At 43.5% G+C, this 57,671-nt stretch carries 55 protein-coding genes and 1 other annotated feature (1 of these 56 cut by a window edge); of the genes, 52 read left to right on the top strand and 3 right to left on the bottom strand.

The genetic code is table 11. The annotated features are described in order from the left end of the window. Positions 1-58 precede the first annotated feature (58 nt). From mraY to BOD01S_RS03295, 20 genes are all read left to right on the top strand, one after another. Positions 59-1,033, top strand: coding sequence for a phospho-N-acetylmuramoyl-pentapeptide-transferase (gene mraY, locus BOD01S_RS03390; protein WP_036156061.1), 975 nt, complete (start codon positions 59-61; stop codon positions 1,031-1,033). Next, positions 1,030-2,382 (top strand): UDP-N-acetylmuramoyl-L-alanine--D-glutamate ligase, encoded by a 1,353-nt coding sequence (gene murD, locus BOD01S_RS03385; protein ID WP_036156063.1) that lies wholly within the window; start codon positions 1,030-1,032, stop codon positions 2,380-2,382. The genes mraY and murD overlap by 4 nt, the downstream gene beginning before the upstream one ends. Before the next feature lie 14 nt (positions 2,383-2,396). Continuing rightward, positions 2,397-3,509 (top strand): FtsW/RodA/SpoVE family cell cycle protein, encoded by a 1,113-nt coding sequence (locus BOD01S_RS03380; protein WP_052124902.1) that lies wholly within the window; start codon positions 2,397-2,399, stop codon positions 3,507-3,509. Beyond that, positions 3,497-4,309: a cell division protein FtsQ/DivIB gene (locus BOD01S_RS03375; protein ID WP_036156067.1), complete on the top strand. Its 813-nt coding sequence runs from the start codon at positions 3,497-3,499 to the stop codon at positions 4,307-4,309. Before BOD01S_RS03380 ends, BOD01S_RS03375 begins: the two co-directional genes overlap by 13 nt. Next, positions 4,299-5,024: a DUF881 domain-containing protein gene (locus tag BOD01S_RS03370; RefSeq protein WP_036156070.1), complete on the top strand. Its 726-nt coding sequence runs from the start codon at positions 4,299-4,301 to the stop codon at positions 5,022-5,024. The genes BOD01S_RS03375 and BOD01S_RS03370 overlap by 11 nt, the downstream gene beginning before the upstream one ends. A gap of 11 nt (positions 5,025-5,035) precedes the next feature. Further along, positions 5,036-5,752, top strand: coding sequence for a DUF881 domain-containing protein (locus BOD01S_RS03365; RefSeq protein ID WP_036156072.1), 717 nt, complete (start codon positions 5,036-5,038; stop codon positions 5,750-5,752). A gap of 3 nt (positions 5,753-5,755) precedes the next feature. Continuing rightward, positions 5,756-6,133: a small basic family protein gene (locus tag BOD01S_RS03360; RefSeq protein WP_036156074.1), complete on the top strand. Its 378-nt coding sequence runs from the start codon at positions 5,756-5,758 to the stop codon at positions 6,131-6,133. Between the two features lie 89 nt (positions 6,134-6,222). Beyond that, positions 6,223-7,509, top strand: coding sequence for a cell division protein FtsA (gene ftsA, locus BOD01S_RS03355; protein WP_036156075.1), 1,287 nt, complete (start codon positions 6,223-6,225; stop codon positions 7,507-7,509). Positions 7,510-7,539: 30 nt separating this feature from the next. Then, a complete protein-coding gene (gene ftsZ, locus BOD01S_RS03350) occupies positions 7,540-8,676 on the top strand; it encodes a cell division protein FtsZ (protein WP_036156077.1) in 1,137 nt (378 codons plus the stop codon). 271 nt (positions 8,677-8,947) lie between these two features. Then, positions 8,948-9,754, top strand: coding sequence for a sigma-E processing peptidase SpoIIGA (locus BOD01S_RS03345; RefSeq protein WP_036156079.1), 807 nt, complete (start codon positions 8,948-8,950; stop codon positions 9,752-9,754). A 17-nt stretch (positions 9,755-9,771) separates the two neighbouring features. Further along, positions 9,772-10,479, top strand: coding sequence for an RNA polymerase sporulation sigma factor SigE (gene sigE, locus BOD01S_RS03340; protein WP_036156081.1), 708 nt, complete (start codon positions 9,772-9,774; stop codon positions 10,477-10,479). An 85-nt stretch (positions 10,480-10,564) separates the two neighbouring features. Further along, positions 10,565-11,344 carry an RNA polymerase sporulation sigma factor SigG gene (sigG, locus tag BOD01S_RS03335; protein ID WP_036156083.1) on the top strand — a complete coding sequence of 260 codons (780 nt, stop codon included), beginning with the start codon at positions 10,565-10,567 and terminating at the stop codon, positions 11,342-11,344. 414 nt (positions 11,345-11,758) lie between these two features. Beyond that, the gene (locus BOD01S_RS03330; protein ID WP_036151246.1) at positions 11,759-11,998 is read left to right on the top strand and encodes a PRC-barrel domain-containing protein; all 240 of its coding nucleotides are present in this window, start codon (positions 11,759-11,761) and stop codon (positions 11,996-11,998) included. A 75-nt stretch (positions 11,999-12,073) separates the two neighbouring features. Continuing rightward, positions 12,074-12,742: a YggS family pyridoxal phosphate-dependent enzyme gene (locus BOD01S_RS03325; protein WP_036151244.1), complete on the top strand. Its 669-nt coding sequence runs from the start codon at positions 12,074-12,076 to the stop codon at positions 12,740-12,742. A gap of 18 nt (positions 12,743-12,760) precedes the next feature. Next, positions 12,761-13,264 (top strand): cell division protein SepF, encoded by a 504-nt coding sequence (locus BOD01S_RS03320; protein ID WP_036151243.1) that lies wholly within the window; start codon positions 12,761-12,763, stop codon positions 13,262-13,264. 19 nt (positions 13,265-13,283) lie between these two features. Further along, positions 13,284-13,544 carry a YggT family protein gene (locus BOD01S_RS03315; RefSeq protein WP_036151241.1) on the top strand — a complete coding sequence of 87 codons (261 nt, stop codon included), beginning with the start codon at positions 13,284-13,286 and terminating at the stop codon, positions 13,542-13,544. Positions 13,545-13,606: 62 nt separating this feature from the next. Further along, positions 13,607-14,392 (top strand): YlmH family RNA-binding protein, encoded by a 786-nt coding sequence (locus tag BOD01S_RS03310; protein WP_036151240.1) that lies wholly within the window; start codon positions 13,607-13,609, stop codon positions 14,390-14,392. Between the two features lie 92 nt (positions 14,393-14,484). Further along, positions 14,485-15,012, top strand: coding sequence for a DivIVA domain-containing protein (locus tag BOD01S_RS03305; RefSeq protein ID WP_036151238.1), 528 nt, complete (start codon positions 14,485-14,487; stop codon positions 15,010-15,012). A gap of 77 nt (positions 15,013-15,089) precedes the next feature. After that, positions 15,090-15,321 (top strand) — a binding site (T-box leader). A gap of 54 nt (positions 15,322-15,375) precedes the next feature. Further along, on the top strand, positions 15,376-18,135 hold the full coding sequence (ileS, locus tag BOD01S_RS03300; protein WP_036151236.1) for an isoleucine--tRNA ligase: 2,760 nt from the start codon (positions 15,376-15,378) through the stop codon (positions 18,133-18,135). 184 nt (positions 18,136-18,319) lie between these two features. Then, a complete protein-coding gene (locus tag BOD01S_RS03295; protein ID WP_052124704.1) occupies positions 18,320-20,911 on the top strand; it encodes a M14 family zinc carboxypeptidase in 2,592 nt (863 codons plus the stop codon). Between the two features lie 88 nt (positions 20,912-20,999). On the opposite strand, the gene BOD01S_RS03290 is transcribed toward BOD01S_RS03295, so the two are convergent. Further along, positions 21,000-22,211: a helix-turn-helix transcriptional regulator gene (locus BOD01S_RS03290; RefSeq protein WP_052124703.1), complete on the bottom strand. Its 1,212-nt coding sequence runs from the start codon at positions 22,209-22,211 to the stop codon at positions 21,000-21,002. A 163-nt stretch (positions 22,212-22,374) separates the two neighbouring features. Between BOD01S_RS03290 and BOD01S_RS03285 the strand changes: the two genes are divergently transcribed. The 15 genes from BOD01S_RS03285 to BOD01S_RS03215 all read left to right on the top strand — a co-directional run bounded on the left by BOD01S_RS03285 (position 22,375) and on the right by BOD01S_RS03215 (position 39,115). Continuing rightward, a complete protein-coding gene (locus BOD01S_RS03285) occupies positions 22,375-22,752 on the top strand; it encodes a hypothetical protein (RefSeq protein WP_052124702.1) in 378 nt (125 codons plus the stop codon). Next, positions 22,752-24,320, top strand: coding sequence for a sodium/solute symporter (locus BOD01S_RS03280; protein WP_036151234.1), 1,569 nt, complete (start codon positions 22,752-22,754; stop codon positions 24,318-24,320). Before BOD01S_RS03285 ends, BOD01S_RS03280 begins: the two co-directional genes overlap by 1 nt. Before the next feature lie 103 nt (positions 24,321-24,423). Next, a complete protein-coding gene (gene lspA / locus BOD01S_RS03275) occupies positions 24,424-24,903 on the top strand; it encodes a signal peptidase II (RefSeq protein WP_036151233.1) in 480 nt (159 codons plus the stop codon). Beyond that, positions 24,900-25,799: an RluA family pseudouridine synthase gene (locus tag BOD01S_RS03270; protein ID WP_081977870.1), complete on the top strand. Its 900-nt coding sequence runs from the start codon at positions 24,900-24,902 to the stop codon at positions 25,797-25,799. The genes lspA and BOD01S_RS03270 overlap by 4 nt, the downstream gene beginning before the upstream one ends. 409 nt (positions 25,800-26,208) lie before the next feature. Beyond that, a complete protein-coding gene (gene pyrR / locus BOD01S_RS03265; RefSeq protein WP_036151230.1) occupies positions 26,209-26,754 on the top strand; it encodes a bifunctional pyr operon transcriptional regulator/uracil phosphoribosyltransferase PyrR in 546 nt (181 codons plus the stop codon). Between the two features lie 20 nt (positions 26,755-26,774). Further along, complete coding sequence (locus BOD01S_RS03260) at positions 26,775-28,109, top strand: solute carrier family 23 protein (protein WP_036151228.1); 1,335 nt, start codon at positions 26,775-26,777, stop codon at positions 28,107-28,109. 185 nt (positions 28,110-28,294) lie between these two features. Beyond that, positions 28,295-29,173 carry an aspartate carbamoyltransferase catalytic subunit gene (locus BOD01S_RS03255; protein WP_036151226.1) on the top strand — a complete coding sequence of 293 codons (879 nt, stop codon included), beginning with the start codon at positions 28,295-28,297 and terminating at the stop codon, positions 29,171-29,173. A gap of 1 nt (position 29,174) precedes the next feature. Continuing rightward, the gene (locus BOD01S_RS03250) at positions 29,175-30,461 is read left to right on the top strand and encodes a dihydroorotase (protein WP_036151224.1); all 1,287 of its coding nucleotides are present in this window, start codon (positions 29,175-29,177) and stop codon (positions 30,459-30,461) included. After that, positions 30,461-31,561, top strand: a complete 1,101-nt coding sequence (locus tag BOD01S_RS03245; RefSeq protein ID WP_036151222.1) for a carbamoyl phosphate synthase small subunit — start codon at positions 30,461-30,463, stop codon at positions 31,559-31,561. Before BOD01S_RS03250 ends, BOD01S_RS03245 begins: the two co-directional genes overlap by 1 nt. Then, positions 31,554-34,751 carry a carbamoyl-phosphate synthase large subunit gene (carB, locus tag BOD01S_RS03240; RefSeq protein ID WP_036151220.1) on the top strand — a complete coding sequence of 1,066 codons (3,198 nt, stop codon included), beginning with the start codon at positions 31,554-31,556 and terminating at the stop codon, positions 34,749-34,751. Before BOD01S_RS03245 ends, carB begins: the two co-directional genes overlap by 8 nt. 1 nt (position 34,752) lies before the next feature. Then, the gene (locus tag BOD01S_RS03235) at positions 34,753-35,526 is read left to right on the top strand and encodes a dihydroorotate dehydrogenase electron transfer subunit (protein ID WP_036151218.1); all 774 of its coding nucleotides are present in this window, start codon (positions 34,753-34,755) and stop codon (positions 35,524-35,526) included. Further along, on the top strand, positions 35,523-36,434 hold the full coding sequence (locus BOD01S_RS03230; RefSeq protein WP_036151216.1) for a dihydroorotate dehydrogenase: 912 nt from the start codon (positions 35,523-35,525) through the stop codon (positions 36,432-36,434). Before BOD01S_RS03235 ends, BOD01S_RS03230 begins: the two co-directional genes overlap by 4 nt. 1 nt (position 36,435) lies before the next feature. Further along, positions 36,436-37,143, top strand: coding sequence for an orotidine-5'-phosphate decarboxylase (gene pyrF, locus BOD01S_RS03225; protein WP_036151214.1), 708 nt, complete (start codon positions 36,436-36,438; stop codon positions 37,141-37,143). 1 nt (position 37,144) lies between these two features. After that, positions 37,145-37,780, top strand: coding sequence for an orotate phosphoribosyltransferase (pyrE, locus tag BOD01S_RS03220; RefSeq protein WP_036151212.1), 636 nt, complete (start codon positions 37,145-37,147; stop codon positions 37,778-37,780). Positions 37,781-38,095: 315 nt separating this feature from the next. Next, a complete protein-coding gene (locus BOD01S_RS03215) occupies positions 38,096-39,115 on the top strand; it encodes an LLM class flavin-dependent oxidoreductase (RefSeq protein WP_036151210.1) in 1,020 nt (339 codons plus the stop codon). A 41-nt stretch (positions 39,116-39,156) separates the two neighbouring features. On the opposite strand, the gene BOD01S_RS03210 is transcribed toward BOD01S_RS03215, so the two are convergent. Then, complete coding sequence (locus tag BOD01S_RS03210) at positions 39,157-40,833, bottom strand: Rqc2 family fibronectin-binding protein (protein ID WP_036151208.1); 1,677 nt, start codon at positions 40,831-40,833, stop codon at positions 39,157-39,159. 190 nt (positions 40,834-41,023) lie between these two features. Here BOD01S_RS03210 and BOD01S_RS03205 point away from each other — a divergent pair, with 190 nt between their 5' ends. The 15 genes from BOD01S_RS03205 (at position 41,024) to spoVM (ending at position 55,593) form a co-directional block, all read left to right on the top strand. Continuing rightward, entirely contained in the window at positions 41,024-41,899 is an 876-nt protein-coding gene (locus tag BOD01S_RS03205; RefSeq protein WP_036151206.1) for a YicC/YloC family endoribonuclease, read from the top strand. Positions 41,900-41,915: 16 nt separating this feature from the next. Beyond that, positions 41,916-42,533, top strand: a complete 618-nt coding sequence (gene gmk, locus BOD01S_RS03200; protein WP_036151203.1) for a guanylate kinase — start codon at positions 41,916-41,918, stop codon at positions 42,531-42,533. A gap of 3 nt (positions 42,534-42,536) precedes the next feature. After that, the gene (rpoZ, locus tag BOD01S_RS03195) at positions 42,537-42,761 is read left to right on the top strand and encodes a DNA-directed RNA polymerase subunit omega (RefSeq protein WP_036151201.1); all 225 of its coding nucleotides are present in this window, start codon (positions 42,537-42,539) and stop codon (positions 42,759-42,761) included. A 67-nt stretch (positions 42,762-42,828) separates the two neighbouring features. Continuing rightward, complete coding sequence (gene coaBC, locus BOD01S_RS03190) at positions 42,829-44,025, top strand: bifunctional phosphopantothenoylcysteine decarboxylase/phosphopantothenate--cysteine ligase CoaBC (RefSeq protein WP_036151199.1); 1,197 nt, start codon at positions 42,829-42,831, stop codon at positions 44,023-44,025. Next, complete coding sequence (gene priA / locus BOD01S_RS03185) at positions 44,022-46,439, top strand: primosomal protein N' (RefSeq protein ID WP_036151196.1); 2,418 nt, start codon at positions 44,022-44,024, stop codon at positions 46,437-46,439. The genes coaBC and priA overlap by 4 nt, the downstream gene beginning before the upstream one ends. Positions 46,440-46,463: 24 nt before the next feature. Then, the gene (def, locus tag BOD01S_RS03180) at positions 46,464-46,955 is read left to right on the top strand and encodes a peptide deformylase (RefSeq protein ID WP_036151194.1); all 492 of its coding nucleotides are present in this window, start codon (positions 46,464-46,466) and stop codon (positions 46,953-46,955) included. 1 nt (position 46,956) lies between these two features. Further along, positions 46,957-47,898: a methionyl-tRNA formyltransferase gene (gene fmt, locus BOD01S_RS03175; protein ID WP_036151192.1), complete on the top strand. Its 942-nt coding sequence runs from the start codon at positions 46,957-46,959 to the stop codon at positions 47,896-47,898. After that, positions 47,895-49,256, top strand: coding sequence for a 16S rRNA (cytosine(967)-C(5))-methyltransferase RsmB (gene rsmB / locus BOD01S_RS03170; RefSeq protein WP_036151190.1), 1,362 nt, complete (start codon positions 47,895-47,897; stop codon positions 49,254-49,256). The genes fmt and rsmB overlap by 4 nt, the downstream gene beginning before the upstream one ends. Before the next feature lie 3 nt (positions 49,257-49,259). Continuing rightward, complete coding sequence (gene rlmN, locus BOD01S_RS03165; RefSeq protein WP_081977869.1) at positions 49,260-50,399, top strand: 23S rRNA (adenine(2503)-C(2))-methyltransferase RlmN; 1,140 nt, start codon at positions 49,260-49,262, stop codon at positions 50,397-50,399. Positions 50,400-50,408: 9 nt separating this feature from the next. Beyond that, positions 50,409-51,155: a Stp1/IreP family PP2C-type Ser/Thr phosphatase gene (locus BOD01S_RS03160; RefSeq protein ID WP_036151188.1), complete on the top strand. Its 747-nt coding sequence runs from the start codon at positions 50,409-50,411 to the stop codon at positions 51,153-51,155. Positions 51,156-51,157: 2 nt separating this feature from the next. Next, on the top strand, positions 51,158-53,128 hold the full coding sequence (gene pknB, locus BOD01S_RS03155) for a Stk1 family PASTA domain-containing Ser/Thr kinase (protein ID WP_036151186.1): 1,971 nt from the start codon (positions 51,158-51,160) through the stop codon (positions 53,126-53,128). Between the two features lie 187 nt (positions 53,129-53,315). Continuing rightward, positions 53,316-54,197, top strand: coding sequence for a ribosome small subunit-dependent GTPase A (gene rsgA / locus BOD01S_RS03150; RefSeq protein WP_036151184.1), 882 nt, complete (start codon positions 53,316-53,318; stop codon positions 54,195-54,197). 2 nt (positions 54,198-54,199) lie between these two features. After that, positions 54,200-54,865 carry a ribulose-phosphate 3-epimerase gene (gene rpe / locus BOD01S_RS03145; RefSeq protein ID WP_036151182.1) on the top strand — a complete coding sequence of 222 codons (666 nt, stop codon included), beginning with the start codon at positions 54,200-54,202 and terminating at the stop codon, positions 54,863-54,865. Further along, on the top strand, positions 54,862-55,494 hold the full coding sequence (locus tag BOD01S_RS03140) for a thiamine diphosphokinase (protein WP_036151180.1): 633 nt from the start codon (positions 54,862-54,864) through the stop codon (positions 55,492-55,494). The genes rpe and BOD01S_RS03140 overlap by 4 nt, the downstream gene beginning before the upstream one ends. 12 nt (positions 55,495-55,506) lie before the next feature. Then, positions 55,507-55,593: a stage V sporulation protein SpoVM gene (spoVM, locus tag BOD01S_RS23965; RefSeq protein ID WP_407655990.1), complete on the top strand. Its 87-nt coding sequence runs from the start codon at positions 55,507-55,509 to the stop codon at positions 55,591-55,593. Positions 55,594-55,680: 87 nt separating this feature from the next. Here the strand turns inward: spoVM and rpmB are convergent, their stop codons facing one another. Then, positions 55,681-55,869, bottom strand: a complete 189-nt coding sequence (gene rpmB / locus BOD01S_RS03135; RefSeq protein ID WP_036151179.1) for a 50S ribosomal protein L28 — start codon at positions 55,867-55,869, stop codon at positions 55,681-55,683. Positions 55,870-56,141: 272 nt separating this feature from the next. Between rpmB and BOD01S_RS03130 the strand changes: the two genes are divergently transcribed. Together BOD01S_RS03130 and BOD01S_RS03125 are read left to right on the top strand one after the other, a co-directional pair. After that, positions 56,142-56,504, top strand: a complete 363-nt coding sequence (locus tag BOD01S_RS03130) for an Asp23/Gls24 family envelope stress response protein (RefSeq protein WP_036151177.1) — start codon at positions 56,142-56,144, stop codon at positions 56,502-56,504. A gap of 18 nt (positions 56,505-56,522) precedes the next feature. Then, positions 56,523-57,671: the 5' portion of a DAK2 domain-containing protein gene (locus BOD01S_RS03125; RefSeq protein WP_036151174.1), read on the top strand. The gene runs 501 nt beyond the window's last position; 1,149 of the gene's 1,650 nt are visible here — the first part of the coding sequence; it begins with the start codon at positions 56,523-56,525; its stop codon lies beyond the right edge, outside the window.

The raw sequence follows: 57,671 nt of genomic DNA, 5'->3' as shown, positions 1-57,671 counted from the left end.
AACTATTATAGTGAAGGATGTTTATACATTTAATAGGACAGTTTAAAGGAGATTTTTTATGACATTGGCAACAACGGTGACGATTTTAGCTACATCATTCATCCTGACCGTTATTTTGGCGCCGGTAGGCATTCCGATGCTGCGTCGATTAAAATTTGGTCAGAGTATTCGCGAGGAAGGTCCGCAGTCACATATGAAAAAGGCTGGGACACCGACGATGGGAGGTATTCTTTTCTTACTTTCCATTATCGTAACAACGATTGCTTGCGGGCTTATATTTGATGTATTTACTACACAGACAGTTGTTCTACTGCTTGTTTTTGTAGGGTTCGGCATCATCGGATTTTTGGATGATGGCATCAAGGTTATTTTTAAGCGCAATCTTGGATTGACGTCATTACAGAAATTAATCGGACAAATCGTCATCGCAATAGCGGCATTTTTATTACTACGTTTAGGGACATTTGATACGGCGATTGCCATTCCATTCACAGAATGGCAGGTGGATCTTGGCGTACTATACATCGCCTTTTTGATCTTTTGGCTTGTTGGCTTCTCCAATGCAGTGAACTTGACAGACGGATTGGATGGTCTGGTAGCAGGGACGGCTTCTATCGCATTCGCGGCATTTGGTGTGCTGGCATTATTTAATGAACAGGCAGATATCGCCTTGTTTGCCTTTGCGGTAACAGGGGCGCTTTTAGGCTTTTTAATCTTTAATGCTAACCCGGCAAAAGTCTTTATGGGAGACACAGGCTCTCTAGCATTGGGCGGTGCATTGGCAATGCTGTCTGTACTAGTGAAGCAGGAAATTTTACTATTATTGATCGGTCTTGTGTTTGTGATTGAGACACTCTCAGTAATTTTACAGGTAGGCAGCTTTAAGCTTCGTAAAAAACGAATTTTTAAAATGAGCCCTATCCATCATCATTTTGAGCTTTCGGGATGGTCTGAATGGAAGGTAGTCCTTGTATTTTGGTCTACGGGCCTTGTCATGGCATTAATTGCAGTCTTATCGGAGGCGTTATTATGAAGGAATATACAGCATTACAACATAAAAAAGTATTAGTATTAGGCCTAGCGAAAAGCGGGGTAGCGGCTGCAGAGCTTTTGCATGAGCTTGGTGCATTTGTAACCGTAAATGATGCGAAGCCTTTTGATGCTAATCCTGAGGCACAGGATCTGCTGACAAAAGGCATTACGGTCATTTGTGGCCGGCATCCGGAAGATTTGTTGGACGAAGGTTTTGAGCTGGTTGTTAAAAATCCAGGTATTCCATACAGTAACCCGATCATTGCCGATGCGATTAGCAGGAATCTGCCGGTCATTACTGAAATGGAACTTGCCTATCTAGTTAGTGAAGCTCCATTTATCGGTATTACAGGAACAAATGGCAAAACAACAACAACGACTTTGATTTTCGATATGCTTGCAGCGGGCAATCGGAATCCGTTAATTGCCGGGAATATTGGAACGGTAGCCTGCGGTGTTGCAAAGGAAGCTACGCCTGATCAAATAATCGTAACCGAACTATCATCTTTTCAATTAATGGGTACCCGGGAGTTCAAGCCCCATATTGCCATTTTGACTAATCTGTACGATGCTCATTTGGATTACCACGGTACGTTTGAAGCTTATGCAAATGCCAAGTTTGGAGTAACACGCAACCAGACAGAGGAAGATTATTTCATCTTTAATAACGACCAGGAAGTTGTGCGGAATTATGCTGAGAAATCAAAAGCACAAAAAGTTCCGTTTACAACAAACGGACGCTGTGAGGTAGGGATCAGTGCAGATGCTGAGGCAATCTACTGGAATGGCGAGCATATTTTGAACCGTGCGGATATTGCTCTTCCCGGTAAGCACAATCTTGAAAATATCCTTTGTGCTGTTGCAGCATGTTTGCTGGCAGGCTGCGGACTGCAGGCTATAAAAGAGGTGCTTGCCACATTTGCAGGTGTACGTCACCGTACGCAATTTGTCCGTGAATGGAAAGGACGCAAAATCTATAACGATTCAAAAGCAACAAACTGTCTGGCAACGAAGAGTGCACTTGAGGCATTCAATAAGCCGATTGTGCTGTTAGCAGGTGGACTAGACCGAGGTCATTCGTTAGAAGAGTTACGTGAAGCAATGGGGAATGTAAAGGCGGTGGTAGCATTTGGTGAAACTGGTTCTCGTTTCATAGATTTTGCGAAGTCATGTGGGGTAAAAGAAACAGTGGCCGCCACGAATGTGGAAGATGCAGTAGTTTATGCTGCAAAGCTATCAGCAGAAGGGGATATCATTTTGTTGTCTCCGGCGTGTGCAAGCTGGGATCAGTACGATAGCTTCGAAATTCGGGGCGATGTGTTTATTGATTGTGCTATGAAGTTGTCTTAATACGGTAGGAAAGGATTTTTTCGCTGATCATATATAGACGGTTATTTGTAGGAAGTGCTTTATTGCTAAGTTTTATAGGCATAGTCTTTGTTTATTCAGCGAGTGCCTACTGGAGTAAAGTGCATTATGCCGGGCAGATGCCATTCTACCTGAGGCAATTGATGTTCTTTGTCGTGGCATTGCTTGGGTTTATGTTCGTAAGTAGAAGTAAATGGCTGCTGCACGAGAGATGGTGGCGATTGTTTTATATTATTTCCATTGTGTTATTAGTAGCTGTACTCATACCAGGAATCGGGGTATGGCGGAATGGTTCACGAAGCTGGCTCGGAATAGGGCCTTTAACGTTCCAGCCGGCTGAATTCGTGAAAATCACAACGCTTGTTTATTTAAGTGCCGTTCTGGCAAAGTGGAAGCGCGGAGAAAGGGTGATTAAGCTTAAGCATTTTATCATCCTTCTGCTGCCAATCGGCTTAATTATGATGCAGCCTGATTTTGGTTCCGCCTTCATTTTAATTGTAGCAGCCTTTATTTTGTTTTTTATCGCTAATTATCCTTTAAGATTTTATGGGCTTTGTATTATGCTTGGGATCGCTGGGTTGGCAGGACTAATTATTTCTGCACCTTATCGACTGGCCCGGATTCAAGCCTTTATCGACCCATGGCAGGATCAATTAGGAAAAGGTTTTCAGGCAGTACAATCTTTACTTGCAATCGGACCAGCTGGATTATTTGGACATGGCTTTCTAAAAAGCAGACAAAAGTACTTATATCTACCAGAACCGCAGAATGATTTTATTTTTTCTATTATATTAGAGGAAACGGGGTTTATCGGGGGGCTTTGTATTGTATGTATTTTTGCGTGCTTTTTATATAGCGGCTATAAGCTAGCTACACGCGCCATCTATGCTCGTTATTTTTATATTACGAGTGCATTGGTATCTATGATTGCTGTACAGGCTGCCTTAAATATTGGAGTTGTCATCGGACTTTTGCCTGTAACGGGGGTCACGCTACCTTTCATCAGCTACGGTGGTACATCACTCGTTATTTTATGGTTGACGGTCGGCATTATCTATTTATTCGGAGCTAATACAGAGGGAGAGGAGGAAGCACCTTGGAAAAAGTAATCGATCTAGAAGACCGCATCCCTACATTCAGGAAAAAACGGCGAAGAAGGACAAATTTTAAGTTCATTTTATTAACGGCACTCTTTCTTTTTCTATTGCTCGTGCTCCTCTACTTCCAGTCCCCGTATAGCGAGATTAAAAAAATCGATATTACGGGTGCTGAGCTTGTAGATAGTACATACTATGAAGAGTTGTCCGATCTGCATGTAGGAGGCTCGATGTGGAGCATCGATAGTGATGCCATTAGCAAGCAGCTGGAAGAGCTGGAATGGGTAAAGTCAGCAAAGGTAGAGCGTAAGTGGCTCAGTACTGTGCGCATTAAGGTAGAAGAGTGGCAGAAAGTTGCCTACCTGGCAGAGGAGAATTCTTTTTATCCGATGCTTGAAAATGGGGTGCTGTTTGAAGAAGCACAGGAGCTGCTGCCAATCGATGCCCCTATTTTTCATGAATTTAAGGATGAAAAAGTACGAAAGCGGCTGCTGAAAGAGCTGGCAAAGCTAAAGCCGGAAGTAGCGGCCCTCATTTCCCAAATCAATGCAACACCATCTTCTGCTGACCCTTATGCCATTACACTGTTCATGAACGATGGCTATGAGGTGAGAGCGGAAATTACATCGCTTGCTGATAAGCTGAATTACTATCCTGCCATCATTGCTCAGATTGAGAGTGAAGAGCAGAATGGAAAGGGAATTATCGATATTGAAGTAGGACTATCTTATAAACCTTATTCAAAGGAATATGAAGCCATCAACATAGAAGAAGCTATAGAAGAACAGGAAGTGAGCGAGGATGAAGAATAATAATCCTCAAAAACGAGGGGTGTTGAGTCGAAAGTATTTCATCATTCTAATTGTCTGTATCATGACGGGCTTTATAATAGGGTATTCTTATAATTTATCAAAGGACAACCACCAGATCACCTCAAGCTCAACGCTATATACACAGCAGCAGGATGCATATAGGGAAGAGCTGATTGAACAGCAGGAAAGAAATAAAGAGCTTGCTGAAGAATTGGATGGAATACTGGGGACAATCCGGAAATACGAAAAGGAATATGCAACACACGAAGAGCATTACGATGAGATGGTAAAAGAGGCGGAGCGTCTCCGGATTTTAATGGGAGAGTTGCCAGTGACGGGAAAAGGGGTTTCTGTCACTTTGCGTGATGATGATTTTACAGGGGCGGAAAATCCAAATGATTATATTGTCCATGAAAGCCATGTATTTAATGTCATCAATGAGTTGAAGATTTCCGGGGCTGAAGCTATTGCGATTAATGGCCAGCGCTTAAAAACAAATTCGTTCATCAGCTGTAATGGTCCTGTTATTACGATTGATGGAAATCAATATCCTGCTCCTTTTGTTATAGAAGCAGTCGGCAATCAGGATGGATTGATTGGCGCCTTGGGAATTAATGGTGGTGTATTTGATCAATTGCTGAATGATAATATAGTCGTAACAGTAGAAAAGAAAGAACATATTGTGATGCCATCCATAACGAAAGGGAACTTGTAGGGGGTGGACGTATGAAAAAAAAGACAACTATTCATATTACCGTTATATCTTTTATCATCGGTTTCATGCTCGCTGTCCAGTATAATACGGTCCAAAGCCCTAAAAAGGTACAAACGACGGATATATGGGAAGTCCGGCAAGAACTGTCGGATGAAAAATTGCGTCACTCGGAGCTGCTGACACAAATCCGCCAAGGACAGGAAACAGTCCGGCAATATGAAGACGAAGAGCTGGACAACCCTGAAGCGATATTAACCCAAACGGTTGATCAATTACAAGCTGCTGCTGGAATAAAGGAAGCCAGCGGACCGGGGCTTATAATGAATATTGGCCCGTCTGAGGAGTTAATAGAGTACGGATATACGGTAGAAGAGATTTCGCCGCAGCTTTTGATTCGCCTCGTTAATGAAATTTACCGTTATAAAGGTCATTATGTAGAAATTGCAGGCCAGCGACTTGTTCATTCATCCGCCATTCGTGACATTAATGGCAAAACAACTGTCAATGGTGTACCAATCGGTAAAGTGGATGTTGAGATCAAGGTCGTGACAGAAACGGGGGAGGAAGCTTCCAAACTGTACAATTATTTATTAGCCTCTTCTTTTATGGATGAATTTTTTATTGATAATATGCTGTTGACAGTAGAAGAACCACAACCTTCTATTACAGTAGATGCGGCAGATGTGGAAATTAGAAGTACTTATTTGACAGAATATAAAGGAGATTAGCTTATGTGGCTACCACTGCTGGGATTAATTTTGGGAATTGGGCTTGGTGTTTTAACCGATCTCGAAATTCCCGCCGTTTATGAAAACTATCTTTCTATTGCCGTGCTCGCCGCACTGGATACAATGTTTGGCGGTATTCGGGCTCAATTGCAGCAAGTATATGATGACAAAGTGTTCATTACGGGATTCTTTTTCAATATTGCTCTTGCAGCGGGGCTTGCCTTTCTCGGTGTCCATATCGGGGTAGACCTTTATTTGGCGGCGATTTTTGCCTTCGGAGTACGTCTTTTTCAGAACATTGCAGTCATACGCAGGATATTAATTACAAAATGGGAAGAGGCTAGGATAAAAAAGAGTGAAAATTCATCAGAATCAAGTTAAAATTTGATTACAATAGGTAATTTACTTAGACATTGATTAGATTTTACAATAGAATGAAAAAAAGGAGCATTTAAAGGAGGTGCAACGAGTTGAATCATCAAGATATATATATTTCTTTAGATATTGGTTCATCTTCTATTAAAGTACTAATAGGTGAAATGAGTGATCGCCAATTACATGTAATTGGGGTCGGACAAGTAAAATCAAATGGCATTCGCAGAGGTGCAATTGTAGATATAGATGCTACGGTTCAATCTATTAAAAAAGCGATTGAACAGGCGGAAAGAATGACAGGATTGAAGATTGAGGAAGTTGTACTCGGGGTACCGGCAAATCAAACTGTCCTCCAGCCCGTAAAAGGAGTAGTTGCGGTAAACGGAGATGGCAGGGAAATCTCGGATGATGACCTGGCACGCGTGTTGGATTCAGCTGAAAGCATCGCAACGCCGCCAGAAAAAGAGATTGTAAACCTATTGCCAAAACGGTACACAGTGGACTTGCTATCTGAGATCAAAGATCCGCGGGGGATGATTGGGACGCGGCTAGAGGTCGATGCGACCCTCGTTATGACATCTAAAACATTATTACATAATGTTTTGCGCTGTGTGGAGAGGGCCGGCCTGAGCGTGCGTGAAATTTATCTACAGCCTTTAGCAGCAGGTTATTATGCTTTAACAGAAGATGAAAGAAATCAAGGTACTGCCTATATTGATTTAGGTGGTGGTTCTACAACAGTTGCTGTTTTTGAAGATGGGCTGCTGACTCATACAGGAATTATTGGCATGGGCGGCGATCAAATTACAAAAGATTTGTCCATTGTATTGGAAACATCTACAGAACAGGCAGAGAAAATCAAAAAACAATACGGCCATGCATTTTTGGATGATGCCTCAGATGACCAATTGTTTGAAGTCAAAATAGACGGGACAAGCATGACGCAGCAATTTAGCCAGCGTTACATTGCTGAAATCATTGGAGCACGTGTGGAAGAGATTTTTGAATATGTGTTAGATGAACTGTCCCGCCTTGGTGTTCGCGATTTACCTGGAGGCATTGTGCTGACAGGTGGGGTGGCAGCACTTGAGGGAATTGGACAAGTTGCTCGTCAAGTTATGCAGCTTCGAGTGCGTATACATACACCAGACTATATTGGTGTTCGAGATCCTGGATTTACAACGGCAGTAGGACTGATTCGTTACGCGCATTCAGATGATGAATTTTATGGTAGGAGCTCAGAAATGCAGACTGTTTCTGGATCCATACAACCAACTCCTCCCAAAAACAAGTCTAATGCAACTGAGAAGAAAGTCGATCATGGAAATAAGACGACTATTATGGATAAAGCCAAAAAATTCTTTAACAACTTTTTCGAGTAAAGACAAAGCTATGAAGTAGGAGGAGACAAAATGTTAGAGTTTGATACTAGTATAGATCAAGGCGCAGTCATTAAAGTAATCGGAGTGGGCGGTGGAGGAAACAATGCCGTCAACCGTATGATTGAACACGGTGTGCAAGGCGTCGATTTCATTGCGGTAAATACTGATGCCCAGGCATTGGAACAATCTAAGGCGTCTTATAAGCTTCAAATCGGCGGTAAGTTAACACGCGGTCTTGGAGCGGGAGCAAACCCGGAAGTGGGAAAGAAAGCTGCTGAAGAGAGCCGTGAACAGCTGGAAGAGGTATTACGCGGAGCAGATATGGTATTTGTTACAGCTGGTATGGGCGGGGGAACTGGTACAGGTGCTGCACCTGTCATCGCCCAAATTTCACGTGATTTAGGAGCCCTTACTGTCGGCGTAGTAACACGTCCGTTCACATTTGAAGGACGTAAACGCCAGACACAGGCGGTCGGAGGTATCTCAAATTTAAAAGAAGCGGTAGATACGCTTATCGTTATTCCAAATGATAAATTACTTCAAATCGTAGATAAATCAACACCGATGCTTGAAGCATTCCGTGAGGCGGATAATGTACTTCGACAAGGTGTACAAGGGATTTCCGATTTAATCGCAACACCTGGATTAATTAACCTTGACTTTGCGGATGTAAAAACAATCATGTCTGATAAAGGGTCCGCATTAATGGGTATTGGGATTGCGACAGGGGAAAACCGTGCAACAGAAGCAGCAAAGAAAGCCATTTCAAGTCCACTGCTTGAAACGTCCATCGATGGCGCAAAAGGTGTCATTATGAATATTACAGGTGGAATGAACTTGTCCCTGTATGAAGTGCAGGAGGCAGCTGATATTGTGGCATCCGCATCAGATGAAGAGGTAAACATGATTTTCGGTTCGGTTATTAATGAGAATCTCAACGATGAAATCATCGTTACAGTCATTGCTACCGGATTCTCTGATGATATTGCTACCGGAGGAGCTACAGGTGCAGCATTGGGAGGACGTTCTCTTGGCGGACACACGCCGCCGCCAATCCAGCATGCACGTCCTGAGCCTGTTCAGGCAGAACCTGTCCGTCAAGCTCCACCACAGGAAGACCAATTAGATATTCCAACGTTCTTACGTAATCGTCGGAACCGTCACTAATTAATAAAGAGCTGTCTTAAAATGCATTTTAAGGCAGCTCTTTTATCGTTTTAATCCTCTGAAATATATTGAACAGTCTCTAGGAGCTGACTGATAGGCATTGCTTATCGGTTAGTTCTTTTTTTATGCCGTATGGACGGATTCTCACATATTTTAAAGAGAATTGTCGGATACACTCGTTTTTTGTAAAGCAATTTATGGAAAAGCGTTCACTCTTTTGACAAATTCTACAACTCCTTCATGCTACTGTATGAGAAGGAGGTTTTTTTGCATGGCTGGGGAATGGCTGCTTCTCGTGAACACGCTTTATAACTATATGTTGCTTACATTTACAGCAACGATCACGGACATTCGCGTTGCAAAAGTTCGCTTATGGACAATGGCAGCGCTCAGTGGTTTGATTGGGCTGTTGCTTTATCCATCCGTGCTTGGCGTATTCATAAGTTTTCTTGTGCTATTGCCAACGTTTCCGATACAAGCAACGCTCTATAGACAGGCAATCATACTTTTTATCGCAACGTTTATAGTAGGTGGTCTTTTAACGGCTATACAATCATATGCTAGCAATAAATATGACATGCAGATTTTATGGCTGTCGCTGGCAGCATTGGTTCTTATTTTTCTTGTGAGGCGTTATCGACTACGTTGGCAAGTTCGACAAAATCACTTTTACACGACATGTACTGTTGAATTTCTAGAACAGCAATTTTCACTCGCTGCTTTCATTGACACAGGCAATACATGCATAGAGCCGATCAGCGTCTTACCGGTCCATTTTGTTTCGTTACAGGCGATGAAGGCCCAGCTGCCGTCTGATTTTGTACAGGCACTCATGAGCTGGCGTCAGGAGGCACCGTATGATTTGCAGATGTTTTCGAAAGAAATTCAAAAATTGTTACGTGTCGTTCCTATCCAAACTGTGCAGGGGGATACGCTTGCACTGGCATTTCGTACAAATAGATTATTGATGGATGAACAAACTGTTCATGGGCATTATCTGGTATTTACAGCGAAGGATGCAAAATTTCCAAAGCAGGTAGAGATCATTCTCCATGTGTCTATGCTTCCTATTCTATAAACAAAGGGGGACAATCATTGTTTCAAAAGCTACGCTTACTTTTTTTAAACATTTGGCGGAAAATATCGCGCCAAGGAACATACTATATAGGAGGACATGATGCATTGCCAGTGCCACTAACTAGAGAAGAAGAATTAACTGTTGTCAAAGCATTTATGGATGGTGACTTACATGCGCGTGATACATTGATTGAGCGCAACCTACGTCTTGTCGTATATATTGCAAGACGTTTTGATAATACAGCTACACCAATTGAAGATTTAATTAGTATCGGCTCTATCGGATTAATTAAAGCTATCGAAACATTTAATACAGAAAAAAATATTAAATTGGCCACATATGCCTCACGTTGTATTGAAAATGAAATCTTAATGCATCTTCGTAAAACAAGCCGTATGAAGAGTGAAGTATCACTTGATGAACCGCTGAATTCGGATGCTGACGGAAATGAACTTCTATTGTCCGATATTTTAGGGACAGAGGAACATATCATTTCAGATGATGTGGAGAGAAAGCTGCAACGGCAGCATATGTTCCATGCGATTAATTGTTTAAATCCGCGTGAAAAGTATATTATGGAATGCCGTTTCGGCCTTAACGGAAAAACGGAGATGACACAAAAAGAGGTAGCGGATCATCTTGGGATATCACAATCCTATATTTCCCGCCTTGAAAAGAAAATCATATTGGATTTACGAGAGTATTTAAATGAGCCGATTGCATAATTGGTTGAATTTGGCGTAGTCCAAAAACGCATAGTCTCATCTCATACGGACAAACTGAACGATAAAAAAGTTCGGAGGAAAAGAGATGGTTCGTATGAAAGTTGAACTATGTGGAGTAGACACATCAACGTTACCTATTTTAAAACACGAAGAAATGAAAGCTTTATTCGAACGTATGCAGGCAGGCGAAGAAGAGGTACGTGAACAGCTGGTTATGTGCAATCTGCGGCTTGTCCTGAGCATAGTTGGACGTTTTTCCTATCGCGGAGAGCAGGCAGACGATCTATTCCAAGTAGGCTGCATCGGCTTACTAAAGGCTATTGATCATTTTGACCTGAAGCATAACGTAAGATTTTCTACGTATGCCGTACCGATGATTGTCGGGGAAATAAGACGTCATCTGCGTGACCATCATGCACTGCGAGTATCTCGTTCACTCCGGGATATTGCCTATAAAGCAATGCAGGCAAAAGAGCAGTTTGTACTTGAAAATTCATATGAACCGACACTTGGGCAAATTGCTGAAATGTTAGAAATGAAACAGGAAGATGTTTTATATGCATTAGATGCTATTCAAGATCCCATGTCTCTTCAAGAGCCGATTTATGCAGATGGCACAGATCCTGTGTACATGCTCGATCAGTTAAAAGGGGATGTTTCAGAGGATCAATGGGTGGCTTATGTATCGGTAAAGGAAAGCATGCAGAAATTGGATGAGCGTCAGCAATTAATTGTGGCGAAACGTTTTTACTACGGGGAGACCCAGACAGAAATTGCAAAGACACTGGGAATTTCGCAAGCCCAGATTTCGCGTTTAGAAAAAAGCGCCATCGCTTTGATGCAGAAAGACTATAAGTTTGACTAAAGCGCACATTTCGTGCGCTTTTCTTAAAGGTAAGGAAGGATAAATTTTCTAGTTACTGGACATTCGCATCTGCTGCTCGAGGTCACTTCAGGTCAACAGGATGTTGGTCACAAAGGCGTTGTCACAGGACGTGGCGGTTTAGCCTTTGTTCCATTGCCTGTTCTCCAGTGCTTGTCACAGCAAAACGGATGCGAATGCACTTTTCCTTTAGGAGAGAAAGTATAGCTTTTAAGAAGTACAGTATTGTCTAGGCACTCGCATCTGCTGCTCGAGGTCACTTCAGGTCAACAGGATGTTGGTCACAAAGGCGTTGTCACAGGACGTGGCGGTTTAGCCTTTGTTCCATTGCCTGTTCTCCAGTGCTTGTCGCAGCAAAACGGATGCGAATGCACTTTTCCTTAAAAGGAGGATTGGATGCGCTTTTCCATCGTGCAGCAGAAGGAAATGATCGAGGCGGGAAGCGGGCGGTTTATCGGTTATATTATCGATGCAGAGATTAATGAGCAGAGTGGGTATATAGACTATTTTTTTGTTTCGCAACCAAGAAAGTTTTACCAGCTCATTCAGGGGGAAGAAAGTGTAAAAAAGGTAGCAATTAGTGATATTCTCATAATAGGTAAGGATGTCATTATAGTAAAAAGTGTCTCCACATAGGTCACGCTATTCATTGATAAATCATGTTTAGCTTGATACAATAGGGGAAACTAATGATGTAAAGTTGGGAGTAACGTGACAAAAGTTATTGATAATCTAGAGAGAATTCAATCTAATATAGATCAAGCAAAAAAACGTGCAGGTGTCTCACAGGCTGTGAAAATTGTTGCAGTTACAAAGCAAGTTGATGTAGCGCGGACAAAAGAGGTCCTGGAGGCCGGACTTGTGCACCTGGGGGAAAACCGTCCAGAAGGGTTACATACGAAGCAAGAACAAATTAAATCTGGAGCCCATTGGCACTATATCGGCACTTTACAGACGCGGAAAGTAAAACAAATCATTAATACAATTGATTTTTTACATTCATTGGACCGATTGAGCCTGGCAGAAGAGATTGAAAAGCGTGCAGAAAAGCCGGTAAAATGCTTTATCCAGGCAAATGTATCTGGAGAAGAATCGAAACATGGCCTAGTGTATGAAGAGGTAATACCGTTTATCAAGCAGTTGGCCTCCTATTCAAAAATTGAAGTTGTCGGATTGATGACGATGGCACCGAATACGGAGGATGAGGACGTAATTCGTGAAGTATTTCGGGAACTAAAAAAACTTCAGCAGGAAGTTGTCGCCTTACAGCTAGCATACGCACCATGTACGGAGCTCTCGATGGGGATGTCAAATGACTATGAAATTGCCATCGAAGAAGGAGCAACATTTGTAAGAATTGGAACGGCTCTTGTTGGATGACGAAAGAAGGGACGATGGATGAGCATGAAAAACATCATTAAAAACTTCTTCTATTTGGAAGAGGAAGAAGAAGATCACGTAGTACGTGAGGAATTAGATAACACTCCTGTGATGAAACAGCAACAGTCTGAAGTGCCTGCCCCAGCGATCAATAACCGTTTTAAGAAAGAGCGTAAAATCGTTCCGCAGCAAACGCAGCATGCACCTGCCCCGGCGCAGAATAATGTAGTAAGTCTGCATACAGCTGCTTCTGCGAAAGGTTCAAAAGTTGTGCTTGTTGAACCGCGCGTATATGCGGAGGCGCAGGATATTGCCGAACATCTTCGTAATAAACGTGCGACGATTGTCAATTTACAGCGTATTGACCGGGATCAGGGAGTGCGAATCATCGACTTTCTAAGCGGGACAGTATATGCTTTGAATGGAGATATTCAACGCATCGGTAATAATATTTTCCTTTGCACACCAGACAACGTAGAAGTATCGGGAGAAATCTCTGATTATATTATCGATGAAATTTAGATACTAGAGAGGTAAATAAATGATTTATACTATTCTTGGGCAGGCATTTACGATCTATACGTTTATGCTCATTGCTTATATTCTGCTATCATGGGTGCCGGCAGCTCAAAATTCGGCTGTAGGACGCTTTTTAGCGGCAGTATGTGAACCTTATTTAGGCTTTTTCCGTAAGTTTATCCCGCCGATTGGTATGATCGATTTTTCGCCGATTATTGCCTTATTTGCGCTGCGGTTTATTGAACAAGGCCTATTTGTTGTTCTGAGCTACATTGTTGCGTAATTATTTCCCCGTACAGTCGTACTGTAGGGGGATTTTGTTTAGTACAAGGAGTTGCAGAAAAAATGGAGCATTTAATCCAGCATTTTAGAAAAGATGAACAGCCCTTTATCGAACAGGTTGTCGGATGGCAGCGGGAAGTAGAAGATCGCTATGCACCGAAGCTGACAGATTTTCTGGATCCGAGACAGCGTTTTATCGTTATGTCTGTGATTGGCCAGTCTGATGACTTGGCTGTTTATGCACAGGGAATATTTGAACAGCCAGAGCGCATGCGTGTCATGATTGCGCCTTCCTACTTCATGCCTGCAGAGGAGGACTATCAAATTACTGTGTTTTCTATTAACTATCCATCGAAATTCGTTCAGCTGCGGCATCCTGATGTGTTAGGAGCCCTGCTTTCTGTTGGAATGGAACGCAGCAAGTTTGGAGATATACGAGTAGCTGAAAATACCGTCCAGTTTGCTGTAGCAACAGAGGTTGCTGATTATGTGCGCGCTCACTTGACAAGTATCGGAAAAGTAAAGGTTCACCTTGAAGAAATTGGGACACAGCCGCTTCTACGTCTGGAGGAGGAATGGGTGGAGAGTACAACGACTGTTTCTTCCATGCGCCTTGATGTAGTACTTGCGACAGTACTTAATATTTCCAGACAGAAATCACAAAATTTAATTACTGCCGGGCGTGTAAAAGTAAATTGGACAGTAAGGGAACAGGTCTCCTTTGAACTGCAGGAAGGTGATATTCTTTCCGCACGGGGATTTGGCCGCCTAAAGGTCATCATGACAGAAGGAAGAACGAAAAAAGACAAAATCCGTCTTCAAATAGGCCGATTAGAGCAAAAACAGTAAAACAAAACAAAATTACAGAAAAATGGATGCCAATCGAGCAGCAACAAAGTATAATGATTACTAAATAGTAACGGGTAAAGGGGAGTAACGACATGCCATTATCACCACTTGATATACATAATAAGGAGTTTACAAGAGGATTCCGAGGCTACTCGGAAGATGAAGTAAACGAGTTTTTAGATCAAATCATCAAGGATTATGAAATTATCTTGCGTGAGAAAAAAGAGCTCGAAGATAGAATCAAGACGATGTCAGAGCAGATGACCCACTATAATAATTTGGAAGAGACACTGCAAAAATCAATTGTTGTAGCACAGGAAGCTGCTGAAGAGGTACGTCGCAACTCCCAAAAGGAAGCGAAGCTAATTGTAAAAGAAGCAGAGAAGAATGCAGATCGTATTGTTAATGAAGCGTTAACAAAGGCACGCAAAATAACAATCGAAATCGATGAGCTGAAAAAGCAATCGAAAGTTTTCCGCAACCGTTTCAAAATGCTGGTAGAAGCGCAGCTTGATCTATTAAATACGGATGATTGGGACAAGCTTTTAGAATACGATATACCAATGACTGATATTTCCGAGCATACACTGGGAAAATTACAGCCAAGCAATGAAGATTAACATTCAAATTAGCCTGAAAAGCTTGACGAATGTCAAGGATTTTTCATATACTGGTACTCAAAAGACGTTTATATGTATAATCGGCTAAGATAGAGACAGTACGTGAAAAACGGCAGTTTAGCGATTCGGGGATGGTGAAAGCTCGGACAATGCGTTTTTTATGGAAAATCACTCTGGAGCTGGTACGCTGAACAAAGTAGGCGGACCCGTGATACGCGACGTTACAGCGGCTAAGAGGCAGGACTGTATCTAACTAGATGTTCTGCAAATTAGGGTGGTACCACGGAATAACAGCTTTTCGTCCCTTTTTGGGATGAAAGGCTTTTTATTTTGTATAAACGGATAAATTAGGAGGAGTATGAAATGGTGGAGTATAAAGATACGTTATTAATGCCAAAAACAGATTTCCCAATGCGCGGCGGACTGCCGACAAAAGAGCCGCAAATTCAGGCACAATGGGATGAGATGGATATCAATCGTTTAGTAAATGAACGCACAAAGGATCGTCCGCATTTCGTGCTGCATGATGGCCCTCCGTACGCAAATGGGGACATTCATATTGGTCACGCATTGAATAAAGTGCTAAAAGACATGATTACACGTCAAAAATCTATGACAGGCTATCATGTGCCATACGTGCCAGGCTGGGATACACATGGTCTGCCGATTGAACAGGCTTTAACGAATAAAGGGGTTAAACGCAAGGAGATGTCCGTAGCGGAATTCCGAGAGCTATGTGAAAAATATGCCTATGAACAAATTGACAGTCAGCGTTCACAGTTTAAACGTCTTGGTGTACGCGGTGATTGGGAAAATCCTTATATCACGTTAAAGCCTGAGTTTGAAGCACGCCAAATTGAAGTGTTTGGTAAAATGGCCGAGAAGGGCTATATCTATAAGGGCCTAAAACCTGTCTACTGGTCTCCATCTTCCGAATCGGCTTTAGCGGAAGCAGAAATCGAATATAAAGATGTAAAATCACCATCTATTTATGTAAGTTTCCCAATTAAAGATGCAAAAGGCGTTGTACCTGCAGATGCAAAATTTATTATCTGGACAACAACACCTTGGACATTGCCGGCTAACCTAGGGATTTCCTTAAATCCGGAATTTACGTATGTGGTAGCAGCAGTAGGCGACAAAAAATTCATCGTTGCAAAAGACTTGCTTGAAAATGTAGCAAATGCAATTGGTTGGGAAAGCTATGAAATCATCCAGGAAGTTCAAGGAAAAGCGCTTGACCGTGTAGTAGCGCAACACCCATTCTATGACCGTGATTCATTAGTAATGATCGGTGACCACGTAACAGCTGAAGCTGGTACAGGATGTGTTCATACAGCACCTGGTCACGGGGAGGAAGACTATAACATCGGCCGGGAGTATGGTCTTGATATTTTATCGCCGGTAGATAACCGCGGCTGCTATACAGAGGAAGCACCAGGCTTTGAAGGAATCTTCTATGATGATGCAAATAAATTAGTAACTGAAAAGTTAAAAGAAGTAGATGCGTTAGAAAAGCTAGGCTTCTTCACGCACTCTTATCCACATGACTGGCGTACAAAGAAGCCGGTTATTTACCGTGCTACGCCACAGTGGTTTGCTTCAATTGATGCATTCCGCGATGAATTATTACAGGCAGTGACAGATACAACATTCACACCATCATGGGGTGAAACGCGTCTTTACAATATGATCCGTGACCGCGGCGACTGGGTAATTTCCCGCCAACGTGCATGGGGTGTACCGATTCCAATCTTCTATGCGGAAAATGGTGAACCAATCATCACGCCGGAAACAATTACACACGTGGCAAAATTGTTCCGTGAGCATGGATCAAATATTTGGTTCCAGAAAGAACCGAAAGAATTATTGCCGGAGGGCTTCACACATCATGGCAGCCCGAATGGCATTTTCACGAAAGAAAATGACATCATGGATGTTTGGTTCGACTCAGGCTCTTCTCATCAGGGCGTACTTGTGGAGCGCGGCATGAAATATCCAGCGGACCTTTATTTGGAAGGTTCTGACCAATACCGCGGCTGGTTTAACTCATCATTGATCACATCTGTAGCGATCAATGGCTATGCGCCTTATAAAGGGCTGCTGTCTCATGGTTTCGTATTAGACGGAGAAGGCCGGAAAATGTCCAAGTCTTTAGGAAATGTAATCGTACCGCAAAAAGTAATGGATCAATACGGTGCTGATATTCTTCGTCTATGGGTAGCATCAGTTGATTATACAGCGGATGTCCGTATTTCCATGGATATGCTGAAGCAAGTATCAGAAGTATATCGCAAAATCCGTAATACACTTCGCTTCCTACACGGAAATGTTGCAGATTTTAACCCAGCGACAGACCGCGTAGCATACGAAAACTTACGTGAGATGGATCAATACATGTATATGCGCATGCAAGATGTATTAAAAGCTGCACGTGCTGCATATGATCGTTATGAATTTTCTACGGTATACCATACAATCAATAACTTTGTCGCAGTTGAACTGTCTTCATTCTACCTTGATATTGCAAAAGATGTAGTGTATATCGAAGGTGTAGACAATCAGGACCGCCGTGCAATGCAAACAGTGATGTATGACACATTGCAAATGCTGTTAAAAGTACTGACACCAATTATCCCTCATACGACTGAAGAATTATGGGGCTATCTTGGTGCAGAGGAAGCGTCTGTACAATTGACAGATTTCCCAGAGGTAGATGAGAAGGAAAACTTCGGTCAGCTACGAGAAAAATGGGCGAAGATTATCGAAATCCGTGATGAAGTATTAAAGGCCTTGGAAGAGGCTCGAAATGCGAAGGTAATCGGAAAATCGCTTGAAGCAAAAATTTCTGTTTATGCAGACAGCGAGACGGTGGAATTACTGAATGATGCAAACGTTGATTTTGCACAGCTATGCATCGTATCACAGTTCACTATTGCAGGCAGTAAAGAGAACGCGCCTGAAGATGCATTGGTCCTTAACCAAACATCACTTGTTGTAGAAAAAGCAGATGGCGAAAAATGTGAACGCTGCTGGACAATTTCCGAAACAGTAGGTACAAATGAAGCACACGCAACATTATGTACACGCTGTGCAGAAGTTGTTGAAAAATATTACGCGTAATGAGAGAAAAGCTGGAGGGGTGACCCTCCGGCTTTTTTGCTGATTTGGAAAGAAAAACACAATTCCTCTTACCCGTACGTATAACCAAATAGTATAATCAAAGAAATCTATCAATCATTGCAAAATGATAGTTTCTAATAGAAACTGGAAGGGTATCGGAAATGGGAAAGGTGGGAATGGATGAATGAAACGAAAATGGGGCCCCCTTATTGCTGCGGGCATGCTATGCTTTAGTTTCAGCGGATCTCCTGCAGATGCTGCGCTTGTAGATATTGCAGGAAACACACATGAAAAGGCCATTAAGCAATTATATGAGCAAGATATTATCGGCGGCTATTCAGATGGTACATATAAGCCGGATGCCAATATTACACGTTCACAGGTTGTTCGTCTATTGGGGAGGTTTATTGTAGGGCAAGGCTATGAAATTCCGGAGGATGCATTAACAGATGATCGTTTTGAGGATGTTCCGATAAAGAGTGATGAAGAATTATTACAGTTAAGCGCGCTATTGTACGAGGAAGGGATTTTCCAGGGCGCTTCCGGCTATCTGAATCCGAATAACAAAATGCAACGGCAGCATATGGCTGTTGTTATTGTACGCATGATGCATGATGTATTTGGCAGAGATCTAATAGCAGACTATAAACATAGGGGTTTTAAAACTTCCATCACGGACATACATAAAGCAATTGATAATGAAAAGCAGGAGGCAATTACAGCACTTGAGTATGCAGGGATTACGATGGTAAAGCAATTCAATCCAACTGATACTGTAACACGTGGTCAGTTCGCTTCGTTTTTAGTAAGGGCTCTACAAGTGGCACAGATAGAAAAGGAACCGGATTTACCTAGTGAATCAAATCGACAGAAAAAAGAAAGCTCAAGCTTAGCAGATAAGCAGGAAATATCATCCGAAGGTTTGGAAAACAAAACCGAAGCGGAACAAGCAGAAGTACAGGCACCTGTGCAGAGCAGTGAGCAGCAGGTAGCAGAAATCCCTGTAAAAGGTGAAGGAAGCCAAATACCTGAAACAGAAGACGAAAAAGTAGAGCAGGAAGTAGATTTTTCAAAAGTAAAAAGTGCCTCAATTGTAGCTGGTACGCCTCTATATGCCTCACGTAACATGAAAAATCAGGTAGGAGTTTGGCAAAATGAGTCATTTGTTGTGCCTATCACTTATTTAGCTGATAAGCATTTGGTGATTGTCTCCGCAGGCGGTAAAAAATACTATGTGGCACCGGATGCTGTTATACCTGCTGCAGAAGAAAGCGTTCCCGGAAAAAGTACAGTTTTAGGAGCTGTGCGCACAGAGCAGGCATTCCAAATAGTGGATGCACCGAATGGCAAGGCAATTCTTACAGGCAATAGGGTAACGAAGCTTCAGGTTGTCGAGATTACCGATAAATACTATAAAGTAAAGCTAGGTCAGAAGGATGGGTATATTGCTGTTAGCCAGACATATATTAATACCCGGAAAAATATAAAACTTACTGAAGCTACAGCTTTTTCAGCCGAAGGAAAAGCAGCGGGAGAGCTAGCAGCAGGAGCAGTCATTAAGGCTTCCGGGTTTGATGGCGCTCATTATAAGATTACGGTAAGCGGCAAAACATACACATTTCCTCGCCAGGCGGTCGTTGAAACGGATGAAGCATCAGGTTTGACGACAGTAGTACCGTCAAAATATCCAGAAGTAATCACAGCTCAGGCAGATACAACTGTTAAGCTTTCAACTGGTAAAGTGGTTGGAACAATTAAAGCAAACACAACAATAGAGTTGAAAAATATTACAGCTTCAGCAGGAATCATTGAATTTTTAGGCGGTGCAGGGTATGTAGACCTTGGTGATTTTACGCATACTGATATCGTCAATCCGGCAAAAAATGTGACACATCTTGAAATGGAGTATCAGTTAAAGGTATTCAGCCTGCTTTACCCGGAATTTACCGAACTGAAGGCAATCGGAAAATCGGTTGAAGGGCGTCCTATTTATGCCCTTCGAGTAGGAAACGGCAAAAAGGAAATTTTAATGGATGCTTCTATGCATGCGCGAGAGTATATGACGACCAACGTACTGATGGAAATGATAGACCAATATTCCTATCATTATATAAGAGGATCGAAATTTGGCTCCTATCAGGTGAAGAACGTGCTTGATCAGACAAGTATATGGTTCATTCCAATGATGAACCCAGATGGTGTGACACTTGTGCAAAATGGTCTGAATGCTGTTGCTAATAAAGATGTAGTAAGAAAAATTAATGGCAGCTCAAATGTCGCCCGTTGGAAGGCAAATATACGGGGAGTGGATTTAAACCGCAATTTTGATGCAACTTGGAGCTCTATCATATTGACGCCTCCATACAATGTGCCTGCCTTTAAAAATTATAAGGGTATTGCTCCTTTTTCCGAACCGGAATCACAGGCGCTGCGGGATTTTGTATTAGCAAAGCCGTTTAAATCATACATTACGTACCATTCTTCCGGTCAAATTATTTATTGGGGTTATGACAGTATGAGCAATCATACGAGGAACTATAATTTAGTAAAAAGTGTAGCAAATGTAACAGGTTATTCCGTTGTTCCACCGAACCCGAAGAAACCGACTGCTGCATCTGAATCCTGGTTTACGAAAGTGAAGAAGATGCCGGCGATGACTGTGGAAATTGCAAAGTATTCTAATGAAGGCCCGGTATCATTCAGCCAGTGGGATGATGTCTGGCGACGAAATCAGACAGTAGGATTAATCGGAGCGACAGAGGCAAGTAAACGATAATAAGAAAACTAGAAGGGCAGAAAGGCGTCCTTCTAGTTTTTTGTTTTGCAATAGCATATTTATCACGTCAAAACCGACACCTGAAGGGTTATTTAAAGAAAATTTCTTTTGTCTGACGATACTCACTAGGGGATAAGGTGACGTATTTTTTAAAGGTTCCGCTATAGTAATTGGGTGTATTAAATCCATAATCTGCCGAGATCTGCTCAAGTGTATGGGTTGTCCGACGCAGCCCTTTTAATGACTGAATCAGTCGTGTATACGCAACATACTCAGGAAAATTACGCCCGGTCTCTTTTTTAAACAGGCGTCCAAAATGAGTCGGACTGAACCCGGTATGACCTGCGATATTTTGGATATTGATCGGTTCATGGCATGTTTGTTCAATAAGATCAATTGCTTTAATGATGGATGGATGTGTTGCCAGATCCTCGAAATAACGGATGTGGATACAGTCAACAGGTGGTTTTTTTCTTGCCTTACGAGCCTGTAGATAGGATTGATGAAGATCAAGCGGTTTTTCAAAGGTGTTGCCAATGCCTAGGTACAAATAAATCTGTTCCCTTTTCAACTGTTCAATTGCCATTGCCAGTGCATTCACTCCTGCTGCCCAATATTTGAACGATACATAGGGGGAAGGTACTCGGACGAGCACGAGTAAATAGCTGTTAAAATAAAGAAAAGAAATGCCGGTAATAGGTGATAGCAATTCTTCTAATTTATGCTGGATAATTTTACTGCACAGATCCACCGTTAGTTGCTTTTCGTGTAATAAAAACCCTTGAAGAAACAGAACGGTATTCGGAAGGTTTCCGACTTGAACATGCGATCTTGCTTCGAAAAATTCTTTTTCGTCTGTCATTTCCCCGCGTACGAGCCTCCGGAGAAAAGCCTTATAGAAAGGAGAGCGTGTTTGTGCAAGCTCAGTCGAGAGCTCAGCATAGCTGACAGGTTCGATTCTATGGGCATCAAATATGGCCTGAAGCTTTTTGGCTGCGCGCATGAATTTGTTTTTTTGCACAGGCTTAATAAGTAAGTAAGGTAATTCAAGTTCCATGGCGATCGGTGAGGAGTGGGCCAGGCGCTCATGTACAATCGGTACGATCACACAGCGGGGATTGCTCTTTTTAAACCGCTTTACTCCTACCCAGTCAAAAAGACGGTTGATTTCTTTAATGTAAATATTTGCATAGGAAAGTTCCCCAACCAGCTCATACTTTGACTCTAGAAAATTATCAAGCCATTCATGGATTTCAGCCCTCTCCTCATCATCCATTATTTCCAGGTAAATTCGTATCATTTTTCTACCCCCCAATAGTGTTGCAGAAATAATCAGTATATTAAATTATTATACATAAAATAGCAGAAAGTTGTATTAGTACAGTGAAAAAGTGTAAGGGTATGTAGGAAGAAAAACTATACAATTGTTATAAGAATGGTAATTTCATAAAAGGGGGGCTTTTATGGCAGGGGATTACAGAGATTATGACTATGTAGAGGCAGGGACAGTGGATGTAAAGGATTTAAAGCCGCTGGATCCGCAGATTAGAGGAATCATGAAGGGCGAATTATCGACCGGATTGACCCTGACTATTGTTTATTTTATTTTTATCTTTTCCATTCCCATCATGAACTGGTTCTTACCTGATTTGGCATTTTCCAAGTTCTGGGGCGGTATGACATTCACATGGTTTGTAACAACCATCGTTGCTATGATGATGGCCGTTCTTATTGCCGGAATCCATACGGTCCTCTATGAACGGCGTTTAGTAAAATATGAAGATGAAATCATCAAGTATGAACATAGTAAGCAGCCATCTGATAATAAGGTGGTGGAATAATGATGGATTTATTGCTGTCTCCTAAAATGATTATGACGATTTTCCTGATGGGGACTATTGTCTATATTACGTATTTAACAAAAAAGAATGACAACGCATCTGAATTTTTCGTGGGCGGCCGGAGTTTTGGATGGTTTACGAACGGTTCAGCAATCGGCGGTGATTATTTAAGTGCTGCGACATTCCTTGGGATCGCCGGGTTGACGTTCCAGCTTGGCTATGACGGCGCCTATTATGCTTTCTGCTTCTCGATTGGTTTAACATTGCTGGCTATTTTCGTAGCCGGACCGCTGCGCAAGTTTGGAGCCTATACAGTGGCTGATTTTTTAGGCTACCGTTTTCACAGTAAGCGTGCAAGGCTTGCAGCAGTGCTTGTCGTATTTGCTATTTCCGGTTTCTATGCGGCGCCTCAACTTTTGGGGGCAGCACAAATTTTAAGTATGTTCTTTGGCACTTCCTATGAATTTGGCATTATCTTTACATGTGCTGTTATGGTATTTTACGTAGGGGTCGGCGGTATGAAAGGAACGACGCTTAATCAAGCATTGGAATTATGGATTCGTTTAGGTGCTTTCATTATTATGGCAGTAGTTGCAATCTATAGCGGCCTTCATTATGACAAAGTACTGGATGGTATAAATTCGTTTACTGGGCCGATTGCCGATACGTCTCCGTACGCACTTGACGGTAAGGATCTGGAGTTTAACGGGGAAAGCTGGAGTGGGACAGGTTTCTATTTCCCGACATTCTGGGATACGATCAGTATGACGATTGGTTTAGCGCTTGGTACGATTGGCCTACCGCATATCCTCTTGCGCTTTTATACAAACCCGAGTGCAAAGGCAGCACGTAAATCAGCAATTATGGCCATCGCCATTGCTTCGGTATTCTTCTTATTTGCAGTGTATTTAGGAACGGTAGGCCGTGGCATTTTCCTAGGGGGAGAGGCGAGTAAGCAAGTCATGGCTGATATGGTGACAGGCGGAAATAACATGGTTATTCCTTCCACAGCACAAGCGCTTGGCGGAGAATGGCTGCTCGGTCTTGTCATTGCAGGAGCATTTGCCGCGATTTTCTCAAACTTATCCGGGTTGTTTATTGCAAGCTCTGGTGCGCTGGCACATGATCTGTATGGAACATTTGCTAAAAAGGAATTGACACAGCGCCAGCGTGTAATGGCGGGGAAAGTAGCAATTCTTATTTTAGCTATTATTTACGGTGCGCTTGGTTTGCTTGTAAAAGATGCTTCGATCGGCCATCTGGTAGCATTAGCCTTTACTGTAGCGGCAAGTACTTTTACACCGATATTCATTCTTGGTATTTGGTGGAGAGGAATGACAGAGAAGGGAGCAATTGCAGGATTGATTGTCGGTTTGGTCGTTTCTATGTGGATGATCTTCCTACCAAGTACAGTGCCGGCGTTCCTGACATTTAAAATTCCTGGTATTGTAACAGTACCAGTAGGCTTCCTGGCGGTGATTATTGTATCGCTGCTTGATCGTAAAGTACCTGCTGATGTAAATGAGTTTATGGTAAAGGTACATTCAAAAGAGTCAGAAACAGCCTAGTTGGATATAAGCTTGCATTGTTGAGAAATCAGCAATGCTTTTTTTGTTTTCCTTCTCCTTCCTATGGTAGAATGGTTAAGATATCGTGTAGGGGGCGTCTAATGTGTATAAGTATTATAGTTTAGCCGCGCTTGTTATTTTTCTGGATCAGATAACAAAGTGGATGGTAGTTAAAAATATGGAGCTTGGCGAACGGATTGGGATCTGGGACCCATGGCTTGGCCTCCTGTCTCATCGAAACCGCGGGGCAGCGTGGGGGATGCTGGAAGGACAAATGTGGCTCTTTACAGTTGTGACGATTGGTGTAATCGCAGCGATTGTTTACTTTTATCATACCGAGGCAAAAGGAAAGCCGTTTTTCCAGGTAAGTTTAATGATCTTACTAGGCGGTGCGGCCGGAAACTTTATTGACCGGCTATTTTCAGGGGAAGTAGTGGATTTCGTGGATGTACTCATTCCCGTTATCGATTACCATTTCCCAATCTTTAATATTGCGGACGCTGCATTGACAATTGCAGTCATCATGCTGCTAATCGCCATCATACTAGATGATCGAACAGAAAAGAAAAAGGTGAAAAGATGATTGAAACATATACAATTGAGGAGCAATATGCCGGAGAGCGTATTGATAAGGCATTATCAAGCCAGCAATCTGAGTGGTCACGTACGCAGATCAGCAATTGGATTACAGATGGCCTTGTAAAGGTAAACGGAGCCGCAATAAAGGCGAAGTATAAAGTGAAGGCAGGGGATATCGTAGAAATCGATGTGCCGGAAGCTGAGCCGCTTGAAGTTGTAGCAGAAGATCTGCAGCTTGATATCGTTTATGAAGACACTGATGTACTTGTTGTGAATAAGCCACGGGGCATGGTGGTACACCCGGCACCGGGGCATATGACTGGAACTCTAGTCAATGGACTGATGTATCATTGCCATGACCTATCCGGTATTAATGGCGTCTTACGACCAGGCATCGTCCATCGTATCGATAAAGATACGTCGGGCCTTCTAATGGTTGCTAAAAATGACAAGGCACATGAAAGTTTAGTGAATCAGCTTGTCAAAAAAACTGTAACACGCAAATATACAGCGCTTGTTCATGGCCATATTGCTCATGATAAGGGAACAATCGACGCACCGATTGCACGCGACCCAAAAGACCGCCAAAAGCAGGCAGTAGTGGATGGCGGGAAGCATGCTGTGACCCATTTTCAAGTCATTGAACGGTTCGGCGATTATACACTTGTAGAATGTCTTCTTGAAACAGGCCGTACACACCAAATCCGTGTTCATATGAACTATATTGGATATCCGCTTGTAGGCGATCCAAAATACGGGCCGAAGAAGACAATTGATTTTGGTGGACAAGTATTGCATGCAGGTGTACTCGGTTTTGACCACCCTGCCTCAGGAGAGTATCTGGAGTTTTCCGTTCCGCTTCCTGATGATTTTGAGCATCTGCTTCAAACGTTAAAATAAAAAGTGCATTATGCTAGGCCGAGCATGGGAATTTCTTTTCCCGTGCTTTTTATATGCCTGTTTATGTAAACTGTTAATTCAGAATTTAAAAACATATCGTTTTAGTTGTCCGACCTCTTCGAATACCCTTGACTTACGATTTTGCCGGGTCTATACTAGCAACAGTTAAACAAAAGATTCGACGAGAGCGAATCTGTTGACGAGTGAAACTAAATATTCACCTTTAATGGCAGTCCTGAGAGGCTGAGAAGGTACATGTGAAGCGACGAATGATTTGTGCTGCAAATCTTTACGTACGCGCTATTTCCACACGCGAACTTTCCAAATCCTCTAGAGACAATCTAGAGGATTTTTTATTTGGGATAGCACACACTACCAAACATAAAACATATAGAAAGGAGAAGCTAACATGCCGCAAATTACAGAGCTTTTAGATAGCACTTCCATGAATCGTGCATTAACAAGGATTGCCCATGAAATTATTGAACGCAATAAAGGAATAGATGAATGTATCGTTGTCGGTATTAAGACGCGGGGAGCATTCCTTGCAAGACGTTTAGCAGAGCGCATTGAAAAAATCGAAGGGAAACCAATCCGTACAGGTGAATTGGATATTACGCTATACCGCGACGATTTATCAACAAAGCAGGTGAATGATGAAGCACAGGTCCAGCAGGTCGATATTGATTACCAAGTAAGTGATCAAAAAATTGTCCTTGTAGATGATGTGCTTTATACAGGACGCACTGTACGTGCAGCTTTGGATGCCGTTATGGATCTAGGCAGGCCCTCACAAATTCAATTGGCTGTATTGATAGATCGGGGACACCGGGAGCTGCCAATTCGTGCAGATTATGTAGGGAAGAATATTCCTACAGCCAGTCATGAAAGAATCGTTGTGAATTTAGAAGAAGTAGACGGCCAGGACATTGTCGCAATTCATAAAGAAGATTAAATAAAAGTGGGGAACCAAGGATGTCAAAACCAGTATTGGATATCAACGAAAAACCAACGGGCGGCCAGCTGCTTACACTAAGCTTCCAGCATATGTTTGCTATGTTCGGCTCTACGATTTTAGTACCAAAGCTAGTGGGGTTAAGCCCTGCCATTGCCTTATTAACAAGCGGTATTGCTACAATCATATTCTTGCTTGTTACACAGTTTAAAGTACCAGCGTATTTAGGATCATCCTTTGCCTTCATCTCACCGATTATTTTAGCAGCGGGGCTAGATGAAGCGGGCATGAGCATCAATCCGGGAAATGCAATGATTGGCGCCATGGCTGTCGGTATTGTATATGCGATTGTCTCTCTATTAATATGGACGACAGGATATAAGTGGTTGATGCGCTTACTGCCTCCGATTGTTGTGGCACCGGTCATCATTGTAATCGGTCTAGGCTTATCGGGAACAGCAGTAAATATGGCGATGAACATCAATGTTGAAGTATTAAATAAGGCCACGGGAGTTATGGAGACGGTCTCCCAATATAGTGGCAAGCACTTTTCTGCAGCACTTGTCACCCTGTTTGCAGCAATCATCTTCAATGTATACTTTAAAAATATTTTAAGCGCTATGCCGATTTTACTCGGTCTGATTGTCGGCTATCTTTATTCAATAGCAATCGGGATTGTCGATTTTACCCCTGTAAAAGAAGCGTCAATGTTTGCCTTACCGGATTTTTTAATCCCTGGTGTGGATTATGAATTTAATATTACAGCAAAAATCCTGCTCGCAATGGTACCGATTGTCATTGTAACCATTTCAGAGCATATTGGACACCAGCTTGTATTAGGAAAAGTAGTCAATCGTAATTATATAAAAGATCCCGGCTTGCACCGTTCCTTGCTCGGAGACGGACTTGGTACATTTGCAAGCGCACTGATCGGCGGTCCGCCAAAAACTACGTATGGTGAAAATATCGGGGTTCTGGCGATTACGAGAGTGTATTCAGTGTATGTAATCATGGGAGCAGCAGTTATTGCGATCATTATTTCCTTCTTTGGGAAAGCAATGGCCTTAATTTCCACGATTCCAACCGCAGTACTTGGCGGTATCTCCATCCTGTTATTCGGGATTATTGCTTCAAGCGGTCTGCGTATGCTGGTAGAGAGTAAAGTAGACTTCAGTAATAACCGTAACATGGTAATCGCTTCTGTTATCCTTGTCGTCGGAATCGGCGGTGCAGCCATCCGTTTCAACGAATCATTTGCGATTGAGGGAATGGCGCTTGCAGCAATTATCGGAGTTATTTTAAACCTGGTCTTGCCGGGACGCGATAAACATGTAGAAGACTATAATAATAAATAAGTAGAAGTACCTTTTAAAGATTGTCCAGAGAGGCAGCAAAGGGAAAGACAAGGAATCGGCACATAATTTTATGATGCTGTAGCTTGTCACACCCTAAATTGCCTCACTCATAAAAGGAGTGAGGCTTTTTCATTGCAGGAAGGTTAATGAAGAAAGTATTCGTTTCAAATCGGAGGCGCGTTTGCATGAAGAATTTATTATCAATGGAGCATTTAACAAACGAAGAAATTTTACACATTCTCGACCGGGCACAGGCATTTGAACATGGTGAACAGCCGCAAGTAGCTCGCTCTTACAACGTAGCGAATCTTTTTTTCGAGCCAAGCACACGGACGAAAACAAGTTTCGAAATGGCGGAACGGCGTGTAGGGTGTACAGTCATTCCGTTCGATGCAGGGTTTTCGAGTGCATTAAAAGGCGAAACGATGTACGACACGGTAAAAACGCTTGAGATGATCGGCATGGATGTGGTAGTCATTCGCGCTAAGGAAGACGAGTATTACAATGAACTGCTAGAGGGGATTGAATGTGCGGTTATTAATGCCGGAGACGGAGCAGGCCAGCACCCATCGCAAAGTCTGCTCGATCTATACACAATACGAAAAGAGTTCGGAACATTCGAAAATCTAAATATAACAATTGTTGGTGATATTACACACAGCCGGGTGGCAAAATCGAATGCTACAGCGCTTACACGGTTGGGAGCGAACGTACGGTTCCTGTGCCCTGAAGAATGGGCAGGTGATTTTGAAGCGGCTCATTCATGGGATGAGGTGCTCGAAGACAGTGATGTGATTATGCTCCTGCGCATCCAGCATGAACGGCATGCCGTAAGCAAGAATTTCTCTAAGGATAGCTATCATGATGAGTTCGGCCTGACGCCGGCGCGTGAAAAACAGATGAAGCGGGAAGCAATCATTATGCATCCTGCACCTGTAAACCGGGGTGTGGAAATTGCGGATGAATTGGTAGAGTGTGAACGTTCGCGCATCTTCCAGCAAGTGCAAAACGGTGTATATGCCCGGATGGCTATTTTAGAAACAATTTTGAAGGGACGGAAATAATATGACCATTACTTATATAAAAAATGTACAAATGCTAACTGAACAAGGCGATTTAGAGTTTACTTCTATCACGGTGGAAGAAGGTATCATTACCGAAATCGGCGAAGGCATGCCGCAGGGGCAAGGGGTCATCCAAGTAATCGATGGGGGCGGGAATTTCCTATCACCAGGCTTTGTCGATGTACATACACATTTGCGTGAGCCGGGCTTTGAACATAAAGAAACGATTGCCACTGGTTCTGCAGCAGCAGCCCGCGGCGGTTTTACAACGATCTGTGCCATGCCGAATACAAAGCCTGTGCCGGATTCAGTAGAGAATATGCAGCTGATTAACAGCTTAATAAAAGATAGCGCAGTTATACGTGTACTGCCATACGGCTCTCTGACAAAGGACATTTCAGGGGAAGTCCGGACAGACATGGAAAAGTTAAAGGAAAATGGGGCTGTAGCATTTTCAGATGACGGTGTAGGAATTCAGCTTGCTTCTACAATGTATGAGCAGATGAAGGAAGCAGCCCGCTTAAATGCGGTTGTTGTTGCACACTGTGAAGACAACTCCTTGATTTATGACGGGGTGATGCATGAAGGAAAGCGGAATAAAGAGCTTGGGCTGCCGGGCATCCCATCGATCTGTGAATCCGTTCAGATTGCCCGCGACGTTCTGCTCGCTGAAGCAGCAGGTGCCCGCTACCACGTCTGTCATGTGTCAACAAAAGAGTCTGTAAGGGCTGTACGTGATGCAAAGGCGGCCGGCATTAAAGTGACGGCAGAGGTTTGTCCGCACCATCTTCTTCTAGAAGAAATGGATATTCCATCGGATGATGCAAACTGGAAGATGAATCCGCCGCTTCGTGCAAAGGATGATCAGGATTCCCTGCATGCGGCACTGCTTGACGGAACAATTGACTGTATCGCTACAGACCATGCTCCGCATACGGTGGAGGAAAAATGCTGTGGTATGGTAGGCGCGCCATTTGGCATCGTAGGGTTTGAGACAGCCTTTCCATTACTTTATACAAACTTCGTAAAAACCGGTAAATGGACACTGCAGCAATTAGTAGACTGGATGGCAGCAAAGCCGGCTGAAATTTTTGATTTACCATATGGAAAGATTGAGGTAGGAGCATGTGCTGACTTTACGATCATCGATTTAGAAAAAGAGATGACTGTGGATGCAGAAGGGTTCATATCAAAGGGACGAAACACACCATTTAATGGCTGGGCTGCACAAGGCTGGCCGGTTATGACTATCTTTGAAGGCAAAATCGTATACCAGGAGGCAAAATAATGAAAAAACGTTACTTAATTTTAGAAGACGGTACTGTGTTCCATGGAACAGCATTCGGCAGTGAGAAGGAATCACAAGGAGAAGTCGTATTCACTACGGGAATGACAGGATATCAGGAAACATTATCCGACCCATCGTTTTACGGACAAATTGTGACACTGACATATCCATTGATCGGTAACTACGGCATTAACCGTGATGACTTTGAATCCATTACACCGGCGATCCGCGGCTTTGTTGTCCGGGAACTTGCCGAACAGCCTTCTAACTGGCGTTCAGATATGACGCTGCACGATTATTTAGCTTCTCAAAATATCCCGGGAATTGAAGGAATCGATACACGTAAATTGACGCGTATCATCCGCTCAAAAGGTGCAGTCCGCGCTATCTTAACTGCAGCGGATACAGAAGTAAATATAGATGACATTGTAGCACAACTACAGGCGACACCATTGATTACGCATCATGTAAAGGAAGTATCGCCAAAAGCTGCTTATCCGTCTCCAGGGCGCGGCAAGCGTGTTGTCCTTATCGATTTCGGTATGAAACATGGTATTTTACGCGAATTAAATAAGCGTGACTGTGATGTACTTGTTGTTCCTTACAATACACCGGCAGAAAGGATTCTTGCCTGGCATCCGGATGGCATTATGCTGTCAAATGGTCCCGGTAACCCTGAAGATGTAACAGAAGGAATTGAAACGATCAAAAACTTAATCGGAAAAGTACCAATGTTCGGTATTTGCTTAGGCCATCAGTTATTCAGCTTGGCATGTGGAGCTACTTCCTTCAAGCTGCCATTCGGGCACCGTGGCGGAAACCACCCGGTAAAAGACTTACGGACAGGACGTACAGACTTAACTTCCCAAAACCACGGCTATGCGATTGATATTGATTCATTAAAAAATACGGATTTGGAATTGACGCACATTGCACTAAATGACGGCACATGTGAAGGAGTCCGCCATAAGACATACCCGATCTTTACAGTCCAGTATCACCCTGAGGCATCACCGGGGCCGGAAGATTCCAATCACCTATTTGATGAATTTATTGAAATGATGGAAAAAGAAGCAGCAAAGGAGAAACAACATGCCTAAACGTACAGATATTAACACTATTTTAGTAATCGGCTCAGGTCCAATCGTTATCGGTCAAGCAGCAGAATTTGACTATGCAGGTACTCAGGCTTGTCTTTCATTAAAAGAAGAGGGCTACCGTGTAATCCTTATTAACTCAAATCCGGCAACAATCATGACAGATACAGAAATCGCTGACAAAGTATACATCGAACCAATTTCCCTGGAATTTGTTTCACGTATCCTTCGCAAAGAGCGTCCGGATGCGATTCTTCCAACATTAGGCGGCCAAACAGGGTTGAATATGGCTATTGAGCTTGATAAGTCAGGTATTTTAGATGAACTTGACATTGAAATTTTAGGAACGAAGCTGGATGCAATCCATAAAGCGGAAGACCGGGATTTATTCCGTAATTTAATGTATGAGCTGGGAGCGCCGGTACCTGAATCGGATATCATCCACAATCTAGATGAAGCACGTAAATTTGTTACTAAAATTGGCTATCCGGTTATTGTGCGCCCGGCATTCACGCTAGGTGGCACTGGCGGCGGGATTTGTAATAATGATCAAGAATTAGAGGAGATCGTAACTTCCGGATTAAAGTATTCCCCGGTGACACAATGTCTTCTTGAAAAATCCATCGCCGGCTATAAAGAAATTGAATACGAAGTAATGCGTGACGCAGCGGACAACGCAATTGTTGTATGTAATATGGAAAATTTCGACCCTGTTGGGATCCATACGGGTGATTCGATCGTTGTCGCGCCGACACAGACATTATCTGACCGTGAAAACCAGATGCTGCGCAATATCTCACTTGATATTATCCGTGCTTTAAAAATTGAAGGTGGGTGTAACGTACAGTTGGCACTTGACCCAAACAGCTTCCAATACTATGTAATCGAGGTAAATCCACGTGTATCCCGTTCATCTGCCCTTGCTTCGAAGGCAACAGGATACCCGATTGCCAAATTAGCTGCCAAAATTGCTGTCGGCTTAACACTTGATGAAATCAAAAACCCGGTAACAGGCTCTACATTTGCCTGCTTCGAGCCTGCTCTTGACTATATTGTCGCAAAAATTCCACGCTGGCCATTCGATAAATTTGAAGCAGCAAAACGGAATTTAGGGACACAAATGAAGGCGACAGGCGAAGTAATGGCACTTGGCCGTACATTTGAAGAGGCAATACTAAAAGCGGTACGCTCCCTTGAAACTGGTCATGTTCATATCGAGATGAAACATCCGGAGGAACTGTCGGACTCCTGGATTGAGAAGCGGATCCGCAAAGCGGGCGATGAGCGCTTATTCTTCATCGGTGAAGCGCTGCGCCGCGGTGTGACGATCGAGCAAATCCATGAATGGTCGGCAATTGACTTATTCTTCCTTCACAAGCTGAAGAAAATCGTTGATATGGAAACAACACTAGCAGAAAACAAACAGGATAAAGAAGTATTACGTACAGCTAAACGCCTTGGCTTTGCAGATAAAAAGATTGCTGAGCTTTGGGAGACGACACAAGAAGAGGTATATGCATTCCGTAAGGAGCATGGCATCATCCCTGTTTATAAAATGGTTGATACATGTGCTGCCGAGTTCGATTCTCAAACACCATACTTCTATGGCACATACGAGGACGAAAATGAATCGATCAGAACAGAGAAGCCATCTGTTGTTGTTCTTGGTTCAGGACCGATTCGAATCGGGCAAGGGGTCGAATTTGACTACGCAACAGTTCACTCTGTATGGGCAATCCAGGAAGCGGGCTACGAGGCAATTATCATCAACTCAAACCCTGAGACAGTATCTACGGACTTCTCTATTTCAGATAAATTGTACTTTGAGCCACTGACAATCGAAGATGTAATGCACATTATTGACCTTGAGCAGCCAATCGGGGTTGTCGTGCAGTTTGGTGGGCAAACAGCGATCAATCTTGCAGATAAATTAGCAGCATATGGTGTGAAAATCCTTGGTACATCTTTAGAGGATATCGACCGTGCAGAAAACCGTGATAAATTTGAATCGTCTTTAAAAGAGCTGGCAATCCCGCAGCCTCCTGGAGATACAGCAGTATCAGCTGAAGGGGCACTTGAAATTGCGAAAAAACTCGGCTTCCCTGTATTAGTCCGTCCATCTTACGTTCTTGGTGGCCGTGCGATGGAAATCGTCTATAACGAGGACGAATTGAAACACTATATGGAACATGCGGTAGAAGCATCTCCGGATCACCCTGTACTAGTCGACCGCTATTTGACTGGTCAGGAAATTGAGGTGGACGCAATCTGTGATGGGGAGAACGTGCTGATCCCTGGCATTATGGAGCATATCGAGCGTGCAGGGGTTCACTCCGGCGACTCTATTAGTGTCTATCCTCCGCAGAAATTGACAGAAGCACAGAAAGAAACATTAGTAGATTATACGACGCGTCTGGCGAGAGGACTTGGCATTGTTGGTTTAATGAATATCCAATATGTAATGAGCGAAGGAGAAATTTATGTGATCGAAGTAAATCCTCGTTCTTCCCGTACAGTGCCATTCCTATCGAAAATCACAAATATTCCAATGGCGAATATCGCGACAAAAGCAATTCTTGGTCAGTCTATTGTAGAACAAGGGTATCCGACGGGATTAGCGAAGGAGCAAAAAGGTGTATTCGTAAAAGTACCAGTCTTCTCATTCGCAAAACTGCGTCGTGTAGACATTACGCTTGGGCCAGAAATGAAATCGACTGGTGAAGTAATGGGGAAAGATGCAACACTGGAAAAAGCGCTATATAAAGGCCTAGTAGCGGCAGGTATGGAAATTAAAACACACGGAACAGTATTGTTCACTGTGTCTGATAAGGATAAGGAAGAGGCAATTGCCCTTGCAAAACGCTTCTCGACAGTCGGCTACCGCATTATGGCAACGGAAGGTACGGCAAAAGCGTTTGAAGAGGCCGGCGTACGTACAGATGTAGTAGAAAAAATCGGTGCAAAAGGCAAGACATTAATCGATGTTATTCAAAATGGCGAAGCACAGCTTGTCGTGAACACATTGACAAAAGGAAAACAGCCGGCCCGTGATGGCTTCCGTATCCGTCGTGAATCGGTGGAAAATGGGGTACCATGTTTAACATCACTTGATACAGCCGAAGCAATGCTGCGTGTCATTGAGTCAATGACATTCACTGCAGAAGAAATGCCTAAAGCGGAGGTAGTACATTAATATGATTCGCAACGAACGCATGACGGTCGTTCATCAAGCGAAAATTGCTCATAATATTTTCGAATTGACACTACAAGGCGAACTTGTTCAGGACATGGCTCCTGGACAGTTCGTTCACGTACGTGTAGGAGATAGTTTTGAGCCGCTTTTACGACGTCCAATTAGTATTGCAAACATTAATAAAGATATGAATGAATTTACGATGATCTACCGGGCAGAGGGGCGCGGGACAGAGCTTCTCTCCAAAAAACAAGTGGGCGATACAGCGGACATATTGGGACCGATCGGAAATGGATTCCCCGTAGATGCGGCTGCGCCAGGTAGTACAGCGCTGCTTGTTGGAGGAGGAATCGGTGTACCGCCGCTTTATGAACTAGCAAAGCAGTTAAATGCCCGCGGCGTGCAAACAATCCATGTACTCGGATTCCAGTCTGAAAATGTGGCGTTCTACGAGGAACAATTCTCAGCCTTTGGAGAAACACATTATGTCACAGCAGATGGCACAAAGGGAACAAAGGGCTTTGTTACAAATTTGCTGGACGAGCGAAAGCCCGAATTTGATGTGTTTTATTCCTGTGGGCCACTCCCTATGCTAAAGGCGCTAGAAGTACAGTTCCCAGATAAAGAAGGCTACCTTTCTTTCGAGGAACGTATGGCATGCGGAATTGGTGCGTGCTTTGCATGTGTATGCAACACGACAGAGGCAGTGGAAAAAGATTATGTAAAAGTGTGCTCGGATGGGCCTGTATTCCCGAAAGGAGTTGTGGCACTATGAGCCGTATCAATATAGAATTACCTGGTTTGCAATTGAAGAACCCAATCATGCCGGCATCCGGCTGTTTTGGATTTGGCCGTGAATATGCGCAGCTATATGATTTGTCAAAGCTTGGCGCCATTATGATTAAAGCAACAACAGTAGAGACACGCCGTGGAAATCCAACGCCGCGTGTAGCAGAAACTGCTGCTGGTATGCTCAATGCAATTGGTCTGCAAAATCCAGGGCTTGATAAGGTACTGGCAGAAGAGCTGCCATTTTTAGAAGCCTATGATGTGCCGATCATTGCAAATGTAGCAGGAACTGAAATCGCAGATTATGTGGAAGTTGCAGAGCGTATTTCACAGGCACCAAATGTTCATGCATTAGAGCTGAATATTTCCTGCCCGAACGTAAAGTGCGGAGGTATCCAGTTTGGGACAGACCCGGCAACAGCCCAGCAGTTAGTGGAGGCAGTAAAAGCAGTTTCAACTGTACCGGTATATGTAAAGCTTTCACCAAATGTCACAAATATTGCAGATATTGCAAAAGCTGTAGAAGCTGGCGGGGCAGATGGAATTACAATGATCAATACTTTGATCGGTATGCGTCTGCATGAAAAGACAGGTAAGCCGGTCATTGCCAATGGAACAGGAGGACTTTCCGGCCCTGCTGTTAAGCCGGTTGCCATCCGTATGGTATACGAGGTATACAAAAATGTTACGATTCCGATCATTGGCATGGGCGGTGTGACGAATGCACAGGATGTCATTGATTTTATGAGCGCTGGTGCTTCAGCTGTCGCAGTCGGAACAGCGAACTTTGTTGATCATTTCGTATGCCCGAATATTATTGAGGCATTACCATCAAAGCTGGACGAGCTTGGAGTAGAACATATTTCAGAAATTATTGGAAGGAGCCATCGTTAACATGGACAATAAACCGATTATTGCATTGGACTTTCCCGGAGAGAAAGAAGTATTCCAATTTTTAAGTGAATTCGACGAACCGCTGTTTGTCAAAGTAGGAATGGAGCTGTATATGCAGGAAGGGCCGGATATCGTCAGGAAAATTAAGGAAGAAGGCCATGCGATTTTCCTGGACTTAAAGCTCCATGATATTCCGAACACGGTGAAGTCTGCAATGAAAGGTTTAGCACGACTAGGTGTAGACTTAGTAAATGTTCATGCAGCAGGTGGCAAACAAATGATGGAAGCAGCATTAGAAGGTCTTGAGGCAGGAACACCAGCTGGTAAAAGCCGGGCTGCATTAATTGCCGTCACACAATTAACGTCAACGACCGAGGAACAAATGCAACGTGAGCAGCATATTGAGCTACGATTGATTGAATCGGTACTGCATTATGCACAATTAACAAAGCAGGCTGGCCTCAATGGCGTTGTATGCTCTGTACATGAAGCACGTGCCATTGCTGAAACGTGCGGAGAGGAATTTCTACGTGTGACGCCGGGTATTCGCATGAGCGGAGGGGCGGCACATGATCAGAAACGTATCGCGACACCAGATGGCGCACGACGTGATGGCTCCTCACTCATTGTTGTAGGTCGCGCTATTACAGGAGCAGTCGATAAACGTGCAGCGTATAAAGAAGTTTGTGAATTATGGGAGGAAAAATAATATGACATTACAAAAAGAAATCGCACACGCTATGTTAAAAGTAGGCGCAGTAGAGCTAAATCCAACAGATCTTTTCACTTGGGCATCAGGTATTAAATCACCAATCTATTGTGATACGCGCTTAACGATTTCAGACCCTGCCATTCGTAAACAGCTGGCAAATGGATTGGCGAAAAACATCCAGGAATTTTTTCCGGCAACAGAGGTAGTGGCAGGAACGGCAACAGCTGGTATCCCACATGCTGCATGGGTTGCTGATATTCTAGAATTGCCAATGGTGTATGTTCGCTCCAAAGCAAAAGAACACGGCCGAGGCAATCAAATCGAAGGGAAATATGCACCAGGCCAAAAGGTTGTTGTAGTAGAAGACATCGTATCAACAGGCGGCTCCTCTATTACTGCCGTAGAAGCATTACGTGCAGCAGGCTGTGAAGTGCTTGGTGTCGTATGTGTCTATACATACAATCTTCCAAAAGCGGAAGAGGCGTTCAACGCAGCAGGCATTAAATATGTGTCGCTCACAAACTTCGATTATTTAGTAGAAGCTGCAAACGAATCCGGCGCCATCTCCCAAGACCAGATCCCGTTCCTAAAGGAGTGGCACGCGGACCTTAAAGCAGGGAATTTACAAAAATAATTAGAATAAGCCTCAAAGGGAAGAAATAAAGTTTCTCCCGGTATAGCTGTGGCGAAAGCGAAGCGGCAGCCACACTGAAAAACTTAAAGCGGGGACGCTTTAAATTTTTCATGCGACGAGAATTGTGATGGCGCAGCCATGACAATGGCAGGAGCACAATAGATAGGGGGCCCGGCAGTAGCCGGGCTTCATTGCGTAAAGCAAGCAATCTATCTATCACAATTAAAAAGATAGTTAGCATAGGGACAGCTTGAAGTCTCTATGCTTTTTTAATATTAAAAAAGATGCTTTACTAGAGAAAAGGAGAGGGTATTCATGGAATTTGGACTCTATTCGTTAGGAGATCATATGCCAAATCCGCACACAAATGAATGGATTTCTGCCAGCCGGCGATTAACTGAAATTGTGGAGGCGGCAAAGCTGGCGGAAGAAGTAGGGATAGACGTATTCAGCGTCGGTGAGAGTCATCAGAAATACTTTACAACACAGGCACACACCGTATTGTTAAGTGCGATTGCACAGGCTACAAATACAATCAAGCTTTCCAGCTCTTCCACCATCATTAGTACTTCAGATCCGGTAAGGGTGTTTGAAGACTTTGCTACAATCGATTTATTATCAGGCGGGCGGGTAGAAATCATTGCAGGCCGTGCCTCCCGTATTGGCCTTTTTGAATTACTAGGCTATGAGCTGACGGATTATGAGGCGCTGTTTGAAGAAAAGTTTGCGTTATTGAACTTAATTAATGAACAAGAAGTGGTTAATTGGAAAGGTGAGTTCCGGGCACCGCTTAAAAACGCTGAAATTTTGCCGCGGCCGTTTAATGGAAAACTGCCGATTTGGCGTGCCGTAGGTGGAACGCCGGCAAGTGCCGTAAAAGCAGGAGAGGCCGGTGTTCCGATGGCGCTTGCTGCACTGGGCGGCAACGCTCTTCATTTTAAACGTATTATTGATTTATACCGTAAGTCTGCTGAAAGGGCAGGACATGATGTATCGAGTTTGCCTGTTGCTACGACAAGCTTAATGTATTTAACGGAAAATGTAGAACATGCAATGAATACGATGTATCCCTATTTGAATAAAGGAATGTTCCATGTGAATGGACGAGGCTATCCGGCGCAGCTCTTTATGGACGGGGATGCAGTGGAGGATGTGTTGATGGTCGGAGATGCTGGCCGTATCGTCGAAAAAATCCTTCATCAATATGAGCTGTTCGGTCACCAGCGCTTCCTTGCGCAAATTGATTTTGGGGGCATTCCATTTAAAGAAGTGGCCAAAACAATTGAGACAATTGGCAGCGATATTTTACCTCAAGTGAGAAAGTATACGAAGTAAAAAATGAACCTTGAGTGGGCTCACTCAAGGTTCATTTTTTATTATTTCTTTTTCAATTGAAGGATGATCTGTTCATCCGGTGTTACATATAGTGTTTTCTGCTCGAAGTAAATAACAAAGCCGGGCTTTGCTCCATTTGGCTTCTTCACCTGGCGAATTTCTGTATAGTCGACAGGCACGGAGGAAGATTCGCGTGCTTTACTGAAGTAGGCGCTTAACACGGCCGCCTCGTGGAGCGTTGTTTCATCAGGCTGATCTGCATGAATAACGACGTGGGAGCCCGGAATATCCTTTGTATGAAGCCAAATATCGCTTTTTTTCGCTAGTTTGAATGTTAAATAATCATTTTGCTTGTTATTTTTACCGACAGAAATGGGAATGCCTGTAGAAGAAATGAATTTTTCAGGTTCCGGTTTTGTCGGTTTTTTCTTTTTCTTAGAGGCACGAAGGCGCAGATACCCCTGTTCAGCGAGTTCTTCACGGATTTCTTCAATATCAGCAGGAGCTGCCTGCTGCACTTGCTGGCTTAACATTTCAAAGTACTGAATCTCATCCTCTGTTTTTTTCTTTTGTTCTTCAATCATTACAAGTGCATTTTTTGCCTTATTGTACTTTGTATAGTAGCTTTGCGCATTTTCGATTGGTGTTTTTCGTGGACTTACCTGGATTGTTACTTGGTCACCAGTATAATAGTTTTCCACTGTCACACGTTCCACACCTTTTTCAAACTTATACAGGTTCGCCATCAATAGCTCGCCGTATAATTGAAATTCATCCAGCTGGCTGGCGCGTGCGTAATCCTGGTCCAATTTTTTCAGTTTGAGTCGCAGCTTGTCAATTTCATTTGATAGCCAGCGTTCCAGATCACCTGCCTGCTGCTTCACTCGGTCGCGCTCTGCACGGGCAAAGAAAACCCGGTCGAGCAGCTCGCCAAGCGTCGCATATGTCGCCTCTCCTCCTTTAATATGACGAAGGTCTGCCGGTGAGAAGAGAGCTTTTCCGTTTTCTTTATAGGTTGGCTGTTGTGCTTCCTCCACTTCCGTCATAAATTCCCGGAAAATGTGCGGATGATTCGTTCCATCCAACCGGTATAGCAGTTCTGCAGCATGTAACGCAGAAAAGCCGGCAAAATGCTGTACAATCTCTTTTGGTTCATGTGGTTGGCTGAAGAAGAGTGAAATTTCTTCATCCGAAACGCTAAAAGGATTTACTTTATCCTGTGCAGGAGGACCAATATAGGTCTGACCAGGAAGAACTGTTCTATAACTATTCAAGGATGGTGGAAGATGCTTTAAGCTGTCGAGAATGCGCATGTTGTCTGCATCGACTAAAATACAGTTACTGTGGCGCCCCATGATTTCCACAATCAGTTTCCGTACTACAGGATCCCCGATTTCATTTTTACTTTCCACAGTCATTTCAATGATCCGTTCACCGGGCTGAGCTTGAATGCTCTGGATAAAACCGCCCTCTAGATGCTTGCGCAAAAGCATGCAAAACATTGGCGGCTCAGCGGGGTTATCGACTGTTTGCTCAGTAATATGCATACGAGCATAAGAAGGGTGGATGGAAATCAGCAATTTATGATTAGCACCGCCTGCACGGATTTGCAGCATTACTTCCAGTGCATTCGGCTGATGAATTTTTGTAATACGCCCTGTTACTAATTTTTGAAGCTCTTTTGTCATAGAACGTGTAAATAATCCGTCAAAAGCCATTGTTCATTCCTCTTTCATTTACGGTGTTACACCGTATTTATTTAAATATGCCATTGTCAATCCGTTCTTTCTTATGATAGCATTTTTTTTTGCGGGTGCCGATGTTTACATATTTATATAAAACAATCGGCATAACAGGCCAAACATATGCTATAATTGTTGCAGTATGCAAAGAAGGGTGTGACGAACCTTGGTGCGTAGTATGACGGGCTTTGGCAGGGGTGTCACAACGACGAAATCTCATCAACTAACCGTTGAAGTTCGTAGTGTGAATCATCGTTTTTTAGAAATTAATACGAAATTCCCAAAGGAATGGATGGAGTCGGAAGTGCTGGCGAAAAAGAAGCTGTCACAGGCTTTATCACGTGGGAAACTCGATGTTATTATTTTTTTGAAGGAGCTTCAGACAGCTGAGCAGAAAATTGATATTAATTGGCCGTTATTAGAGGCATACCGTAAAGCAAAAGAAGAGCTGTCACAAAACATGCTGGTAGAGGAAAAGTGGACGATGCAGGAAATCGCCATGCTCGACCAAGTGTTAGTAATTCAAAAAGAAGAGCTTGTGAATGATGAAGTACTCTTGGCAGTAGAGCAGGCATTAACAGATGCGATTACCGAACTCATTGCAATGCGGGAACGGGAAGGTACGGAGCTGAAGGCAGTGATGCTTCAGTATAAAGAGCAGCTGCAGGCACAAGTACAATGTATCCGCCAAACATCAGGAGAGGCAGTGGCAAAATACCGGGAACGCTTAAAGCAGCGACTTGAGGAGTTTACGAACGGCCACCTGCTGGAAGACCGACTGCTGACAGAAGTGGCGCTGTTTGCTGAACGAGTTGATATTAGCGAGGAATTAGATCGTCTGGACAGCCATTTTATGCAGCTGGCAGAAACGCTGGAGGAAAATGTGCCGATTGGCCGTAAGCTTGATTTTCTGATGCAGGAAATGCACCGTGAAATCAATACAATCGGCTCGAAAAATCAATCTTCGGAAAGTTCAATTGCTGTTGTACAAGCGAAGACGATTTTAGAGAAAATGCGAGAGCAAGTTCAAAATATTGAATAGCTAGAAGGAGTTATAAATGAAGAAACAACGTGGCTTATTAATCGTATTATCAGGTCCATCGGGTGTTGGAAAAGGAACGGTTCGTAAAGAGCTTTTCTCGCAGGCCGATACGAATTATGAATATTCTATTTCAATGACAACGCGTAATCCTCGCGAAGGAGAAGTGGATGGTGTAGACTATTTCTTTAAGACACGCACGGAATTCGAGACGTTGATCGAAGACGGCGGATTGCTGGAGCATGCTGAATTCGTAGGGAATTACTACGGAACACCGCTTGCCTATGTAAATGAAACGCTGGATGCCGGACGCGATGTATTTTTAGAAATTGAAGTACAGGGAGCAAGACAAATTCGTGAAAAGGCACCTGATGCACTGTTCATTTTCCTGGCACCGCCAAGCCTATCGGAGCTGAAGGCACGTCTGGTCGGCCGAGGTACGGAAACGGACGATATTATAGCAAAGCGGATTGCGACAGCAGAAGCGGAGCTAGAGATGATGAGTTTATACGATTACGTTGTAGAAAACGATGAAGTAGAAAATGCGTGCGACAAAATTAATGCCATTATCAAGGCGGAACATTGCCGCCGCGAGCGTGTAGAAAAAATTTACTTATCCATGTTGAAGGGGGAATAATCCATGTTATATCCATCAGTAGATGCTTTAAAAAAGGAAATCGATTCAAAATATTCATTAGTGAGTTTAGCTTCTAAGCGTGCTCGCCAAATGCAGGAAGAGGGCGGCGAGCGTCTTCATAAGTATGTATCTTATAAGCCGGTAGGCAAAGCGTTAGAGGAAGTAGCGACAGGAGTGCTGAAAAAAGTGCAGCAGGACGAGTCAACTATTTACGAGGATGAAGTTTAATAATTGATGCAGGTAGCTCCCGGAGAAGTTTCTTTGGGAGCTTATCATTTGAAAGGGAGAAATTTTTATGCAACAGAGAAATATTTTACTTTGTGTAACAGGTGGAATTGCAGTTTATAAAGCGGTTGCGCTTGTGAGTAAACTGACACAGGCAGGCTTTACCGTAAAAGTAATCATGACAGCATCTGCACAGAAATTTGTTAACCCATTAAGCTTTCAAGTGATGTCTAAAAATGATGTGTTTTTCGATACATTCGATGAAAAAAATTCCGCTGTCATTGCCCATATCGATTTAGCAGACTGGGCGGATCTCATTTTAGTGGCTCCCGCAACAGCAAATGTTATTGGAAAACTGGCAAACGGGATTGCAGATGATATGGTAACAACGACACTTCTGGCAGCAACAGCCCCTGTTTGGATTGCACCGGCAATGAATGTTCATATGTATGACCATCCGGCAGTAAAACGCAATATTATTCAGCTCCATACAGACGGCTACCGCTTCATCGAGCCATCTGAAGGGTACTTGGCATGTGGCTATGTGGGCAAAGGCCGTCTAGAGGAGCCTGAAAAAATTACTGAGCTAGTGAAACAGCATTTTCAGCCGGCCTTTCAACCTTTAAAGGGGAAAAAAGTAGTTGTTTCAGCCGGTCCAACACGCGAAAAAGTGGACCCGGTACGTTTTCTAACAAATTTCTCCTCTGGCAAAATGGGTTATGCAATGGCGGAAGCAGCCCGGGACTTGGGGGCAGAGGTTGTTCTTGTGTCAGGTCCTACCAACCTGGCAAAGCCAGCGGGGATGAAGGTACTAGATGTTGAAAGTGCACAGCAAATGTTCGAAGCTATATGGGCAGAATACGATGTTGCGGATATTGTGATCAAGACAGCCGCGGTAGCTGACTATCGCCCCAAAAATGTGTACGGACAGAAGATGAAAAAACAGCCGGGCGAGGCTGTTTTGGAGCTTGAGCGAACGACTGATATTTTAGCGACACTCGGGGCACATAAAAAGCATCAATTGTTAATCGGGTTTGCTGCTGAAACAGATGATGTAGAAAATTACGGACAGCAGAAACTGCAAAAGAAAAATGCCGATTACATTGTAGCAAATGACATAACAGAGGCAGGCTCCGGTTTTGGAACAGATACAAACAGCGTTACTTTGATCGGATATGACTATAAAAAAAGCTTCCCCCACCTTCCTAAAAAAGAGCTTGCTTACCGTCTTCTTACAACGATTGCAGAGAGGGAAGAGTTCAAATGACACTAGTCGTTGCCCAAGTGATCGTCGATGTAGCAGCGTATCCGGTGGACCGCCCGTTCGACTACCTGGTGCCTGAAGAGTGGCACGCCTTAATTGAGGTGGGGAGCCGTGTGAAGGTTCCATTTGGACCGCGTAATGTATTAGGGTTTGTAGTGGCCCTTCAACATGACACAGAAGTGCCGATGAATAAAATTAAACCGGTGACCCAAGTACTGGATATTGAGCCTGTACTAACAGAGGAAATGCTGGAAATGGCTAAGTGGCTGAAGCAGCAGACGATTTGCTACGAAATTGATGCCCTGCAGGCTATGCTGCCGTCAGCACTCCGAGCAAAATACGAGAAAATTGTCCATTTATGCGGCGAGATAGAAGATGTGCCGAAGCCATTACAGCCCTTTTTCAACCGGAATGGAAAGGCAGATTTCAAAAATTTTGAAAAAGCTGGCCTTTTGCATGAGCTGAAAGCGGCTGTAAAGGACGGCTTTGTCACAATCGAGAACAGTGTAAAGCAGCAAGGAGCAGTAAAGGAAATTCGGAAAGTCCAAATTAACCAAGATCGGAAGAAGCTTGAAAAGATAGAATCGGAAATTTCCAAGCGTGCACAGAAACAAAAGCAGCTTGTACAGTGGATGGCAGAACGTCCCGGACAAGTGTTTCTGCCGGATGAAGTATGCAGTGAAACTGGAGTCACAATGGCGGTATTACAAGTAGTCATTGAAAAGGGGGCAGCTGCCTTCATCAAGGAAGAGGTGTATAGAGATCCATTTACAAAGGATATTGTGAAAACGGATTTTCTTAAATTGACAGATGAGCAGGAGACAGCCCTTTCCGCGATTACGGGCGCAATGGATGCACAGGTTGCTGAAACATTTTTGCTTCAGGGCATTACGGGAAGCGGTAAAACGGAAGTGTATCTCCAAGCTATTCAGCATACGCTTCAAGAAGGCAAGGAATCTATCGTTCTTGTTCCTGAAATATCCCTTACCCCGCAGATGACAGAGCGTTTCCGGTCACGTTTTGGAGAGCTCGTGGCCGTTATGCACAGCGGTTTATCCGTCGGTGAAAAGTATGATGAATGGCGGAAAGTCCAGCAGGGCAAGGTGAAGGTGGTAGTCGGTGCCAGATCGGCCATCTTTGCTCCTTTTGGAAATCTAGGGTTGATTATTTTAGACGAAGAACATGAATCGACTTATAAGCAGGAGGATTCGCCGCGCTACCATGCAAGGGACGTTGCCATCTGGCGCAGCGAGTATCATAAATGCCCGGTTATTTTAGGAAGTGCGACACCGAGCCTGGAATCCTTTGCACGGGCGAAAAAAGGTGTTTATACGCTATTAACGTTGAAAAAGCGTGCGATGAATCAAAATTTACCGACCGTTCACATTGTCGATATGCGGGAAGAGCTGAAGCTTGGAAATCGTTCGATGTTTTCTATTCAATTAGCAGATGCGATACGGGAGCGTCTCGCCAAAAAGGAACAGACCGTCCTGTTTTTAAACCGGCGAGGCTATTCCTCCTTTGTGCTGTGCAGGGATTGCGGAACGGTTGTGGAATGTCCGAACTGCGATATTTCGCTGACATATCATCGTTTTAGTGAAAAACTAAAATGTCACTATTGCGGTCATGAAGAGTATGTGCCGGAAGTATGTCCGGAATGTGCAAGTGATCATATCCGTTTCTTCGGTACAGGCACACAAAAGGTCGAGGAAGAGCTGCATAAATTATTTCCTGAGGCGCGTGTTCTCCGGATGGATGTAGATACTACGAATAAAAAGGGTGCCCATGAGACAATTTTGGATGCTTTCGGACGTGGGGAGGCAGATATTTTGCTCGGCACACAAATGATTGCAAAAGGTCTTGATTTTCCGAATATCACATTAGTTGGGGTATTAAGTGCCGATACGAGTCTGCATTTGCCGGATTACCGTTCGGCCGAGCGGACATTTCAGCTGCTGACTCAGGTGAGCGGGCGTGCCGGGCGTCATGAAAAGGCGGGGGAAGTGTTTGTCCAAACCTATACACCTGAGCATTATGCGATTGAGCTGTCAAAGGAGCAGCTGTATGAGCCGTTCTATGAGCGGGAAATGTATGTACGGCGACAGGCGAATTATCCTCCTTATTATTATTTAGCACTCATTCAAGTTTCTCATGAGGATGTTATGATGGCTGCAGAATATGCAGCGAGGGCCTCCGAATATTTACGGGCTAATCTATCCTTTAATGTTTCGATCATCGGCCCGACAACAGCGAGCATCAGCCGTCTCCAAAATAGATATCGATACCAATGTTTGATAAAATATAAGGTAGAACCAAAATTGATTCCAGTACTTTTACAGTTAATAAAATTGTACCGTTCGGAATGGATAAAAAAAGGAATTCAGCTCACAATCGATTTGGACCCTTCCATGATTTGAGCTTGTGAAAGAGGTAAAAAATATATGGCAATTAAAGAGGTAGTGAAGGCACCTGCAAAGGTTTTATCTTCCAAAACAAAAGAAGTTGACGTGATTGATGAAAAAATTATCGAGCTTTTAGATGATTTGTACGACACGATGGTGGAATACGACGGAGTGGGAATTGCTGCGCCGCAAATCGGGGTCAGTTTACGTGTAGCGATTGTAGAACTTGGCGAGGATATTTTAGAGATGATTAATCCGGTTGTTCTAGAAACGCGCGGAGAGGCAGAAGATGTAGAAGGGTGCCTAAGTTTTCCTGACTTGTTCGGTATGGTAAAGCGCCCTACCTATGTGAAAATTGAAGCAGCAGACCGTGAAGGCCGTATTTATGAATTAGAGGCAGAAGAGTTTGAAGCCCGATGTATTTTACATGAAATCGATCATCTGGACGGGGTGCTTTTCGACTCGAAAATGACGCGTATATTGACACAAGAAGAGCTGGATGAAATGTACGCGGACGTTGAGGAGGAGTAATATGACATCTGTTGTTTTTATGGGGACACCTGCCTTTTCAGCACCCATTCTTCGCATGCTGTATGAAGAAGGATACGATGTACTGGCAGTCGTGACACAGCCGGATCGTCCAGTAGGCCGTAAAAAGGTGCTGACACCTCCGCCTGTAAAGGAAGAGGCGGTAAAACTTGGTCTGCCGGTTATCCAGCCGGAAAAACTACGCGGTTCCGAGGAGCTGCAGCAAATTATCGGTCTTGGAGCAGACTTAGTAATTACTGCTGCGTTTGGGCAAATACTACCGAAGGAGCTGCTTGAGGCGCCTCGTCTTGGCTGTATCAATGTTCATGCCTCTTTACTGCCGCAATACCGGGGAGGCGCTCCTATCCATCAGGCGATTATCGATGGACAGGATACGACGGGCGTGACAATTATGTATATGGCTGAAAAGCTGGATGCGGGCGACATTATTTCCCAGCAGGAAATTGTTATTGAGGATACAGATCATACGGGAAGCATGTTTGAAAAGTTAAGCGGGGTTGGCCGTGAACTGTTAAAAGAGACATTGCCTTCTATAATTGACGGCACAAATCCTCGTATTCCGCAGGATGAATCAAAAGTGACATATGCATCGAATATTAGCCGTGAACAGGAGCGGATTGATTGGTCAAAGGATGCACGTACGATTTACAATCAAGTACGCGGACTTCACCCTTGGCCGGTTGCTTATACAACATTTGAAGACGCCAACTTTAAAATATGGTGGGCACAAATCGGTACAACATCCAATGACTGTAAGCCGGGCGAAGTAACAGCCATTCATAAAGACCATTTTGAGATTGCTACAGGCGACGGTGGTTCCCTTGCTGTATATGATCTGCAGCCGGCTGGTAAAAAGCGTATGACTGCTCAAGATTATCTTCGGGGGACAGGCTCAAAGCTACAGATTGGAGACCGTTTTGAATGAGTAAAAAAAAGCAACAAATATGGAATGGCAATGTAAGGGATGCGGCGCTTTCCATTCTGCTGGCGGTCGATAAAAACCAGGCGTACAGTAATCTACTCCTCCATCAGACAATCGAAAAATATAAAATTGACGCAAAGGACCGCAGTCTACTAACGGAAATGACATACGGGACACTACAGCACAAGCTGACGCTGGATTACTATTTAGAGCCTTTTATCCGCGGAAAGGTGGATCTATGGGTAAGATGGCTATTACGTCTTTCTCTGTATCAAATGGAGTATTTGACACGGATTCCGGCACATGCTGCTGTAAATGAAGCGGTGGAAATTGCCAAAAGACGCGGCCACCAAGGAATTGCTTCTATGGTAAATGGTATCTTGCGTTCGATTTTACGCCAAGGTGTTCCATCGACTGCAGCCATTCAGAATCCGGTGGAGCGACTTTCAGTTGAAACGAGCCATCCTCAGTGGCTGGTAGAACGCTGGGTGGAAAGCTACGGCTTTGAGGAAACGGCGGCTATGCTGCATGAAAATAATATTCCACCGGTGCAAACAGTAAGAGTTAACACAACACGTGCAACTGTTGAAGAGGTATTGGCGTCTCTTGAGGCAGAAGGTGTGAAAGCACAGCAAAGTGATATGATGCCCGAATGCATTCACCTGACAAATGGAACTGCGGCGCGCACAACAGCGTTTAAAAAAGGACTCATCACGATTCAGGATGAAAGCTCCATGCTGCCTGCCAATGTGCTGAATGCGCAGCCCGGTATGAAAGTGCTCGATATGTGTGCAGCTCCAGGTGGCAAGACAACGCATATAGCAGAAAAAATGGCTAATGAGGGTTCCATTCTGGCAATGGACCTGCATCCGCATAAGCTTGATCTAATTGATGAAAATACCGCGCGTCTTGGACTGGACATTGTTCAGACAGCCCCGGTTGATGGACGCAAGGCAGCAGAATTTCTTGCAAAAGAAAGTTATGATGCAGTACTTGTCGATGCCCCATGCTCAGGATTAGGTGTTATGCGCCGGAAGCCTGATATTAAATATACAAAGCGTGAAGAGGATTTGGAAAGCTTACAGACAATCCAATTAGCGATTTTAGATAACGCAGTGCAAGTACTAAAACCGGGGGGACGTCTCGTATATAGTACATGTACCGTGGATAAACGTGAAAATGAAGGGACAGTAGAGGCATTTGTCTCTGCACACCCGGAAATGGAACGCGAGGAAATAACAAATTTACCAGAAAAATTATTAGCGAAACAAAATAACGGGATGCTGCAAGTATTCCCGCAAGATTTTGGAAGTGACGGCTTTTTCGTTGCCTCATTTCGTAAAAAAGGAGAAACAATTTAAGTAATGGACCAAAATAAATTTGATGAACGTATTCAAGATTTAGTGGAAGAGGCGGAAGTTAAGCCGGTTCGTCGTGAGAAAAAAGAAAAGCCCCAGTTAAAGGAATCCATTTATTCATTGCGTCCTGATGAACTGCAGGAGTGGTTGAAGGAGAACGGTGAAAAGCCATTCCGCGCCGGGCAGATTTACGAGTGGTTATACAACAAGCGTGTAAAAACATTTGAGGAAATGTCCAACCTATCAAAGGGTCTTCGGGAAAAATTAGAAGAGAATTTTGCGTTAACGACGCTGTCAACTCTTATTAAGCAGGAATCAAAAGACGGAACAATCAAGTTTTTATTCCAGTTGCAGGATGGATACTCTATTGAAACAGTGTTAATGCGTCATGATTACGGGAATTCCGTCTGTGTAACAACACAGGTAGGGTGCCGGATCGGCTGTACATTCTGTGCCTCTACATTAGGCGGATTAAAACGCCATCTGCTGGCTGGAGAAATTGTTGAGCAGGTTGTCAAAGTACAGCAAACATTGGATGAAGTTGGAGAACGTGTAAGCTCGATTGTCATCATGGGTATTGGCGAACCGTTTGACAACTATGATGCAATGATGAACTTCTTGAAAATTATTAATAATGATAAGGGCTTGAACATTGGAGCCCGTCATATTACAGTATCGACTTCGGGGATTGTACCGAAGATTTATCAATTTGCAGATGAACAATTGCAAATCAATTTTGCCGTTTCCCTTCATGCGCCAAATCAGGAAGCGCGTCAAAAATTAATGCCGATTGCCCGTGCTTATAAAATTGAGGAACTGTTGGAAGCAGTACGCTATTATACGAAGAAAACAGGCCGTCGTGTGAGCTTTGAGTACGGCTTGATGTCCGGCGAAAATGATTCAGTAGAAATTGCTAATGAATTGGCAGATTTGATTAAAGGAATAAAGTGCCATGTCAATTTAATTCCAATCAATTATGTACCGGAACGCGACTATGTCCGTACATCACGCAGCAGCATCTTTGCGTTTGAACGCGCATTAAAAGAGCGTGGCGTGAATGTAACAATCCGCCGCGAGCAAGGAGCAGATATCGCAGCAGCTTGTGGACAATTGCGTGCGCAGGAACGACAAGATGAAGTGAGGTAGGTGACCATTATGAACTTTACAGTCGAAAGTGATGTTGGATTGAAACGTACAGTAAATGAGGACCGGGTCGCGTTTGTCGAGCGGCCTGATCAATTCAAGCTTGCCATTTTGGCAGACGGCATGGGTGGTCATAATGCAGGAGATGTGGCAAGCGAAATGGCGATTGAACAGATGCGGACGCTATTCCTCACAGAGGAAGGCAGCCGCTTCCATTCCCAGGAAAGCTGTAAAGAATGGCTTCATCATGCTATATCACAAATTAATAATGAAGTTTATCGTTACTCCCTATCACATGAAGACTGTCAAGGAATGGGGACTACGCTTATTGCCGTGCTCGTTCATCATATGGACTGCATCATTGGCCATATAGGGGACAGCCGCGTTTATCATTTTACAAACGAGACGGTTACGCTGATCACGCGTGACCACTCGTATGTGAATGTTTTATTGGAAAGTGGCCAAATCAGTGAGGAAGAGGCACAAAACCATCCACAGAAAAATTTCATCTTAAAATCTTTAGGAACAGAAAGATCGATACAGCCGGATTTTTATGATGTACAAGTGGAAGAAGACTCTTATTTGCTCATCTGTTCCGATGGGCTCAGTAATAAACTGTCTTCAAATGAAATGGCCGCCATTATTACGCTGCCTATGTCACTGAAAGAAAAAGGAGAAAAACTCGTCAAGCTGGCAAATGACAGCGGTGGTGAAGATAATATTTCCCTTATATTAATGACGATGAAAGAGGAGGTGTAGGCATGCTGATTGGAAAACGAGTAGGTGAACGTTATGAAATTCTATCGCTGATTGGCGGCGGTGGGATGAGTCATGTTTACTTGGCACACGATATTATTTTAAGCCGTGATGTAGCAATTAAGATTCTGCGGTATGATTTTTCGAATGAAGAAGAATTACATCGACGTTTTCAAAGAGAAGCATTATCTGCTACAAGCCTAACACATCCCAACATTGTAAGTGTCTATGATGTCGGAGAAGACGGAGATATGCACTATATTGTAATGGAATATGTTAAAGGGAAGACATTAAAGCAATACATACAGGAGTTTTCTCCGTTGTCCCCTGCAAAAAGCGTTCACATTATGAAGCAATTGACATCAGCAATTGCCCACGCCCATGAAAACGGGATTATCCATCGGGATATCAAACCGCAAAATATTTTAATGGACGCAGAAGGAAATGTGAAAATTACGGACTTTGGTATCGCTACGACGCTTAATGCGACGAGCTATACGCAGACGAACTCGGTGATGGGGACAGTCCACTATCTTTCCCCGGAACAGGCACGAGGCGGTGGAGCAACGGAAAAGTCAGATATTTATTCATTAGGGATTGTGTTATATGAACTGTTGACAGGAGAGCTCCCATTCTCTGGTGAATCAGCTGTTTCGATCGCCTTAAAGCATCTCCAGTCTGAAACACCATCTGTCAGGGCTTTTGACGCTTCCATCCCGCAGGCGCTTGAAAATGTCGTATTAAAAGCAACGGCAAAAGATGCTAATCATCGCTACAGCAGCATGAATGAAATGGAGGAAGACCTGCAGACCTGTTTATCGGCAGCGCGGGTAAATGAGCCAAAGTTTTCTTTACCAATCGATGATGAAGCAACAAAGGCTATTCCTATTATTAGGGAAAAGCTGCCAGTTGATGAGCTGTTGAAAACGAAACAAATCGACAAGGTGAAGCCTATTGAAAAGGAACAGCCGAAACAGTCAGCACAGCCTGTAATACAGAAGAAGAAAAGAAAGAAATGGCCAATTATTGTCGGAACAGTTGTAGCACTAGCCATCCTCGTGTTTGTCCTGTTTTTTGCATTAAAGCCATCGAAAGTAGAAATACCGGATGTTACGAACCTTACGGTAGAAGAGGCAACAGCCGATTTGGAAAAGGCAGGCTTCAAAGTCGGGGAACCGATTGAACGCAACTCAGAGGAAGTGGAAAAAGACAAGATCATTGGCACGACACCGAAAGCGGGGCTTATGAGAGCCAAAGGTACCGAGATACAGATGATCGTCAGCCTTGGTGAGGAAGCAATTGTCATGGAGGATTATGTAGGAAATCAAATCAGCCAAGTGCTCTCCTTACTTAAAAAAGCAGGTTTCCAAGATGTAGATACTGTGGAAGTAGAGTCCAGCGAACCAGCAGGACAGATTATTAGTCAGGAGCCGGCAGCAGGAGAGGAAGTCGTAGCAAAAGATACAGTCGTCACGCTGCAGGTGAGCAAAGGGAAAAAGATGGTGAACGTCGATAATCTGAAAGGATATACCGAGGCGGAATTAAATGATTATGCGCGGAATACAGGTCTGCACATTAAAAAAGGGAATCCGGTTAATTCAGACACTGTGCCAAAAGGAAGTGTTGTGTCCCAAAACCCTACGGCCGGCTCCTCGATAGTAGAAGGATCAACGGTTGAGGTAGTCCTTTCGAAAGGACCGCTGCCAAAACAGTCGAAACTATTTAACAAAATCATCACAATTGAGTATGAAGAGAATTTGGATGAAAATGGTGAGCCAATTCCGCAGACTGTACAAGTTTATATCCAGGATAAATCCCATACAATGGCAGAGCCTGTGGAGGAATTTGTTATTACAGAAGATAAAACATACTCTATCCAATTAGAACTAGTAGAAGGCGAAAAAGTAGCATACCGAATTATTCGGGATTCTGTGACGTTCGCACAGGAAACAATTTCATCTGATGATTATTTTTAATCTCTTTCACAAAAGTCCTTCTTTTAAAGAGGCAAGACATAAATAAAGGCAGCCCTTGTTTTCGGGTACAAGCTTACTGTCTGTAATAAGAAAGGTAAACATCTGGAAAATGGTGGGCTGCATCTTTGTAATGAATTGCCACATATGAGAAAATAAACGCAAAAACGCAATTGATGGGAGGGTTTACATGGCGCAAGGCCAAATTCGAAAAGCATTAAGCGGATATTATTATGTAGAGCAGGATGGTGAGCTTATTCAATGCCGTGGACGTGGGGTATTCCGCAACCGCGGGGAAGCTCCGCTTGTCGGTGACATCGTTGATTATACGAAAGACGGTGAATCAGACGGTTATGTAATGAAAATCCATCCTAGAAAAAATGAGCTTGTACGGCCGCCGATTGCCAATATCGATCAAGCGATTCTTGTATTTTCCGTAAAGGAGCCTGATTTCAATACAGTGTTGCTGGATCGCTTCTTAGTCGTTCTTGAATCATTTCATATTGACCCGATTATTTGTCTAACAAAGACAGACTTATTGGCTCCAGGCGAGCAAGCGGCATTAGAAGCCTATATTGAAGATTATAGAGCGATTGGCTATGAAGTGATTACGACCTATAAGGAAGATGCTTCTTTACTGGAACGTCTACAGCCATTTTTGGAAGAAAAAACAACGGTACTGGCAGGGCAATCGGGTGTCGGGAAATCGACGCTTCTAAACACACTCCTGCCTGATTTACAATTAAAGACAGGGGTTATTTCCCAAAGCCTTGGGCGTGGGAAGCATACGACACGCCATGTGGAATTAATAGAAGTATGTGGTGGTCTGCTGGCTGACACGCCGGGGTTCAGCTCCTTTGATTTTGATACGATTGAAAAGGAAGAGCTGACATCGTGTTTTCCGGAATTCCAGCGCATCGCAGAAGGATGTAAATTCCGTGGCTGCCTACATATAAAGGAGCCGAAATGTGCAGTAAAGGCTGCGCTTGAAACAGGTGAAATCAAAGCATATCGTTATGAGCATTACGAACAGTTTTTGCAAGAAATACTTGATCGAAAGCCGAGGTACTAATGATGATAAAAATTGCACCATCAATTTTAGCTGCAGACTTTGCCAAATTAGGTGAAGAAGTGAAGGAAGTAGAAGCAGCGGGGGCGGAATTGATTCATATTGATGTAATGGACGGGCATTTTGTTCCGAACATTTCATTTGGAGCGATTGCTTTAGAAGCGATCCGTCCGATATCCACATTGCCAATGGACGTGCATCTGATGATTGAAAATCCTGATCAGTATATTGAACAGTTTGCCAAAGCAGGAGCAGATTATATTACAGTACATGTAGAGGCATGCCGCCATCTGCACCGTACGATTCAGCTGATTCGCTCATTCGGTGTGAAGCCGGGGGTCGTGTTAAACCCTCATACGCCAATTGAATCTATCGCCCATATTTTGGAAGATATCGATATGGTACTATTCATGACTGTAAATCCTGGCTTTGGTGGACAAAAATTTATTCCTTCTGTACTGCCAAAAGTCGAAGCGTTATCTAGTATGGTTAAAGAGCGTGGATTAAACATAGATATCGAAATTGATGGAGGGATTACAGCAGAAACAATTGTTCCTTGTGTAAAAGCGGGGGCTAATATTTTTGTAGCTGGTTCTGCTATTTATAGTAAGGAGGACCGGGCGGCTGCATTGCAGGAAATCAAGCGGGCCGGTCTTGCTGCCATTCAATGATTGTAGCCATTTGTTCAGGCGGCCCCATTCGTGAGGCCGCCTTTCCTCTGAAAGCAGACCGGTGGATCGGCGTTGACCGTGGGGCTTATCATTTAGTAGAACGAGGCATTATACCAGATGCTATAGTAGGTGATTTTGATTCGGTTACTGAAGAGGAGTATGCATGCATTTCCAAGGCTGTGGAACACGTAGAGGCATTTCAGGCTGAAAAAGATGAGACAGATACCGATCTGGCATTAGAGCGGGCGCTTATGTACCATCCGCAGACAGTATTGCTGACGGGTGTGACAGGCGGAAGGCTCGATCATCATGAGGCGGCGCTGCGTTCTTTATACCGCTACCAGCTTTCGCATCCCCATATTCAATTTAAAATTATTAATAAGCAGAATGAGTTATGTTTTTTGCTTCCCGGTCATCATCGTCTCGAGAAGACAATCCATCAATATCTTTCCTTTTTTGCCTATGGTGAAGCGATTGAGGAAGTGACGCTCCGTGGAGTCAAGTATGAAACGACGAAGGAAATGATTGAACAAGGGACATCCCGTTTCACAAGTAATGAAATCGTACAAGATGATGCGTATATCGAGTTTACCTCTGGCATATGTTTAATGGTAAGAAGCATGGACTAAGGGGGAGCGATTGTGAAAGTATACACGTTTCAAATTCCAAAATTTTTGAGCAGCATGACAAGAGCCTGCATCAAGGTATTTCGTCGAGAGAAAAAATAAAAGGGAGTGGGTAACCGTTATGGCTACTCACTCCCTTATTCTTTAAAAAAAGAACATCAGCCCAAGAAGCTGATGTCCAGTACGCGATTAAACGCGCTCAACTTTACCTGATTTTAATGCACGAGCAGAAACCCATACACGTTTTGGCTTACCGTCAACTAGGATACGAACTTTTTGTAAGTTAGCGCCCCAAGTACGTTTAGAAGCGTTCATAGCGTGAGAACGGTTGTTGCCTGTACGAGCTTTACGGCCAGTGATAACACATTTCTTTGGCATGTAAATTCCCTCCTAACAGATGAATCTGAAAGCTTGTTTTTCAGTTCGATATTTCACATACCATAATAATTTAACATAGACTCTACATGCTTGCAAGATATTTCGCACATACTTTCAAGAAAAAAACCTTTACACCTTATAAAGGCTTGCTGTTTTAGGAAAGTAAACCCTCTTTTCACTGTAACTGCTAGACTTCAACGAACGTTTTCTTTTATAATCAATCTTTGTGTAGTACAATATAGACAGTCAAAAAGAGCCAAGGAGGCATATGTATGTCAGTAGAATTAAAAAATGAATTCGGTCAAATTGATATTTCCAATGACGTCATTGCACAAATTGCCGGCGGCGCCGCAATCGAATGCTACGGAATTGTGGGAATGGCGAGTAAACACCAAATTCGTGATGGCTTGACAGATATTTTACGAAAAGAAAACTTTGCAAAAGGCGTATTGATCCGCCAGGACGGCGAGGATTTGCATATTGATATGTACATTATTGTAAGCTACGGAACAAAAATTTCGGAGATCGCCTACCAAGTACAGTCGACAGTAAAATATACAGTGAACAAAACATTAGGCATGAGCGTAAAATCAGTGAACATTTTTGTTCAGGGCGTACGCGTAATGAATGTGTAAGAGGAGGATTTAAGGCGAATGAAGTCATTAGACGGAATTAAATTTGCAGAAATGGTACAGATGGGTGCACATCACCTATACCAAAATGCAAGTTATGTAGATTCGTTAAATGTGTTCCCGGTCCCAGACGGAGATACAGGAACGAATATGAATTTGTCGATGACGTCAGGTGCAAAAGAAACGGAAGCGAACATAAGTGAGCATATCGGGAAGACAGCACAGGCGTTATCAAAAGGATTATTAATGGGTGCGCGCGGCAACTCAGGCGTTATTTTATCGCAATTATTCCGCGGCTTTGGGAAAGCGATTGAAAAGGAAGCGGCAATCGATGCGAAGGGGCTGGCTGCAGCTTTCCAAGGCGGTGTGGATACGGCGTATAAAGCGGTGATGAAGCCGGTGGAAGGAACAATTTTAACAGTGGCACGCGAAGCAGCGGCAAAAGGCGTTGAAGTTGCAGAAACAACGGATGATCTGGTTGTATTGATGGAGGCCTTTGTAGAAGAGGCAAAAGCATCATTAAATCGTACTCCTGATCTATTGCCTGTATTAAAAGAAGTCGGCGTTGTTGACAGTGGTGGACAAGGGCTATTATTTGTATATGAAGGCTTTCTTGCTTCCTTAAAAGGGGAAGAGCTTCCGGCACGAAATGATGCATCTTTGGACGATTTGATCAATGCAGAGCACCATCGTGTTCAGGATTTCATGAATACAGAAGATATTGAATTTGGCTATTGTACGGAAATTATGGTGCGGTTTGAAAAGGAAAAAGAGCCGTTCAGTGAAGAGCAGTTCCGTGATGAACTGAATCCATTTGGTGATTCGCTGCTGGTTATTTCTGATGATGAAATTGCGAAAGTACATATTCACACAGAAACACCTGGTGCCATTTTATCGGCGGGGCAAAAGTACGGAAGCCTTATCAAAATCAAGGTGGATAATATGCGTGAGCAGCATTCAGCGATCGTGGGTGATTCTTCTGCTCCAGTGGCTCTACCTGCCAAAAAAGAGCAGCATCCTTATGCAGTTGTCACAATTGCAATGGGTGAAGGAATTGCCAACCTGCTTCGTTCTATTGGTGCCTCCTACGTTATTGAAGGCGGTCAGACAATGAACCCGTCAACAGAGGATATTGTAAAAGCAGTGAAGGAGATCGGTGCTGAGCGTGTG

This window comes from Lysinibacillus odysseyi 34hs-1 = NBRC 100172, from assembly GCF_001591965.1.
In the GTDB taxonomy this organism is placed as follows: domain Bacteria; phylum Bacillota; class Bacilli; order Bacillales_A; family Planococcaceae; genus Lysinibacillus_B; species Lysinibacillus_B odysseyi.
The sequence above is the reverse complement of the archived record's forward strand: the minus strand, read 5'-3'. Positions and strand labels throughout refer to the sequence as shown.

What these genes read in the sequence shown, in the direction of transcription:
- mraY (WP_036156061.1), top strand. Translation starts at nt 59, where the DNA reads ATGACATTGGCAACAACGGTGACGATTTTAGCTACATCATTCATCCTG.
- murD (WP_036156063.1), top strand. Translation starts at nt 1,030, where the DNA reads ATGAAGGAATATACAGCATTACAACATAAAAAAGTATTAGTATTAGGC.
- BOD01S_RS03370 (WP_036156070.1), top strand. Translation starts at nt 4,299, where the DNA reads ATGAAGAATAATAATCCTCAAAAACGAGGGGTGTTGAGTCGAAAGTAT.
- BOD01S_RS03365 (WP_036156072.1), top strand. Translation starts at nt 5,036, where the DNA reads ATGAAAAAAAAGACAACTATTCATATTACCGTTATATCTTTTATCATC.
- BOD01S_RS03360 (WP_036156074.1), top strand. Translation starts at nt 5,756, where the DNA reads ATGTGGCTACCACTGCTGGGATTAATTTTGGGAATTGGGCTTGGTGTT.
- ftsZ (WP_036156077.1), top strand. Translation starts at nt 7,540, where the DNA reads ATGTTAGAGTTTGATACTAGTATAGATCAAGGCGCAGTCATTAAAGTA.
- BOD01S_RS03345 (WP_036156079.1), top strand. Translation starts at nt 8,948, where the DNA reads ATGGCTGGGGAATGGCTGCTTCTCGTGAACACGCTTTATAACTATATG.
- sigG (WP_036156083.1), top strand. Translation starts at nt 10,565, where the DNA reads ATGGTTCGTATGAAAGTTGAACTATGTGGAGTAGACACATCAACGTTA.
- BOD01S_RS03330 (WP_036151246.1), top strand. Translation starts at nt 11,759, where the DNA reads ATGCGCTTTTCCATCGTGCAGCAGAAGGAAATGATCGAGGCGGGAAGC.
- BOD01S_RS03320 (WP_036151243.1), top strand. Translation starts at nt 12,761, where the DNA reads ATGAGCATGAAAAACATCATTAAAAACTTCTTCTATTTGGAAGAGGAA.
- BOD01S_RS03315 (WP_036151241.1), top strand. Translation starts at nt 13,284, where the DNA reads ATGATTTATACTATTCTTGGGCAGGCATTTACGATCTATACGTTTATG.
- BOD01S_RS03310 (WP_036151240.1), top strand. Translation starts at nt 13,607, where the DNA reads ATGGAGCATTTAATCCAGCATTTTAGAAAAGATGAACAGCCCTTTATC.
- BOD01S_RS03305 (WP_036151238.1), top strand. Translation starts at nt 14,485, where the DNA reads ATGCCATTATCACCACTTGATATACATAATAAGGAGTTTACAAGAGGA.
- ileS (WP_036151236.1), top strand. Translation starts at nt 15,376, where the DNA reads ATGGTGGAGTATAAAGATACGTTATTAATGCCAAAAACAGATTTCCCA.
- BOD01S_RS03295 (WP_052124704.1), top strand. Translation starts at nt 18,320, where the DNA reads ATGAAACGAAAATGGGGCCCCCTTATTGCTGCGGGCATGCTATGCTTT.
- BOD01S_RS03290 (WP_052124703.1), bottom strand. Translation starts at nt 22,211, where the DNA reads ATGATACGAATTTACCTGGAAATAATGGATGATGAGGAGAGGGCTGAA.
- BOD01S_RS03285 (WP_052124702.1), top strand. Translation starts at nt 22,375, where the DNA reads ATGGCAGGGGATTACAGAGATTATGACTATGTAGAGGCAGGGACAGTG.
- BOD01S_RS03280 (WP_036151234.1), top strand. Translation starts at nt 22,752, where the DNA reads ATGATGGATTTATTGCTGTCTCCTAAAATGATTATGACGATTTTCCTG.
- BOD01S_RS03270 (WP_081977870.1), top strand. Translation starts at nt 24,900, where the DNA reads ATGATTGAAACATATACAATTGAGGAGCAATATGCCGGAGAGCGTATT.
- pyrR (WP_036151230.1), top strand. Translation starts at nt 26,209, where the DNA reads ATGCCGCAAATTACAGAGCTTTTAGATAGCACTTCCATGAATCGTGCA.
- BOD01S_RS03260 (WP_036151228.1), top strand. Translation starts at nt 26,775, where the DNA reads ATGTCAAAACCAGTATTGGATATCAACGAAAAACCAACGGGCGGCCAG.
- BOD01S_RS03255 (WP_036151226.1), top strand. Translation starts at nt 28,295, where the DNA reads ATGAAGAATTTATTATCAATGGAGCATTTAACAAACGAAGAAATTTTA.
- BOD01S_RS03250 (WP_036151224.1), top strand. Translation starts at nt 29,175, where the DNA reads ATGACCATTACTTATATAAAAAATGTACAAATGCTAACTGAACAAGGC.
- BOD01S_RS03245 (WP_036151222.1), top strand. Translation starts at nt 30,461, where the DNA reads ATGAAAAAACGTTACTTAATTTTAGAAGACGGTACTGTGTTCCATGGA.
- carB (WP_036151220.1), top strand. Translation starts at nt 31,554, where the DNA reads ATGCCTAAACGTACAGATATTAACACTATTTTAGTAATCGGCTCAGGT.
- BOD01S_RS03235 (WP_036151218.1), top strand. Translation starts at nt 34,753, where the DNA reads ATGATTCGCAACGAACGCATGACGGTCGTTCATCAAGCGAAAATTGCT.
- BOD01S_RS03230 (WP_036151216.1), top strand. Translation starts at nt 35,523, where the DNA reads ATGAGCCGTATCAATATAGAATTACCTGGTTTGCAATTGAAGAACCCA.
- pyrF (WP_036151214.1), top strand. Translation starts at nt 36,436, where the DNA reads ATGGACAATAAACCGATTATTGCATTGGACTTTCCCGGAGAGAAAGAA.
- pyrE (WP_036151212.1), top strand. Translation starts at nt 37,145, where the DNA reads ATGACATTACAAAAAGAAATCGCACACGCTATGTTAAAAGTAGGCGCA.
- BOD01S_RS03215 (WP_036151210.1), top strand. Translation starts at nt 38,096, where the DNA reads ATGGAATTTGGACTCTATTCGTTAGGAGATCATATGCCAAATCCGCAC.
- BOD01S_RS03210 (WP_036151208.1), bottom strand. Translation starts at nt 40,833, where the DNA reads ATGGCTTTTGACGGATTATTTACACGTTCTATGACAAAAGAGCTTCAA.
- gmk (WP_036151203.1), top strand. Translation starts at nt 41,916, where the DNA reads ATGAAGAAACAACGTGGCTTATTAATCGTATTATCAGGTCCATCGGGT.
- rpoZ (WP_036151201.1), top strand. Translation starts at nt 42,537, where the DNA reads ATGTTATATCCATCAGTAGATGCTTTAAAAAAGGAAATCGATTCAAAA.
- coaBC (WP_036151199.1), top strand. Translation starts at nt 42,829, where the DNA reads ATGCAACAGAGAAATATTTTACTTTGTGTAACAGGTGGAATTGCAGTT.
- priA (WP_036151196.1), top strand. Translation starts at nt 44,022, where the DNA reads ATGACACTAGTCGTTGCCCAAGTGATCGTCGATGTAGCAGCGTATCCG.
- def (WP_036151194.1), top strand. Translation starts at nt 46,464, where the DNA reads ATGGCAATTAAAGAGGTAGTGAAGGCACCTGCAAAGGTTTTATCTTCC.
- fmt (WP_036151192.1), top strand. Translation starts at nt 46,957, where the DNA reads ATGACATCTGTTGTTTTTATGGGGACACCTGCCTTTTCAGCACCCATT.
- rsmB (WP_036151190.1), top strand. Translation starts at nt 47,895, where the DNA reads ATGAGTAAAAAAAAGCAACAAATATGGAATGGCAATGTAAGGGATGCG.
- rlmN (WP_081977869.1), top strand. Translation starts at nt 49,260, where the DNA reads ATGGACCAAAATAAATTTGATGAACGTATTCAAGATTTAGTGGAAGAG.
- BOD01S_RS03160 (WP_036151188.1), top strand. Translation starts at nt 50,409, where the DNA reads ATGAACTTTACAGTCGAAAGTGATGTTGGATTGAAACGTACAGTAAAT.
- pknB (WP_036151186.1), top strand. Translation starts at nt 51,158, where the DNA reads ATGCTGATTGGAAAACGAGTAGGTGAACGTTATGAAATTCTATCGCTG.
- rsgA (WP_036151184.1), top strand. Translation starts at nt 53,316, where the DNA reads ATGGCGCAAGGCCAAATTCGAAAAGCATTAAGCGGATATTATTATGTA.
- rpe (WP_036151182.1), top strand. Translation starts at nt 54,200, where the DNA reads ATGATAAAAATTGCACCATCAATTTTAGCTGCAGACTTTGCCAAATTA.
- BOD01S_RS03140 (WP_036151180.1), top strand. Translation starts at nt 54,862, where the DNA reads ATGATTGTAGCCATTTGTTCAGGCGGCCCCATTCGTGAGGCCGCCTTT.
- rpmB (WP_036151179.1), bottom strand. Translation starts at nt 55,869, where the DNA reads ATGCCAAAGAAATGTGTTATCACTGGCCGTAAAGCTCGTACAGGCAAC.
- BOD01S_RS03130 (WP_036151177.1), top strand. Translation starts at nt 56,142, where the DNA reads ATGTCAGTAGAATTAAAAAATGAATTCGGTCAAATTGATATTTCCAAT.